Below are 56,249 nucleotides of genomic sequence, written 5' to 3' on the forward strand. Positions count from 1 at the left end.
TTTGCGTGTGTCGCTTCCGGTTGTCATCCTGCTCGCCTCAATCGAGGCTCAGAAAGAATAGTCCTCAAACTAAAACTTGTCAACACCCCCGTGTTGCCGAAGAGCCTACCCTTGTTCGCCGCGCTCAATGAGCACCGTCTCCTGCACTTTCAACCCTGCCTCGAGAGCGCTACGCGCATAGCCCCGCGCGGCTTGCAGGTCGTGGTCTCGGTAGTTGCCGCATTCCAGTTCGCTCACCCCCGGAATGGGACGGTCATGCGTCTCGACGTCACGCAAGGCCGCCTCGAAGGCGCGCACGACTCCTTGCTCGTCGGGCTCCCCGATCACCGCCATGTACAGGCCGGTGCGGCATCCCATGGGAGAAACGTCGACCACGTCATTCACGTGATCTCGCAAGTACCCCGCCAGCAGGTGCTCCAAGGTGTGGAGCGCGCTCGGTTCGATCGCGCCCTTGTTGGGTTGCAGCAAGCGGAGGTCGTACTTGCTGATCACGTCTCCGCGAGGCGTTTTCTTCCGGCCTGCCAGACGGATGTAGGGAGCGTGCACTTTGGTGTGATCCAAATCGAACGATTCAACGTTTGCCACGCTCGTCATTGTGCCCATCACATTCGCGGGAAAAGGTGTACGAAGTGGCACGTCTTATACTGCCTGCATGTCTGACGTCGAGCCTTCCCCTCTTCCAATCCGTCCAGTGCGGACGTGGCCTTTCTGGGTCCCTTTGGTCGTGACGTCGGCTCTGCTCGCGCTCGACCAGTGGACGAAGGTGCTGGCGGTGTCCAATTTGACCTTCGGGCAGCCGGTCGAAGTCGCGATTCCCGGTCTGCTCGGCTTCACGCTCGTCTACAACACGGGCGCGGCGTGGAGCCTCTTTCAGGGCTCGGCTTTTCTGCTCGCGCTCCTGCGCTTCGCCGTCGGCGTCGGTCTGCTCGTGTATATGGCAAGACGTCCGCAAGACCGCTTTCACACCGTGGTCTTCGCGATAATCTCGGCCGGAGCCATCGGCAACGCCATCGACGGAATTCGGCAAGGCAAGGTGACGGACATGCTCTCGTCCCCGGCGCTCGACGCCGTGACCCGCTCTATCAACGGGCAGCCTTTTCCCATCTTCAACATCGCCGACAGTTGTGTCGTCGTCGGCGTCATTTTGCTTCTGATCGCCAGCGTAGTCTCCAGCGTCCGCAAGCCTCGCTGAGCGCCGCCAGCGAGCAGAACAGAAGAGAAGCGCGAGGGAAAGTCCTCGCGCTTCTCTTCTGTATCTCTTGTTCTTGAATTCGTCGTGTGACGGACTCGAACGTGTTAGCGCAGGACGCGCAGTGCCTTGAGCAGGGCGATCAAGACGACCGAGCCGACGATGCCCCAGATGATGTTCCAGAAGCTGAAGCCGTTCGAGGCGGCCGTTCCCGACGCCGCGCCGATACCGAGCAGGTCACCGAAGATCAAGCGGGCGAGCAACGCACCCACGATGCCGATCAAGATATTGGCAATCGCGCCTTGCTGCGCGTCCGTCCTCATGATGATGCTGGCGATCCAACCACAAAAAGCGCCGACCAGAATTGCAACGATCCATGCCATAACGTTTCCTCCTCTGATTCTTCGGCAACTTCGCTGCCGTTGTGTCCTGAGAATAGAAATCGTCCTCACGGTCTTGTGTTGACCCCCTCACCTTCTCAAACTATATTCAAGAGCTTATAAGCAACGAAAAAAGACGCGCGCCTGGCGCGCAAGGAAGTATGAAGCTCGAATCGGTCGCTCCCATCAGGTGTCAGCTTCGCCGCTCCCCGTACGGGCCCGCAATTCCTCTACGAGCGTCTGGACGGCCGTCAAGTGATCGGCGAGCATGGGGGCGTTGCGATTGCGGTAGGCATTGGCGGCCCCTCGCTCGAAGTGATCGGCGCTCGCTTCGGCGACGTCGTTGCGTCCCGCGCGCGCCAATCGCCGAGCTTCACGGGCGAGATCGACCACGGCGCTCATCAGCGCGTTGAGATCTTGCGGGTGCGTCATGTCAGCTCTTCTCGGTGTCTGGATCGGCGAAGTAGTTGCACACGGCGGCGAGCACGCAGCGCGAGCACTTGGGCCGACTCCACGTGCAGATCTTCTGGCCGTGACGAAGCATGTTCACGTGAAAGTTGTACAGCACGGCAGGCTCGGGGGGCAGGAGTTCCAAGAGTATGCTGTGCGCCGCCTCGTGCATCACTTTCGGCCCGATCAGTCCCGTCCGCTGAGACACGCGGTGCACATGGGTATCGACGGGAAGGACGGGCTTGCGAAAACAGAACAGAAGCACGAGCGTCGCCGTTTTGAGGCCGACGCCCGGCAAGGCGAGAAGCCACGCGAGCCCATCCTCGGTCGGCAAGTCTTGGAGGAACGAGATGTCGTAGCTGCCGCGCGATTCACGAATCGCACGCAAGGTGCGCTGGATGTTCGGCGCCTTCACCTCAGCGAAGTTCGATGGCGCGATGGCCTCGGTGAGCTCGTCCACGGGCGCGTTCTCGACGCCCGCCCAGTCGCCGAAGCGCTGCATCATGCGTTGATAGGCGAGGTCCTCGTTCTTCCAGGTCGTGCGCTGCGAGAGAATGGTGGAGATGAGCTCGTGCATCGGTTCGCGACGCGGTGTGTGCTCGTTATCGCCGTACGTCTCCAGCAAGATCGAGTGAATCTCGAGCGCTTTGTCCTTCAGCGATGGAAAGTTTCTCGCCGCCTTTTGTACGGGACCCTCGGACGTCACGGCGCGCTTCGTCGAGCGGCGTTTCAGGAGCGAATCGTTCATGCCGCATTGTGCGAACACGCCTGCTCCGCCCGCCTTGCCCGATCGTTGAGTGACGCCCTTCAGCTATCGACGACGCGCCGCAGCGACTCTAGGGACATTCGCTGCGCCTTGAGGCGCTCGGCGCGCGTGACGGCTTCGAGGTCGGCGACGGCCCGATCCAAGTCGTCGTTCACGATGACGTAGCGAAAGGAGTGCGCGGCGAGGATTTCCTCGCGAGCACGCTTCAAGCGCTTCTCGATTCGTTCGGGCGTCTCGGTCGCCCGGCCTTCCAACCGGCGGCGCAACTCGGTGAGGCTCGGCGGGATGATGAAGACCAAAATCGCTTCGGGCGTGCTCAACGCGACTTGCATCGCGCCTTCCACCTCGATCTCCAGCACGACGTCCTGTCCGCGGGCGAGCGCCGCCTCGACCGGAGCGCGCGGCGTTCCGTAAAAATTCCCGACGAATTCCGCGTATTCGAGAAAGCCGCCTTCTTGCATTTCGAGCTCGAACGCTTCGCGGGTGCGAAAGTGGTAGTCGATGGCATCACGCTCGGCGGGTCGCCGTTCGCGCGTTGTCCACGAAATCGAGTAGAACACGTCCTTGTCCGCGAGCCATCGTTCTCGCAGCGTGCCTTTTCCGACGCCCGACGCTCCGGTCATGACGATCAACAGTCCGCGTGATTGTTGTGGGTCTTCGCCTTGCATTCGTTCAAGCATAAGGGCTCGGCCGCCTCGGACGTGAGGGGTGAACGAACGCGAGCGACAAGCGTCGCCACTTGTCGCTCTGAAAGCTGGTGCGCCCGACAGGAATCGAACCTGTGGCCTAGGGCTTAGGAGTCCCCCGCTCTATCCTACTGAGCTACGGGCGCGAACTCGCGTGGAGTATAGCGTCTTTCGAGAAGATGTGTGACCTCCGTCATTATGCTTCAAACAGAATTATGGCACAATACTTCTATGAATAACGCTCTGGATCGGGGGTCTTCGCTGCACGCCGTGTCGTTCACGAAGCTAGGCAAACACATCGTACGCATGACGCCCGACGGGCGTCTGCACGCGCTTGACGTCCTCGCCGCCTTGGGCGTGCGGCACATCGAGAACGTACAAGCATATCTCGCCGAGCACGGCGTTTCCTGCGGTTTCTACGACTTCGGCGAAGATCACGGCGAGGAAACGGTGGCGTGGCAAGACGTGACTCTGCTCGCCTTCGCACTGAAGACGACCGACGCCAAGCGCTGGCGCGAGCGGGCACAAGCGATGCTGACCGGCTACCTTTCCGGAGACGTCACTCTCGCCGCAGAAATCGCCGAGCGCAATCCCGACAGCGAACGCCGCCGTTGGCTCAGCGCCCGCCTCGAAAGCGCGGAAGCGCGCAAGCGCTTCATGAGCACCGTCGCCAAGCACGGCGGGGAAGGCGACGTGTTTCGCCTCGTCAGCAGCTTGTCCAACCGCAGCGTCCTCAACATGAACTCGGCGGCCTTCCGCCGCGAGCGTGGCGTCCGGGATACGCGCGACGGCATGACGGCCGCCGAACTGATGCGCCTGACCTACTTGGAAACGGCGAGCGCCCAAGCAATCGAAGCGCACGCGGCGCGCGGCAACGACGAGATTCTCGCGCTTCACCGCAAGAACGTCGACAACGAGCGCAAGGTGTGGGCAACCGCGCTCGGTCAAGCTTCCTGAGCCCTACCCAGTTCGCGCCTCGTCTGCTATCATTGCTGGGCGAGTTCGGTTCGCCGAGCACGCGAGCCCCTTTTCGAGGCGTAGCGCAGGCCGGTAGCGCACTTGGTTTGGGACCAAGGGGTCGCTGGTTCGAATCCAGTCGCCTCGACCAAGGCTCCCGGAGCCACTCGAGAGGGTGGCCCCGGAAGATGCAAGTGACTAGGGGTGAACGCACGCGGGATTGGTGTAGTGGTAGCACAGCAGCCTTCCAAGCTTCTGGCCTCGGTTCGAATCCGTGATCCCGCTCCAAAACGGCCCCTTCGGGCCGTTTTTCCATGCGCCCTTAGCTCAGTCGGATAGAGCAGCCGCCTTCTAAGCGGCCGGTCGTGGGTTCGAATCCTACAGGGCGCGCCAAGAGAAAACCCGCACTGCGTGCGGGTTTCTTCGACTCGAGCCTTTGGCGCGTTGCTTGCTCTCGGGCGTTCGTGGGCTACCCATGTGCCACCGCGTCAATTTTAGTGCTTGCCCGCTTGATCACGCGCCGCCTTGGCGACATCAGGCAAGGGCGGTGCATGGCCTGCCAACAAGTCGGCGAGGGACTTGGCGTGCGTTCGACGCTCGTCAATGAAAAGGTGGCGGTAAAACTTCAAGGTGATGGAAGTCGACGCGTGACCCGATTTCTTGCTTACTCCTCGGCAGGAACGCCCGTATGGACTCCCAAGGTCGCGTTCGCATGACGCAATCCGTGAGGGGTGAGGTCTTGAACCTTCGCCACTTCTGCGAAGCGGCGAAGGTTGTTCGGGCTAAGACTGCCTATCAAAACCCCAGGTTGAGTCGAAAGGGCACGCAGCGAACCGGCCGACGGGTGTCACCGGGTCGCTACTTCTTGCCGCGCAGGACATCCACGGCTTTGCGCACGGCCGCGTCTTCGGCCAATCTCGGCGCTGGCCAGCGCGTGTCCATGGCGATGTCCGGCACGATCCGCGGTGGATGCACTCCGTCCGGGTAATGGAACAACCTGTTCGTCACCCACACGCGCGACCCGTCCTGTAGGGCAAAAGTCTGCGTCGGCTCGAGTCCACCCCCGGTGGGCCGCCCGATCACCGTCGCTCCCCGCAAGTGCTGCAACACCCCGCTCATCGCCTCGCCCCACGAGAAGGTGTCCTCGTTGACCAGCACCGCCACGGGCACGTTCTTCAACGCCCCCAGCAGTGGCCCGCCCGCCACCACTTGGTCGACAGCGGCCCCGGTTCGGTCGCGAAACTCTCCGTACTTGCCGGAGAGAAAGTTGCCCAGCACCGGCTGCGCTTCCTCGTCGACGCCGCCGGTGTTCCAGCGCAGATCGACCACCACGCCCTTGACGGGCGCGCGTCCCACCACCTGCACGAGTCGCTTGACCGCTTGCGCTCCGATGCCCCTCACCGCAAAGTCGTCCAGATGCAGGTACACGATGTCCGAAGCGAACGCCAATCGCTCGACCACCGGCTCGGCGCGGTACTGCACTTGGGTGCGCTTGAGGTTCACGTCGCGCTCCCGCCCGTCGAGGCTTCGGACGGTCAGGCGAACGGTGGACCCGACCGGTCCGCGAATTCGTTCCACGGTCGGGCAGTTCGCGCCGTCGGCCTTCACGAGTTCCTCGCCCGGCCGAAGGGCGGCGGTCAGGGCGGGACCGCCGGGAACGAGCTTGTCGATCACCAGCCCGCCACGGTCGGTGCGGGGGCCCTTCACGATGATGCCCACGCCGCCCCACGTCTGCTGGTTGTTGATCCTGGCGGTGAAGTCGTCGATCTCGATACTCGACTCGAACCGCGCGTGCTTATCGTCGAGCTTGCCCACGAGCTCACGCAGCAGGCGGTAGAACTCGGCGTCGTCCGAGGCAGCCTTTGTCCGAATCCAGTAGGCGTCGACGAGGTTCGGCCAGTTGAGGCGCTTGAGCTTCGCCGAGTCGATATAGTTCCTCGAGATCAGGTCGCTGACGTCCTTGAAGACAGCCTCGCGGAGCGTGGGGCTGAGGCGGTGCGTGCCCGCCGCGTCGGGGGACGGGGCGACGACCGGACAAGTCACGACGGCTGGCTGCGCGAAGGCGACCGGCGCGAGCAGAAGCGACGCCGTGACGAGCAAGCGGCTGAGCATGGGAACCTCCGAAGAACCCAGGAATCAGGGGCATGACGCACGAGGACGGACGTGTGAGCGATTACAATGTACCAAACGCGTATCGTCGCGAGAAGCTCTAGGGCGTTTCATGGTCGGTTCTTCTCTCCCGACGCGACGTTCGCGCCTGACCTGTGCTGCGCTCGATCAGCCTGTGCATCACGCCGAGCGCGTCGTTTCCTGGTCCGGCGGGCATCACGCCGAGGACGAGAGCCCCCAATCGCGCGGACGGTTCCACGGCGCTTCGCCGTGCAACCGCTTTGCCCATCTCGGCTGGCAGGCGACTCGGCACGATGTCCCGTGTTTCCGCGTCACCGTATCGGGCATGCCGAGCAACATCCGCGTGACGCTCACGGCGAGTATGGCCCGTTCGTTCCACGTAGACTTGCAAAGAGTGGGAACCGGGACCCTCCTGAGCATCGGTCCCGGCTCGCTTGCCTCGCCGCGTCGCGCCTTGCTCTCTCCTTGACGCCCGCCCCGTCTCGCCAAGACTCTCGACCTGGAGGAAGCATATGACCGTGCCACCCGACCGATTCGACGTTCCCGTGATGCTGCTCGAACTCATTCCGATTCCCGTGACGGACGTTGATCGGGCCAAGTCGTTCTACGCGGATCGAGTGGGCTTTCACGTCGATCACGACGTTCAGCCCGCTCCGGGAAGGCGCGTCGTGCAACTCACGCCGCCCGGCTCGGCATGCTCGATCTTGCTCAGCGCGGGCCTTGGTGAGATTTCGAGCGTGACGCCCGGAACGCTCCGGTCGCTGCACCTCGTGGTCTCCAGCGTCGAGCAGACGCGGGCCTTGCTGATCGAGAACGGGGTGGAGGTCGGTTCGGTGCAAGTATTCGACCGTGGCGTGAAATTCGCATCGTTTCGCGATCCGGACGGGAACTCGTGGCTGCTTCAGGAGATGCCCTGGCGTACTCTTTGAGGGCTGACGCCGTCTCATGGCAGGCACGGAGCGACGTCGTCCGAGTGGTTGCCTCCCTGAAGCCCGAAAGCCATGGCTTCGAGCTTCAGGGGGAAAGCGTCTCTTGCAATTTGGCGATCACGACTCGCGCCGCGTCCTCGGGCGTGCCCAGCGACGAGTCGAGGTCGAGGTCGAAGCCCGGGTGGGCGTAGATCTCGTCACGTCCCAAACGAGCCAGGCCCGTGGGGCGTCCCGCTCTGGTCGCGTCCCGCTCGGCTTCCCAGCGTTCGCTGACATTCAGCGGTGGCTTGAGGTTGACGAGCAGCGGTCGGTAGGGGCTCCACAGCCGCATGGCTTCCTCGAACGTAGCGGAATCGAAGAACAGCACGTCCACGATGACGTTGCTGCCGCTCGCCACGAGCGCCGCCACCATGTGATGCAGGCCGCTGATCACCTGCCGCCCGACTGCCCCGAATCCGATGCCCACCGCGACGGTGGGGTCGTCGGGATGCAGGTCGTACCAAACCCCGTCGCGCTCGTTCGCTTGGTATGGAAAGTACCGCGTCGGCATGTTCATCCACGCGCGGTCGTATCCGAGTTGCAGATACGGCTCGGCGAGCAGATTTTGCAGAGCAGTGCACAACGACGACTTGCCCGTGCTCGACGCTCCGTTCACGACGATCAGGCGACCCGGCATGGCCCCGTCGGGCGCTGGTTCCTTCGAATCGTTGAATTGTGGCATGAGCGAGTATACGTTTTACCGTGCTCGCACCTCGTAGCACGACCCATCCAGATTGGAGTTCGACGGGGAAAAAGTTCGTCCAGGCTGATGCATTCATGGAATTGACCGAACCGAGGCTTTGACTGGAATCGTTCCGAATCCCCTGAGTTGATGGTGATACCATGAAGAACACCGACGGGTGTTCTTGTCCGAAGTTCACCTTTCGACCCTTCGACTTCACTCCATGGGAGGCGTGATGCTGCTGCGCCGAAAAGATCTTTCTCTGTTGCGCACGCTCGCGATCGCCGCCGGTGGAATCACGCTGCCGTTTCTGTGGCCCGACATATTCGCCAACCTTTTGCGTCCGCTGCCAGCGATGGCAGGCCATCAGGACGGCTGGCCGGCGACGCTCACGACCTTGCATGTCGGGTCCGACTTGCTGATCGGCATGTCGTATACCGTCATCGCGAGCATCTTGGCGTACATGGTGTACCGCAATCGACGAACGCTGCCCTTCGATTGGGTGGTACTGGCCTTCGGGTTGTTCATCGTCGCGTGCGGCTTGACGCACGTCATGCACGTCCTCGTGCGCTTCGTCCCGTTGATGTGGCTCGACGGGTACGTGCGGGCCGTCACGGCCATCGTGAGCGTGGCGACAGCCGCCGCCTTGCCGCCGCTCGTGCCGCGTGTTTCACGGCTGCTGGAGGCCGAGCGGCAGGTAGCGGAGCAGCGGCACACGTTGGAGCGCACGAACGACGCGCTTCTTGAGTCCGTGGCACGCTCGGAGTTGCTGGCCGCCCTGGGCGACGCCTTGCAAAGCGCGACGACGACGCGCGAAGTCGAACTGGCCGCGTTGGAGCGCCTCACGCCCGCGTTGGACGCCTCGGCGATGCTGGTGCTGACGCTGGAGGGCGAGCGCGTTCGGTCGTCCACGGTGCAGGGCACGCCGCCTCGGCAGGTCGCGGCGATGCTGTGCAGCAGCGAGATCCTCCTGACGGACACGCCCGTGCTGGCGGACGTCGTGAAAACGAAAAGCGCGCTGTATCTCGACGACTATGAGGCGCGGCCCGACGCGGCGGCGAACGTGCGCGGCATGTCGTATGGAGTCGAGCCCATCGTGACGCGCGACGGAAGCGTGGTGGGAGCGGTCGCGGCTTGGCGGCGACGCGGCTTGGGGTCGTGGACCCCCGGGCAGCGGGACCTCATGCGGCGGGCGGCCGCGACGATCGGCTTGGCGCTGGAACGGGCGGGGGTGGCGGCCGAAACGGCGCGTCAGCGGGACGCCCTCGCACTGGCCAACGAGCAGTTGCGGCACAGCAACGCGGAACTCGAGCAGTTCGCGTACGTCGCCAGCCACGACCTGCAAGCGCCCATTCGCGCCGTGACGAGCTTCGCGCAAGTCGTGGAGGGCCGCTACGGAGATCGCCTCGACGAGCGAGGTCGGTCGTACTTGGAGCAGATCAGCGCGAACGGGCAGCACATGAAGCGCCTCTTGGACGACTTGCTGGCTTACGCTCGGCTCACCACGCACCTGACCGCTCCGGACGTCGTTTCGATGAACGAGGTGTTCGACGCGGTGGCGGCGCGGTTGGCTCCGGACGTGGAACGCTGGGGCGCGACGTTGACGCGCGAAGAGCTTCCGTCCGTCCGAGTCGATCGGCCTCAAGTCGATCAGTTGCTGCAGAATCTGCTGTACAACGCCGTGAAGTACCACCGTCCGGACGTGGCGCCGATGGTGCGGGTGTCGGCGACGCGCGACGAAGCGATGTGGCACTTTCGCGTGATCGACAACGGCATCGGCATCGAGGACAAGTACTTCGAGCGCATCTTCGTGATCTTCCAACGCCTGCACGGCCGCGAGCGCTTCGAAGGCACCGGGATCGGCCTCGCCGTGTGCAAGAAGATCGTCGAGCGGCACGGCGGGCGCTTGTGGGTGGAAAGCCGAGTCGGCGTCGGCTCCACCTTCCACTTCACCTTGCCCGCGTGACGTTCACCCCGGACGAACGTGCTTGCGGACGAGGTCGCGGCCTTTGGGCGTGACTTCGTAGACGCCGCTGAATCCGTGCTTGTCGCGCGCACCTCTGGGCTTGAGGTAGCCTTCGCCGACGAGCTTGCGGATGACGAGCATTTCGAAGCGGCTCTTGGGGCGGTGGTAAGGAGCGAGCGCGGCGAGCACGTCTTCTTGGCGCAGCAAGAGGCCCGCGCTGTCGGCGGGGCGAGTGTCGCCGATCATGGCGGCGAGCAAGCTCGGCAGCAAGCTGGTGATGCGGTCGGGCGGAGACGACTCGGAAGGAGCGTTCTTCGCGCTCGTCCGGCTCGGGCTCGGCTTGTCGGCAGTGGGCGTACGACTCGTCGACGGTCGCTCGCGGGAGGAAGGGGCGTCCTCCGCCGCGCCTTGTCGAAGGCGCCGTAAGTGTTCGGGCAGCCGAAAGGCGGGTTTGCGGGTGGTGCTCATACGTCAGGGTAGCGCGTGGAGCGGAGCGCGTGCCTTGCGCCTCTCTTGACAGCGGAAATGGAATTTCGTACGATCCACTTACTTAAGTAACTGAATAAAGAAAGGGGAGCGATGCGCTCACTTCGAGGAAACGATCAGAGCGTCGTGCGCGCCCTGAACAAAAACGCCGTCCTCAACTTCCTGCACCACGAGGGACCCCTCAGCCGCGCGAACCTCAAAGAGCGCAGCGGCCTGAGCGGCGCGGCGATCAGCGCCGTCGTCGCCGAACTGATGGACGACGGCCTCGTGGAAGAGCAGGAAATCGGGCCTTCCACGGGTGGACGCCCCCCGGTGATGCTGCGCGTCAATTACGCCGCGCGCGCCGCCGTCGGCATCAAGTTGATGGAGCGCGAGCTCGCGGCGGTCCTCGTGGACCTCGGCGGGCGGGTGCGCGGCGGCGTTCGACTTCCCCTCGCCGAGCACACGCCCGAACTCGTCGCGCGCGTGGCAAGCCAAGCGACCGAGCAGTTGCTCGCCGCCTCGAACTTGCCGCACGACCGCCTCGCGGGCATCGGGATGGGCTTGCCAGGCGTCATCGACTCGGCGCGCGGCGTGTGCGTTCGATCGGCGTACCTTGGCTGGCAAGACGTCCCGATCGCCGCCTTGCTCGAAGCGCGCGTCGGCGTGCCGACCTTCATCGACAACGACGTGAACGCCTTCGCCGCCGCCGAGCGCCTGTTCGGGCACGGCAAGGGCGCCGCGCACCTCGCCGTCGTGACGGTCGGGCGCGGCATCGGCGCGGGCCTCGTGCTCGGCGGCGTGGCCCACCGAGGGCGCGACGGAGGAGCGGGCGAGCTCGGGCACACCGTCAGCGAGGTCGGCGGACGCGTGTGCGAGTGCGGCAAGCGCGGATGCCTGGAGGCGTACGCCTCCGAACCCGCCCTGCTCGCTCGAGCCAAAGAAGCGGGCGTGCGCGTGAAGGATGTCCAAGACCTCCTGATGAACGTGCACGACGAGCGCGTCGCCGCCATTTTGCACGACGGCGGAACGCGTGTCGGCGTGGCGCTCGCGAACCTCGTCAACCTCGTCAATCCCGAGCTCGTCGTGATCGGCGGCGAGGGCGTGCGGCTCGGAGACGTGTTCTTCGAGGCGTTGCGCGCCGCTCTGCGCGAACACGCCTTCGACGGCCTCGCGCGGCATCTTCCCGTCGTCGTCGAACCGTGGGGCGACGACGCGTGGGCGCGCGGCGCCGCCAGCCTCGCCGTGAGCCGCGTCTTCGACTTGGAGGTGAGCAGCGATGTATGAACGCGGCCTCAAACGACGCTTGACCCTCGCGCTGTTCCTCGGACCCGCTTTGATCGGCATCGGCGTGTTTCTGCTCGGGCCGATCGTCGCGTCGTTCGTCCTCGCGTTCACGTCATGGGATCTGCTGACGCCCCCCAGATGGGCGGGCTTGTCGAACTTCACGCGTTTGCTGGCCGACCCCGAAGTTCGCTCGGCCCTGTCGCACACCCTCACCTTCATCGTGCTGTACGTGCCGCCCGTCATGCTGCTCGGCCTCGTCGTCGCGATTGCTCTGAACCGCAACGTGCCGGGACGCGGACTGTTACGCGCCGTGTACTTCCTGCCCGTCGTGACGAGTTGGGTGGCCGTCGCCCTCGTGTGGAAGTGGCTGCTCAATCCAAGCTACGGCCTGCTGAACAACTTGCTCGCCGTCGTCGGCGTCACCGGTCCCGCGTGGCTGTTCGATCCGCGCTTCGCGATGCCCGCCGTGATCCTCACGAGCTTGTGGAAGGACGTCGGCTTCGTCATGACGATCCTGCTGGCGGGCTTGCAGAACGTGCCCGAGGAACTGCACGAGGCGGCCGCCATCGACGGCGCCACCGAATTCCAGCAGACGCGGTTCGTCACCGTTCCGCTGCTCGCTCCCGCGATCTTCTTCGCGCTCACCATCAGCCTCATCAACTCCTTTCAGGTGTTCGACCAGGTGTACGTCATGACCGGCGGCGGACCGGCGGGCGCGACGACCGTCCTGATCGAGCGGATCGTGAAGAACGCCTTCTCCTACAACGCGATGGGCTACGCGGCGGCGATGTCGTGGGCGCTCTTCGTCCTCGTGTTCGCGACGTCCTTCGTCTTGACGCGTCTGCAAAGGCGGTGGTCGTGGTGACCCGCACGGCGCCCCTTCCCCTCGCGGCGACGCCGCCTCGCCGCCGCTCCTTCGCTTGGAAAGCGTGGTTGACGTTCGGATTGCTGATCCTCGGGGCGGCGGTGATGCTCATGCCGTTTCTGTGGATGATCAGCACGTCCCTCAAGCCCGAAGGCGCCGTGCTCGCCCTTCCGCCCCGGCTCGTGCCCGAATCGCCGACGTTGCAGGCTTACCGGGACGTCGCGCAAAGCTTCCCGCTGTGGCGCGCCCTCGGCAACTCGGCGCTCGTGGCGGTCCTCACGACCCTCGGCCAACTCGTCGTCGCGTCCACGAGCGGCTACGCCTTCGCCCGCTTTCACTTCCGAGGCCGCGACGCCTTGTTCTCCCTCATCCTCGCGACCCTCATGGTGCCGTTCGCCGTCACGATGACGCCGCTGTTCATCATCGTCAAAACCCTCGGATGGACGAACTCGCTGCTCGGCCTCATCGTGCCCGCGATGTTCAGCGCGTTCGGCATCTTCTTGATGCGTCAGTTCTTCCTCTCCTTGCCCAAAGAGCTGGAGGAAGCGGCGACGCTCGACGGCTGCTCGACGTTCGGCACGTTCGCGCGCGTCATGCTGCCCCTCTCGGGTCCCGCCCTCGCGACGCTCGGCGTCTTCGCGTTCATGGCGTCGTGGAACAACTTCTTGTGGCCGCTGCTCATCGTGAGCGACCAAAACCTCATGACCCTTCCGCTCGCCCTCGCGACGCTGCAAGGCGTGTATCCCGGTCAGACACAGTGGAACCTCATCATGGCCGGGGCCGTCGTCAGCGTCCTTCCGATGATCCTCGTGTTCCTGCTCGCTCAGCGCTGGGTGGTCGCCGGAATGACCGCCGGAAGCGTGAAGGGGTGATGCGCCTGAACTGACTCATCGACCTTCGGCCCGAAGCCCTCCCGACCTTCAGGAGAACCGTGATGAAAAAGCTGTTGACGCTCGCCTTGCTGACCGCCTCGACCGCCTTCGCCCAGTCGACCGTGACGTACTACTCGTTCACGACGGACGCGACGCACATGGACGACATGAAAGCCCTCATCTCGGCCTTCGAGGCCCAGAATCCCGGCGTGAAGGTCAACCTCGTGACCGCGCCGTTCGATTCGTACTTCACCAAGCTCCAAACGGACATCGCGGCGGGCAATCCTCCCGACGCGTTCGAGCTGAACTACGAGAACTTCGCGACCTTCGCGAGCCGAGGCGCCTTGCGCCCGCTCGCGGCGAGCGCCGTTCCGCGCGACACCTTCTATCCGGCCGCCCTCAACGCCTTCCGCTTCCAAAGCCGCCAGTACGGCCTGCCGATCACCTTCTCCACGGTCGTGCTGTTCTACAACAAGGACTTGTTCGACAAGGCGGGCGTGAAGTACCCCACGGCCTCGTGGAAGTGGAAGGACGTCTTGAGCGCCGCGCAGAAGATCAACAACCCGGCGCAGCGCATTTGGGGCGTCTACCAGCCCGTGCAGTTCTGGGAGTTCTACAAAGTCGCGCAGCAAGCCGGAGGCGGCCTCAAGATCAGCGGCAACGACGTGCAAATCGACACGCCGCAAAACCGAGCCGCCTTGAAGTACCTCGTGGACAAGGTGCTGGTGCAAAAGGTGATGCCGACCGACGCGCAGATGAGCGGCGTCGCGAACGAGGACCTGTTCCTCAACGGTCAGCTTGGCATGCTCGTCTCGGGCATCTGGATGTTCGACAAGTTCAGCAAGGCGAACTTCAAGTGGGACATCGCCGTGGAGCCGGGCGGAACGAAGAAGGGAACGCACTTCTTCTCGAACGCGGCGGTCGTGAGCGCGAAAGCGAAGAACGCCGACGCCGCCACGAAGTGGGTGCAGTTCCTCGCGGCAAGCCCCACGACCGCCGCGCGCCGCATCGCGTCGAGCTGGGAACTTCCTGCCCTCAGCCTTTCGCAGCGCACCCTCGTCGCGCCTTACCTCGCCAAGCCGATGCCCGCCAACCGCGAGGCGGTGTTCGACTCGCTGCGCTACGCCGTCACGCCGCCCGTGGTCGAAAATCAATCTCAACTGCAAGACATCATCAACCAGGAACTCGAAGCGGCGCGCCTCGGCACGAAGACCGTCGAGCAGGCACTCGCGAGCGCGCAAGCACGCGTCGAAGCGATGATGAGGAAGTAAGAACGTGCGAGACTCGCTGCGCCTCCTCCTTCTTCATCAAGCCGACAGCGGCGCGTTTCCCGCGTGCCCGACGTTCTCGCAGTACCCGTACGCTTGGCTGCGCGACGGCACCTTCGTGGCGTACGCCCTCGACCGAGGAGGCGAGCACGCGGCGGCGGAACGCTTTTACCGCTGGGCGCTGGGCACCATCGCGAGCTTGGAGGAGCACGTTCGAAGCCTCGTCGCGAAGCGCGAGCGAAACGTCCCCATCTCCGACGCGGAATTCCTGCCGACGCGCTTCGCCCTCAGCGGCGACGCCCTCGGAGACGATTGGCCGAACTTCCAGCTCGACGGGTACGGGCAAGTCCTGTGGGGTCTCGCCGAGCACTTGAAGCTCAGCGGGAAGGTGAGCTTGCCGAGCGAGTTCGAGCGCGGCGTGCACGTCACGGTCACGTACCTGCGCACCTTCTGGAACGAACCGTGCTACGACTGCTGGGAGGAATTTCCGTACCGCTGGCACACCAGCACCCTCGCGTCGCTGTACGGCGGCTTGCACGCCATACAGCCGTTCGTGCCCGAGGTGGGCGACCTGCCCGAGCGCCTTCGGTCCTTCACCCGCACGCACCTCGTGCAAGGCTCGGAGCTCGTGAAGTTCTCGGGCTTTCCGTTTCCGGACGCGAGCCTGTTGTGGGCGGGCGTGCCCTTCGGCCTCGTGGACCTCCGAGACCCCGTGTTCGCCGCCACGCTCGCCCGCGTCGAACGCGACCTCGTGCGAGGCGGCGTCTACCGATACGCCTTCGACACCTACTACGGCGGGGGTCGCTGGGTGCTGCTGACCGCGTGGCTCGGCTGGGTGTACGCGCGCCTCGGGCGGACGGACGAGGCGAGGCGTTGCCTGAAAGTCGTGCAAGACGCGTGGAGCGCCCATGGCTTGCCCGAGCAGATGCACGGCGAGCTTCTGACGCCCGCTTACGAACCGTACTGGCGAGACCGCTGGGGGCAAAGCGCCAACCCCTTGCTGTGGTCGCACGCGATGCACGTCGTCCTCGAAGCCGAACTCGCCCCCACCCTCGTGGAGACGCCATGAACGACACCTTGACCGCTTCTCTCTCGCACCGGCCCTTCGGCATCGACGATCCGTACAAGAAGCTGCCCGACGAACGCTCTCCGCGCGATCCCGCACCGGGCGATCGCGTCACCGTGAACTTCCGCGCGACGACCGAGAAGGCGAGCGTGACGCTGACTTCGAGGGGCCGCCGCGAGCACCTGAGCGCCACGTCACTCGGAGACGGGCTTTTCACGACCGATCTCGGCGTCGTCACGCCCGGTGAGTACACGTACACGATCGAGGCGGGCGGCGCTTCGCAGTCGTTCTCGTTCACGGTCGGCGCTTGGAGGGAGGTGCGAAGCGTCGAGGACGTTCGAGTCGAGGCGACGCTCGTGCACTTGACGCTCGGCTTGGACGACGGTTCGACGCTTCCTTGCATCCTGAGCTTCCCGGCGAGCGGCGTTTGCGCCGTCGGCTTCGGAAAGGCGGCGGGAACCGGACTCGAACTGCGGGCGCACCGAGCAGACGGTCGTCTCGCCGTACGCGCCGACGGCGCGCTCTTGGAGCTCGACTGCTCCACGCTGGACGTCACCGTGTCACGCCCCGGCGGCACGGCGGTCGCGCGGGGATCGCTGAAGTTCCGCGTGCTCGTCGGAAGCGACCTCGCGCGGCTCGAAGCTCGCTTTCACGCGGGCGACGAATTGTACGGGCTCGGCGAACGTTTCACTCCCCAGAATCGACGCGGCAAGCTCTACGACGTGCGCGTGTACGAAGAGTACAAAGAGCAGGGAGACCGCACGTACCTTCCCGCGCCCTTCGTCGTGTCGCCCGACGCGTGGGGCGTGTGGCTCGCCGAGGCCGAGCCGAGCTTTTTCGACTTGCGGCGAGACGAAGCGGTCGTGACGGTCGAGAAGCTTCCCTCCTCTCCCCTGTCGATGTCGCTGCACTTCATCGTGGCGGACGAACCGTACGGCGTGACGAGCGCGTTCGTGGAACTGAACGGCGGCCTGAGCGTTCCGCCGAAGTGGGCGTTCGGGCCGTGGATGAGCTCGAACGACTGGAACAACCAGGCGCGCACGCTGGAAGTCGTGCGCCGCACCGTGCAAGAGGACATCCCGGCGACGGTTCTCGTGCTGGAAGCGTGGAGCGACGAGAGCACCTTCTACATCTTCAACGACGCCGCGTACACCCCGAAGCCCGGCTCGGACGCCTTCGCCTTGTCGGACTTCACCTTCGGTGAACGCTGGCCCGACCCCAAAGGCATGATCGCCGAGTGCCATTCGCACGGCGTCCACGTGCTGCTGTGGCAGATTCCCGTTCAAAAGCACGTTCCCGAGGACCATCCTCAGCACCACGCGGACGAAGCGCACATGAGCGCGCGCGGCCTTGGCGTTCGTGACGCGGACGGAACTCCTTACCGCTGCAAGGGATGGTGGTTCACGGACGGCCTCGTCGTGGACTTCACGAATCCCGAGGCGCGCGAGTGGTGGTTCGCGAAGCGCGCGTACCTCTTCGACGACCTCGGCATCGACGGCATGAAGACGGACGGCGGCGAGCACTTGTGGGGCCGCGACTTGCGTACCTTCGACGGGCGGCGCGGTCAAGAGCTGTTCAACGCGTACGCGAACGATTACGTGGGCGCCTACCACGACTTCGTTTCGAGCAAGACGCGAGGAAACGGCCTGACCTTCTCTCGGGCGGGCTTCACGGGCGCCGGGAAGTACCCCGCACACTGGGCGGGCGACGAGAACAGCACGTGGAGCGCCCTCAAGGCGAGCGTGCAGGCGGGTGTCTCGGCGGGCATCTCGGGCGTCTCGATGTGGACGTGGGACATCGGCGGATTCAGCGGCGACATTCCGAGCGTCGAGCTGTACCTGCGCTCGGTCGCGTTCGGAGCCCTCTGCCCCATCATGCAGTACCACTCCGAATTCAACGCCGCCAAGGACAACCGCGACCGCACGCCGTGGAACATCGCGGAGCGTCACGGCGATCCTCGCGCGCTGAGCGTGTACCGCTTCTATGCCAAGCTGCGCATGAGCCTGCTCGACTACGTCGACGCGGAAGCGCGCGAGATGAGCGCGGTCGGCCTGCCCCTCATGCGCTCGCCCGAACTCGTGTACCCGCGCGCACGGGCGTTCTTGCACGACGATCCGCACGCGTACCTGTTCGGACGCGATCTGCTGGTGTGTCCGGTCGTGGAGAAGGGCGCGCTCGCGCGTGAAGTGCGTCTGCCGCCAGGCCGCTGGACCGACGTGTGGTCGGGCGCCGAGTTCGAGGGAGAACGCGTCGTGCTCGTGCCCGCCCCGCTGGAACGCATTCCCGTGTTCGTTCGAACGGACAGCGAACGGGCGTCGGTCCTTGTCGAGATCTTTCGAGGCGCCCGAGGCTGAGCGAAGGCGCGGGTAGCATGAAGCGTGCCCGACGGCTCGCCTCCTTCTGCACGCGACGAGCGCGCCGCCCTCGCCGACGTCCTGCGCTTGGCGCTCGGCGTGGTGGTGGCGCTGGGGTTCGCGCGCTTCGCGTACGCCTTGCTGCTGCCCGCCATGCGTTCGGACCTCGGCTGGTCCTACACGACGGCGGGCAGCCTCAACACCGCGAACGCCGCCGGCTATCTCCTCGGAGCGGTGCTCGCCGCGCCGTTCATGACGCGCTTCGGAGCGAAGTGGACGTTCCTGGCAGGCATGCTCGTCACGGGCGTCGCGCTTCTCGCGACGGGACTCGGGGAAGCGTTGCCGTGGCTGCTGTTCACTCGGGGGTTGGCGGGTGCCAGCGGAGCCCTCACCTTCACGGCGGGCGGCGTCCTCGCGGCGCACGCGGCGTCGAGCGTGCGGGCCTCGAGAAGCGGCACGATTCTGTCGGTGTTCTACGCGGGCGGCGGGCTCGGCATCCTCGCGACGGGCCTCGTCTTGCCGAGCGTTCTGGACGCCTTCGGCGCGGCGTCGTGGCACGTCGGTTGGTTGGGCCTCGGCGGCCTCGCCTTGCTGGCCGTGCCGATCTCCGCCAAGGGAATCGCGGGCGAGGCCACGAAAAGACCGCGGGCGGGAGAACGGCGAGGATCACCCGAGTTCAGCTTTCTGCGGCCCGCGCTGATCGCGTACACCTTGTTCGCCGTGGGGTACATCGCGTACATGACCTTCTCGGTGGCCTTGCTGCGAGCGCGCGGCGCCGACGACCTTCAAGTGACGGCGTTTTGGTCGGTGCTGGGCCTCGCCAGCATGATCGCGCCGTGGATTTGGGGAGGATTGCTGCAACGCGCGCGCGGAGGAACGGCCCTCGCCGTGCTGCTGACGGGCTGCGCGCTCGGAGCGGGCCTGCCCGTGCTGCTCGCGTCTCCACTCTTGTCCCTCGTCTCGGCGGCGTTGTTCGGAGCGTCCTTCCTGTCCGTCGTCGCCGCGACGACGGCCCTCGTGCGCCACCATCTGCCGACGTCGTCGTGGAGCGCGGGCGTCGCGACCTTCACGGTCGTGTTCGCCGCCTTCCAGACGCTCGGGCCGCTTCTGTCGGGGTGGCTGTCGGACCGCGCGGGAGGCTTGCCGCTCGGTCTCGGCGTGTCGGCGGCGTTGCTGCTGATCGGCGCGGTCGTCGCGCGGCTACAACCCCCGCCGCCCTTCCTCCCGAACTCGGGTTGAGGAACGCCCGCTCGCGCTCGCTTCTTAAAGGAGGCCTTTCATGATCCGCCGATGGGCGCCCGCTCTTCACACGGCGGGCCCCGCCTCGTGTACAACTGGCACAACCGCACGACACGCCGCTCGACGCGTTGCAAGCCGCACGAACTCAAGGGGACGCCGTCATGATGGACTTCGACACGCCGTTGAATTCTCGAGCCGCCTCGCTGCCCGCGAATCTCGTTCCGCTCGTCGGGCGGGACCGTGAACTCGCCGAGCTCGACGCTCTCCTGAGCGACCGTGACGCTCCGGTCGTGACCATCACCGGCCCGGGAGGCTGCGGCAAGACGACGATGGCGCTCGCGGCGGCGGCGCGGGCCGCGCCCGACTTCCCGGACGGGGCGCGGGTCGTGCGGCTCGCGCGGGTGAGGCACGACGCCGACTTACCGAGCGTGACCGCGCGGGCCCTCGGCTTGAAGGACCCCGAGAAGGCGGCGTTCGAGCGCGTTCGCGCCCACTTGTGCGCGGCGCGCCTCCTGCTGGTGCTCGACAACGCGGAGCACCTCCCGGCCGTGGGCGGATTCTTGCGCGATCTCTCGACGAGCGTTCCCGAAGTGAAGGTCCTCGTGACGAGCCGCGTGCCGCTCGGCTTGGCCTTGGAGCGCGAGTACGCCCTCACGCCTCTCGCCTTGCCCGAGGCGGACGCGACCTTGGAAGAAATTTTGCGGGCGCCCGCCGTCGAATTGTTTCGGCGCAGAGCGCTCGCCGTGCGTCACGGCTTCACCTTGACCGGAGAGGACGCGCTCGCCGCCGCCGACATCGTGCGCCGCCTCGACGGCCTTCCGCTCGCGATCGAGCTCGCGGCGACGCACCTGCGTACCTTGTCGCCGCGCGCCTTGCGGCGGCTCTTCTCACCGACGCTGGATTTGCTGACGGGCGGACCGCAGGAGTGGCCCGAGCATCAACGGTCGATGCGCGCCACGATCGCGTGGAGCGACCGCCTGCTTCCCGAGAAGGCGCGCCGCGTTCTGAGGACCTTGAGCTGCTTCACGGGCGGCGCGACCTTGGAGAGTCTCGCTGCGCTCTTGGACGGGCCCCAGCACGAGACGCTCGCCCTCGTAGAGGTGCTCGTACGTCACAGCCTCGTCTGCTCGGGCGAGGACGCCGACGGCACGCCCCGCTTTCAGCTGCTGGAGGTCATCCGTGAATACGCCGCCGAGCAGCAGGACGCGCTCGACGAGACGCACGCCACGCGCGTTCGTCACGCTCACCACTTCCTCGCCCTCGCCCGGAGGCTCGACGAGGACGTCTGGACTCGGCGTCAGGCGAGCGTCCTCCAGCGCTTGGAGCGCGACCATGACAACTTTCGCTCCGCCTTGCGCTTCTCCTTGGAGCACGACCCGCCGCTCGCCTTGCTGCTCGCGTCTCGGCTCGGGAACTTCTGGAGCGTCCACGGGCACCTCACGGAGGGCCGCCGCTGGTTGAATCGGGCGCTGCGGGCGACGGACGCGCCCGAAGGACGGGCGAGGGCCACGTACACCGCCGGGGAGATGGCGCGCATGCAAGGCGATCACGTCGAAGCCGCCGAGCACTTCCATGATTGCTTGGCCCTCGCGCGGTCCGAAGGCGACCGCTTGCACGTCGCCGCCGCGCTGAACGCCTTGGGCGTCCTCGCTCACAACGCCGCCCGACCACGCGAGGCCCGCGCGTTTCTGGAGCAAGCCTTGCCGCTTTGGGAAGCCGAGCAGCGCGACTTCGGACGGACGACGCCGCTGTTCAACCTCGGTCGGCTGCACTTGTACTGGGGAGACGCGCGAGAAGCCGTGCCGCTGTTGACGCGCGCGTTGACGTTTTGGCGCTCCAATGGCAACTTGCACGGCGTCGGTTACGCCTTGTACGCGCTGGGACGCGCCGCCTTCGAGCTGGGAGACGACGCTCGTGGCGCGGCCCTGCTCAGAGAAAGCCTCGAGGTGCGCGAGGGCATCGGTGACGAGCGGGGCGTCATCGCTTCGCGTACGGCGCTCGGCTTGGCGGAGGTGGCGCGAGGTGATTTGACGGCCGCGCGGCCATTGCTGTCCGAGGCGTTGACGCGGGCCGTGCGGCTGGGACATCAGCGAAACGTGGCCGAGACGCTGGAGGACTTCGCGAGCTTGGCCGTTGCGGTGGGCGCCTACGAGGACGCCGTTCGGTTGTCGAGCAAAGGGCAGGCGCTTCGAGAAGCGATCGGCGCGGGCCTCGCACCGCTCGATGAGCGCTACGTCACCCGTGCGATGAAACGGGCGCGGGCGAAGCTCAGTCGAGCCGCGTACGAACGCGCTCGCCAAGAGGGACAGACGATGAGCGTGGACGACGCGTTGGTCGTCGTGACGCGTTTGGACGTGCGCGCCGATCCGAAGCGGGCAGAGGACGTGCTGACGCCTCGCGAGCGTCAAGTCGTCGTGTCGATGGCAGCCGGGCTGAGCAATCGGGAGATCGCTCGGCAACTGGAGCTGAGCGAAAAGACCGTCGCTCGTCACTGCGAGAACGTCTTCAACAAGCTCGGAGTGAACTCGCGCGCCGCCGCCGCCGCGCACGCCATTCGCGAAGGATGGGCTTGACGGACGCGCGAGCGTATGGGTCGTTCGCCCGATGCCGCCACGAAGCGTCGAGCGCACGCTGAGAGCGGAGGTCAGCATGCGCACGAAATTGCAGGTGGTCACGTTCGCGGTCTTCGCTTCTCTCGCCCTCGCCCAGACGCCGAGCATCGTCGCGACCGTCTTCACGACCACCCTCGGAGAGCAGAACGTGAAAACGCCCGAGGTCAGCACCGAGGCGCTTCGAGGTGTCCTGGCGGACGGAAGCGCGTTGGTGTTGGACGCGCGTCCTCACATGGAGTGGGCGACGAGCCACATCCCCGGCGCCCTCAACGTCGCTCCCAAACCGGGCGTTTCGATGAGTCAGTACGTGAGCGACACGCACGAAATCGAACGCCTCGTGCAAGGCGAGAAGGGCAAGGCGCTCGTGCTGTACTGCAACGGTCCGATGTGCGGCAAGAGCAAGCGGCTGAGCGAGGATCTGCTCAAGGAAGGCTTCACGAACGTGCGGCGGTATCAACTCGGCGCTCCCGTCTGGCGAGCGCTGGGAGAGGTGATGGAGACGGAAGGAGACGGCGCGAAGTACGTGTACGCGGCAGACCGCACGGCTCGCTGGGTGGACGCGCGCGACCGAGCGGCGTTCGCCGCCGCTTCGCTGGACGGCGCCGTGAACATCACGCTCTCGGACGTGGCGAAAGCGAAGGACGACGGGCGTTTGCCGATGGAGGATCACAACACGCGCGTGATCGTCTTCGGCGAAAGCGCCTCTCAAGCTCGAACGGTCGCGCAGGAAATCGCGAAGAACGCGTTTCACAACGTCTCGTACTATCCTGGCAGCTACGAACAGCTTCGGGCCGCCCTGCGGTGAGGACCGTGAAGTGAGCGAACAGTCGAACGGGCGCGGAAAACCGCGCCCGTTCGACCACGTTCTTCAGCGCGCCCACGCTTGCTTGAGCACCCGCAGGATGTTTCCCCCGGCGACCTTGGCGATGTCCTCGTCGCTGTAACCGTTCTTCACGAGCCAGCGAACGATGTTCGGGAAGGCTTCGGCGGGGTTCTCCAAGCCGTCGACCCACTCCACCTTCGGGTACGGCGCCGCGCCGCGCGACTCGCCGATGGACAGCGCGCGGGCGAAGACCGTGTGCAAGCCCACGTGATCGCCGTACAGCACGTCCGGTCCGAAGGCGACGTGGTCGATGCCGACGAGGTTCGCGCAGTACTCGAAGTGCTCCATGAACGAGTCGATGGAGTGCACTGGACGATGTTGGGTGATGGTCGTGTGCGGCGCGGCCTCGATGCCGATGACGCCGCCTTTCTCGGCGCACGCTTTGATGATGTGGTCGGGCTTGAGGCGGTTGGAGTTCCACAAGGCGCGCGCGCCCGCGTGCGTGATGAAGATCGGCTTGTCGCTCACCTCGATGGTGTCGAGGCTGGTTTGATCGCCGCTGTGCGAGACGTCGATCGCCATGCCGAGCTTGTTCATGCGCTTCACGGCTTGACGTCCGAAGGAGGTGAGGCCGCCGTCACGCGCCTCCTTGAGGCCCCCGCCGAGCTGATTGCCTTCCGAGTAGGCGATGCCGAGGCAGCGCACCCCGAGTCCGTAGAGGATGTCGATGCGGTCGAGCTCGTTTTCGATCATCGCCGCGCCCTCGATGCTGACGACGAAGGCGATCTGACCGTTCTTCTTGGCGTTGACGAGATCCTCGGTGGTGGTGGCGAGCACCACCATGTCCTGATGCGCGATGTCCGACAAGCGCATTCCGAGGTCGTAGATGACGTCTTCCCACTTCCAGCCGCCGCGCGACGTGATCATGGCCGTGCCGTTCATGAGGTTGTCGAACACGACGTCGAGGCCCGAGTGGCTCAAGCCTTCGTAGCCCGTCCAGTCTCGGCCCCAGCGGCGAAACTCGAAGATCTCGTCGAGGTTTTTCGGCGCGATGAAGCAATGGTCGTGTAGCGAGATCATGAGGTGCTCGCCGAAAACGCGGCGAACGCGCTCCTCTTGCTCCGGGGTGACTTCGACGCGCTTGCTCGGAACGCGGTTCAGTTCCGGGGCGAGTTCGAAGACTTTGTAGTCGACGTCGGGCTCCAAGTACGAAAAGGACTTGTAGCCGCTGTAACGCTTGGCCTGCATCGGCTGGTTCTGCGGCGATTCGTTGGAGGCGTGCGCTTCACGGGTGTCCGTCATGAGCGGGTCCTTTCACGCGCGGTGGCGTCAAGCGTTCGGGTCGTTGGCGTCGCGGAGACCGTCTCCGAACAAGTTGAAGGCGACGACCGTCAGCAAGATCATCGCGCCGGGATAGAGGGCGAGCCACGGAGCGTTGTAAAGGTAGTTCTGCGCGCCGTTGAGCATGTTGCCCCACGACGCGGCGGGCGGTTGGATGCCGAGTCCGAGGAACGACAGGGCCGACTCGGTGAGGATGGCGAACGAGATGCCGATCGTGGCATTCACGATCACGGTCGGAGCGACGTGCGGCAGGACGTGGCGCATCAGAATGCGGGCGTCGCCCGCCCCGAGGGCGCGCGCCGCCTCCACCGCGAGTTCTTCTCGGTAGCGCAAGATCTCGCTACGAACGAGGCGCGCGAGGCCCATCCAAGACGTGAGGCCGATGACGAGCACGAGGGGCAGCAAGCCCGTTCCGAAGAAGGTGAGGCCCAGCATCGCGATGAAGAAGCCGGGAATGGCGAGCATTCCGTCCGTGAAGCGCATCAACAGCGCGTCGGTGACGCCGCGAAAGTAACCGCTCAGCCCGCCGACGAGCACGCCGAACACGACGGACACGAGCACCGCGAAGAAGCCGACCGTGAGCGACACCCGGCCGCCCAGCATGAGGCGGATCAGGACGTCGCGGCCGTTCTCGTCCGTTCCGAGCGGATGGGCGCCGCTGGGCCGCGCGAACTGACTCGCGAAGTCGATTTCGGTCGGGGACGCCTTGTGGAAGAGCGGGCCGAGGACGCTGAAGGCGACGATGAGCAGCAGCACGAACACGGACGCGACGGCGGCGGGGTTGCGAAGGAAGCGCCGCACGCGGCGGCTGAGACGGCGCGGCTTCGAGCCTCCCGAAACGGGCACGCGAACGTCGGGCACCACGTCAAGCCTCCGTTCGGACACGAGGGTCCACCACGGGGTAGAGCAGGTCGACGAGGAGGTTGAACAAAACGACGGCGAGCGCCACGACGAGGGTGATGGCGAGGATGAGCGGGTAGTCGCGTCCCAAGGCCGCCTCGACGCTGAGGCGGCCCATCCCGGGCCACGCGAAGATCGTCTCGGTGACGGCCGCGCCTCCCACGAGGCGCGGCAGTTGCAGTCCGATGGCCGTGAGGACGGGCAGCAAGGCGTTCTTGAGAATGTGCTTGTACTGAAGGCGAAGCGGCCCGACGCCCTTGGCCTTGGCGGTACGCACGTAGTCCTGCATGGCGGCCGTGCGGGCGCTGGAGCGCGTGTAGCGCAGCACCTCGGCGATGGTGGCGCTCGCCAAGACGAGCGTCGGGAGAATGAGGTGGCGCAAGGAGTCGAGGAGGTTGCCTTCCATGCCGGGCGCGTTCATGCCGCCGGCGGGCAAGACGCGCAGCACGACGGCGAAGAGGATGATCAGCATGAGGGCGAACCAGAAGACGGGCACGGCGACGAACACGAGGCTGACCGTGCTGAGCAGGCGGTCGAGCAGGCTGTTGGGCCGCAAGCCGCACATCAAGCCGAGCGGCACGGCGACGAGGACCGTGACGAGCAGCGCCGTCCCGGCGAGCAGCAAGGTGTTCGGAAGGCGCTGCCCGATGACTTGCAAGGTCGGCGTGCCGTACAGAAAGGACGTGCCGAGATCGCCGCGCACGACACCCGCCGCGAACTTCGCGAACTGCTCGGGGACGGAGTCGTTCAGGCCGAGGCGCTCCGCGATCGCCGCGCGTTCGACCGTGCCGAGGTTCGGGTCGGCAAGGAGGGACGGCCCGCCGGGCGCGAGGCGCACGACGATGAAGGTCACGACGCACACGACGGCCAGCACGATCAGGGCGTGCCACAAGCGGCGCAGGATGTAGGGAACGGGCATGATCTCTCCTCGGGACGGTCAGGAGCGCTCAGCGCAAGTCGAACTTCTCGGAGTGGCGCAAGGCGTCACGAATGCCGAGGTCGGGCACGCCGGTGAGGTTGCGACGAATCGCTTGAAGTTCCTTCGGGTACCACAAGACGAGAACGGGCGGATCGGTGAGTTCGAGGCGTTGCAAGTTGGTGTAGATGATTTTGCGCGCGGCGAGGCTCGTGGTTTCGCGTCCGCGGCGCAGCAGTTCGTCGGCTTGCGAGTTGCTGTAGAACGCTTGGTTGTTGCTTTGCCCCGTCGCGTAGTACGAGTACTGATCGGGATCGGGCGCGGTCGTCCACCAGATGAGGTTGGCGTCGTACTTGCCGGTCAGCAGGAAGTCGCGCACGAGCGTGCCGAACTCCAAGGTCTGCAGCGTGACGTCCATGCCGATGCGCTTGAGGTCTTGCTGCACGGCGAGCGCCGCTTGTTCGCGCGTGGGGTTGCCGCGGTCGACCATGAGGCTGAACTTGAACGGCTCGCCTTTGGCGTTGACGAGCGTGCCTTGCGCGTTGCGCTTCCAGCCCGCTTGCGCGAGGATTTGCAAGGCGCGGTTCGGGTCGAACTGCACGGGCTTGATGGACTTGTTGAAGTAAGCGCGCAAAGCCGTCGGGATGGTGCCGACGGGGTAGTCGGCGTAGCCGCGCAGCACGCCTTCGATGATCGCCTTGCGGTTCACGGCGTACTGCATCGCTTGGCGCACCTTCGCGTCCTTGAACAAGGGGTTTTTCAAGTTGAAGAACACCAGGAAGTGCTGGACGGCGTCGGCTTGCTTGATGCGGACGTTCGGGTCGTTTTGCAGGGCGGCGAGGTTGAACGGCTCGACGTTCACCCAGTCAAGTTCGCCCGAGCGGAGTTGCGCGACTTGGGTGTTGATGTCGGGCACGACTCGGAAGGTGATGCCGTCGAGTTTCGGCTTTGCGCCGTAGTAGTCGGGGTTCGGAACGAGGGTGATGCTGGCGCCGGGAACGACGCGCGACACCTTGTACGGCCCGGTTCCGATGGGCATTTGGCGGTTGAAGGCGTTGTAGTTGTTGAGGTCCTTGCCTTCGAGCAGGTGCTTCGGCACGATGCCGGCGTTGTGGCCGAGCAGGATGAGGAACGGCGCGAACGGCTTGGAGAGCGTGAACCGTACCGTGTTGCGGTTCACGGCGACGACGTCTTTGATGGAGTTGAAGTCGGAAACGAGGCGCGAGCCGGATTGCGGATTGATGATCGTCTTGAAGGTGAAGACGACGTCGTCGGCCGTGAAGGGTTGCCCGTCGTGCCACTTGACGTTTTGCCGCAGGTTGAAGGTGTACGTGAGGCCGTTGTTGGTGACGCGCCACGACGCCGCGAGGTCGGGTTCGGGCTGCAAGTCTTCGTTGGGCCGCACGAGGCCCGGGAAGATGACCTTGTTGACGAGGATCGACCCGAGGTCGGGCGCGACGAGAGGATTCATGATGGGGTCGTTGATGAGGGGCAACTTCAAGACGTTGCTTTGCGCGCTTGCGCCGGTGACGGCGAGGGCGACTCCGAGGGCGAGGAGAGCTTTTCTCATGACAAAACCTCCGTTAGAGAGTGGGAGCGGGCGTGGGCAGGGCGGCTCGGACGGCGCGAGCGGCGTCGCGCAGCGTGGCGATCACGCGGTTTTGGCCGCGCGTGAGGTGCGTTTTGTGAAAGCCGATCTTGTCGGGCGCGACGTTCGCAAGGTCGAGGGCGACCGCGAGGTCGGGAAGCGGCGGGACGGAAATGGCGGGATCGTGAAAGAACGGCGCTTGGCGCGTGAAGTTGACGCGCGTGAGCAGGCGCGTGACGGTGAGGTACGCGGCGTTGACTCGGCGCACGGTGTCGTCCGTGAGGGGGCGTCCGTCGAGAGTGGCGGCGTACGCGTCGAGCTCGGAGATGACGGCTTTGAGCGCCGTGAGTTCGTCGTGGACGCGTGAGAAGTCGAAGTGGCTTTTGGCCGCCGCCTGGTACTTCGTGACGGCCGCCGTGAGATCGTCGACGGCGAGGGTGTAATCGAAGGGCAGGGTGGTGGCGTTCGCCGCGCGCAGCGTGCCGAGCGCGTAGATCCGCATGTCCTTGAGCAAGATGTCCTTGTTGGCGACGTCGATGGTGTCGTCCTCGGTGTGCCAAGCGATGTTGCCGCCGCACCCCCCGACGGCGTAGTAACCTTTTTCGGCGCGCAAGTCGTTGGGCATGGTGCTGAGGAGCATGAAGTACCCGGTGAGCCCGATGTTGTTGAACGAGTAGTCGCCCGCGCGAGGAGGGCGTTCTCCGAAGGATTCCTGCCCGGTGACGTCTCGAATGACCGCTTGGGCGTAGCGTTCCGCCTCGGGCATCCACGAGACGTCTCGGTACTCGGTGGCGTCGCGGCAGCCGGGCGAGTCGCAGTTGACTTGCGCGACGCAGTGGTCGTGCAGTTCGAGAGCGAACGTGTCCGAGAACCAAGTGCTGCCCGCGTAGCGTCCCGTGGAGTGGCCGGGCCACCACGCGATCTTGACGGTGCGCCGCAGTTCCGAGCGGCGTTCCCACAGGACGCGCGCGATTTCGAGGAGGGTCGCGTCTCCAACGGCGTTGTCGCCGACGCCGACGTCCCACGAGTCGTAGTGACCGTGCAGCAGCACGAAGGCGTCGGGGTCTTCTCTCCCGGGAATGGTGACGACCGGGATGGGCGATTCGAACCAGCCTTCGTCGAGGTGCGTGAAGAGGGTGATGGCTTGGCCATCATGTGCCGCGTCGATGAGAAGCGCGCCGTCGTGGCGGTTGACGCTCACGACCGGGATGTTGGGCTTGCGGGGCAGGCCGTCGAGGTCGGGCGTGCCCCAGATGCTCGTGCAGATGCCCCAGTGGGCGCGGTCTCCGGGATTCACCGCGATGACGCCGAGGGCGCCGCGTTCTTCGAGTTCGCCGACCTTGCCGGGCATGCCGAAGCCTTCGGTGACGACGATCTTGCCGCGCACGTCGACGGCGTCGCCGAAGAGGGCCTTGGAGAACATCTCGTCGGCGTCGGCGGCGTACACGCTGGGTTGATGCACGAGGGGCGCGGTGTGGCCGCCGGGAAGGCTCGCGCTCATGGCCATGGCCTTGGCGTGCAGGGTCTGGTCGCCGAGGCGGATGGAGGCCGAGCGGGGAATGCTGAGGTACAGTTCGGGCCGGTGCACGTGGACGGGAACGCCGTGCGAGGTGAGACGCGCGACGAGAAGGTCGGCGGCGGTTCGAACGTCGGCGGGATCCTCGCGTTTCAAGCGCGAGAACCGTTCGATCAATTCCCAGGGAGCGTCGAGCGTGATGGCGTCGAGGGTGGCCTGTTCGGCGTCGGTCAACATACCTTGCCTCCGGTCCTTCTGCCTGTTTTACCGTATAAAACAGCGTTTTTTCAGGTAAGATTCCAGGTAGTTTGAAGGAGTCCTCATGCCAAAGTCAAGTCCTCTCAGCACGACACGTCCGTACAACATCGCGGCCCTCGAAAGCGCGATTCACATTCTCGAGCTCGTGGGACACGAACCCGGACTGAGACTGCAAGGCCTCGTCGAGCGAAGCGGGCTCAACAAAAGCCACGTCTTCCGCATTCTTCGCAACCTGCAAGACCACGCCCTCGTTTGGCAAGACGACGTCGGCGCCTACCGCCTCGGGCAAGCCGCGTACCTGCTCGGGAAACGCGCCGAGTCGCAATGGTCGCTCACGCGCGCCGCGAGGCGCACCCTCGACGACTTGTCGGCCGCCACGCACGAAAACGTCCACCTCGTCGTGCGTGATGACCTTCACTCCGTCGTCGTGGACTTGCGCGAATCGCCGCACCCTATCCGCATGTACGCCGCCGTGGGCCGCATCGGGCCGTTGCACGCGGGCGGCACGCCGAAAGTGCTGCTCGCCTACGCGGGCGAGGACGTGCTTCGCCGCGTCTTGAACGCGGGTCTGCCGAGCTTCACGGCCCACACCACCGCCGACCCCGCCGAACTGCGCGCGGTCTTGGACGACATCCGGCGAGAAGGCAGCCACGTCGCCATCGCCGACTTGGAGGACGGCACCTTCTCGATCGCCGCGCCCATCTTCGACCACGAGGGACGAGCGGTCGCCGCCGTGAGCGTGGCGGGACCGCTGCTGCGCTTCGACGACGAGCGGCGCGGACGCTACCGCCGCCTCGTCGTCGAAGCGGCGCGGCGCATCTCGCGCGACCTCGGCTTCAAACCTTGAGCGTCGAGATGAGCTTCACTCGCCCGTCGGGTAGGTGTCGGGCGCTTCGCCCTCGGTCCAGCCGCTCGTCGGATCGAGGGGCGCGAGGGCCGTCGTCTCGTCGAGGTGCAACACCGCGTCGTACTGCTCGGTGAGGCGCGTCTCGGAGTAGTGACTCCAACGCTCGGTCTCCGGGCGGTAGATCACGCCGATGAAGCGCTGCAGCCTGCCCTCGCTCAAAGCGTGAGTCGCTTCGTTTCGCTCGCGCAAGTCCAGCCAGAAGTTCGCGAGGCCCACCTCGTGCAGCAGTTGCTCGTAGCTTCGCTTGAGGCCCGGACGCACGCGGCGTCGGCGCGCGGGACCGCCCCAGTCGTCGGCGGCCGTCACCTCGCCGTGGTGGGTCGTGAGGCCGAGCAGGAACGTCTCGCCCGGATGACGTTCGCGCATGAGTTGACCGACGTTGAGCTCGCCGCGCTTCCACCCCATGTCCGTCGCGCGGGCGTCTCCGAGGTGCGAGTTGTGCGCCCACACCACCACCTTGGCGGAGCGTCCCTGCGACGCCAGGTGTTCGGCGAGGGCGTCGATCGTGTCCGCCATGTGTGTGTCACGCAAGTTCCAAGTGTCGTCGCGCCCGCGAAACATCGCGCGGTAGTACCGCTCGGCGTTCACGGCCAGGCGCGCGTTCTGCTCGGCGTGGAAGTGCTCGTCCCCGGACAGCAGGCCGCCCCTGGCGAGTTCGCTTTCGCGGCGTTGCAGCTCCACGAGTTGCGCGACGACCTCGTCCTCGCACGGCTCCACCGAGTGGTACATCGTGGCCAAGCCGTACTGCTGGGGATCTTGCTCGAACGGATCGAAGCAACTGTAGCGGCGCCGCGCCCGTTTGGCCGCCTCGGGATCGACGCGGTCCAAGTACGCGACGACCTCGTCCATGGAGCGGTGCAGGCTGTAGAGGTCGATGCCGAGAAAGCCCGCCGCGCGTTCGGGCTGCCGAGCGTTGTGTTCTCGCAGCCACGCGGTGAACGCCACGACGTCCTCGTTGCGCCACATCCACTTCGGAAAGCGTTGGAAGTCGCCCAGGGCCTGCTCGGGCGTCGCGTCGCCTCCTTCGCCGCGCACGAAGCGGTTGACGCGGTACGCGTCGGGCCAGTCGGCTTCCACCGCGACCGCCGAGAAGCCGTGTTCTTGAATCAATCGCCGCGTGAGGCGCGCGCGCTCACGGTAAAACTCGTGCGTGCCGTGAGACGCCTCGCCGATGAGCACGAACCGCGCGTTTCCGATGCGCTCCAACAATTCGTCCTCGCACGCACGGTCGTCGTTCCAAGCGCGCGCCGCCGCGCCAACCGCCTTCGCCGCCGTCATCAAGTTCGTCATCATTCGCTCCTGAATTCGACCGTAACCGCTCGCGCTCAAAGCGACCCTCGACTTGGCTGAACGCGCCTCGCCCGACTTCTCAGCGAGACGAGGCGTCGCGTGTGCAACAGGAAGGAGCGCAAGTTCCACTTCGAACGCTATGTTTATAGCAGAATGAGGGGTACGATTCGGAGGAATTCATGACGAAAGCTGCCAGAAAAACCGACACGCCCACCGCGCCCGACACGGCCACGTTCGAGACGTTCGACGCGCTCATGGCGACCGCCGCCGTCGACAGCGTCATCGCGCCCCTCGCGCGTGACGGCGCGGACGGCGTCACCCTCAACCGCGAGCTCAGCGCCGCCCTCGCCGTCGCGCACGACCGCTGGGGCCTCGGGCTGCTTCACTTGCGCCACGAAGCGCACCTCGTGCAAGGCGGCGACCGCGCCGACATCGCCCTGCTCGTCGACGGCCGCGAAGCGGCGCGCGTCTCGGCGGGATCCGCCGCGATTCGCGCGAGCTACGAGGCGATGCGCGCCACGGACGAAAACGACCTCAGCGCCTGGGGCGTGCTGCCCGACGGCCACCGCGCGGTCATCAAGAACAGCGCGCAAGTGCGCGTCCTGATCGAGGACGCGCGCGACTTCGAAACGCACTGGACGACCGAACGAAGCGGCGCCTACTCGCGGGTTTGGCGCTCGGGCGACACGCTCGGCGTCGAGGTGCATCGCCCCGCGTCCCCGTCCACCGCCTTGTCCGATGCCGCTTGGGACGCCATCGCGTCGATCAAGAACCGCACGTTGCAACGTGAATTGATGCAGCGCAGCAACACGGTCGGAATGCTCGGCGCCCTGCTCGGCGCGCGCCACAAGAACGCCGCGGCCGCCCTCGAGCACCTGCCCGAAGCGCACTTCACGATTCGTAGCGTCGTCGTGCGCGCCACGGGAAGCGAAGGCCGCGACTTCGAGCGCTACAAGGCGTTGGTGAAAGAAGCGACCGCGCAACTCGAGGACTTGCAAGCGGCGGGAACGCGCCACCTCGGGCAACTGCTCGCGCTCGGCTTGAAGTGAAGGCGGCGCTCGGCGCGACTCAAACGCCCAGCTGACGCCCGCGAGGACCCAGCCAGTTCGCGATGCGTTCCGAGACGTTCTCCACGTGATCGCCGATGCGCTGCAGCGAGCGCCCCACGCGCAACAAGGCCAAACCCTCGTTGACGGCGTGCGGGTGTTCGTGCAGGTACGTGACGAGCTCTCGGTAGAACTGGTCGTGCTGCTCGTCGATGTCCAAGTCGAGCGCGGTCGCGATGCTCGCCGTGTCGGCGTCGCGCTCCGTCAAGGCTCGGGCGGTCATGGCGAGCATCGTCTTGATGGTCGAGATGATGCGCCGCAAGTCCGTGTAGCGCCGCATCGGCGGATTCACGACGAGCACCCTCGACGCCTCGGCGACGTGCACGGCGTAATCGCCCGCGCGCTCCAAGTCCGAGAGGGACCGAAAGACCGCCATCAAGAAGGTCGCGTCCGCGCGCGGGTCCTCGCTGATGACGCGCAGACAGCGATCTTCCAGCGCGTCTTGCAAGGCGTCCACCTGACGGTCGAGGGCGCGCACTTGCGCGACGTGATCGATGCGACCTTCCAACAAGGCTTCGCTGGCGAGCACGACCTGCTCGTGCACGAACGACAACATCCGCAAGAAGTCCACCGCGATCGCGTGCGTCGCCGAGTCGCTCACCGCCCGCCCCCCTTCGCGGGCGCGGGAATCGTGAAGCCGAACTCGTTGCAGCGCTCGGCGCGACGTCCCCACACTTCGCCGCGCCACGCTTCCACGAGGCGCCGCACGATGTAAAGGCCCATGCCGCTTCCGCGCGACGTCGCTCCGCGACGCCGCGCCTCGAAGACCGTCTCGTAGTCGGACAGGGCCTCGCCCTCGTTCGTCACGGTGACGCGCACGACGCCGAGGTTGGCGTCACGCCGCGCGGCGAGCGTGACGACGCCGGGACTCGTTCCGTGCCGCGCGGCGTTCTCCAACAAGTTGATGAGGACTTGCACGAGCTTGTCGGGATCGCAGCGCACGAGAAGACGCAAGCCGCTCGTGCGTATCGTCACGCCGCGCCGCGTGAACTCGTCGTGCGTGAGACGCACGACGCGCTCGACGGCCTCACCGACGGCGAAGGTACGCTCGGCGAGCGGCCGGAACTCCACGGCGAGGTCCTCCACGAGGCGCACGAGCCGCTCGGTTTCCAGCAAGCCGAGGTCCACGAAGCGTGCGCGCGTCTCCTCGTCCTCGGCGACCGCGAGGGCCTCGAGAAGTCCCTTGATGGCGGCGACGGGCGTGCGAAACTCGTGCGAGAGGACCATGGCGACTTCACGTAATTCGCGCTCGCGCTGCCGTTCGCGCGTCACGTCCGACAAGATCAGGGCCCCTTTCACGCCGCGCGCCAAGAGGTGCCGCTCGCCGAGTTCCACGTCCGCCTCGTCGCGCTGCAACGCCGCGCGTTCGAGGCGGTGGTCGCGCACGACTTCCAGCAGCAAGCGTCCCGCCGCTTGAGCGCTCGCCACGCCGAGGATGTCTTGCGCCGCGCGGTTGAGCTTCGTGACGCGGCCGTCCTCGTGCCACACGACCGCTTCGGACAAGGCGTCGAGAACGTCCAGGTCGACGTCGGACGTTCGAGCGCCGACGTTCACGCGCTCTCCCGCATGCGGTACCCGCGACCGTGCACCGTCTCGATTTCGCCCGGCTCACCGCTCGGCAAGTCGAGCTGGCTTCTCAGGCGAGCGACGTGCTGATCCACCGTTCGCTCGGTTCCGAGGTAGTCTTCGCCCCACACGCGGTCGAGCAACTCTCGGCGCGCGTACACCCGCCCCGAGTTGCGCGCGAGAAAGGCCAGCAAGTCGAACTCGCGGCGAGCGAGCTGCAACAGGCGACCGTTCGACGTCGCCGTGCCCGTATCCTCGTCGACTTCTACCGCGCCGACGCGCAGCACGCGTCGGCGCGGCGCGGCGCGCCGCAGCAGCGCGTGAAGGCGAGCGACGAGTTCCGCCGCGCTGAACGGCTTCGTGAGGTAGTCGTCCGCGCCCGAGTACAAGCCCGACACCCGCTCGGACTCGCTGGCCCGCGCCGTGACCATCAGCACGGGCAAGTGCGCTAGGGACGGCTCGTCCCGAAGGCGGCCGAGCCACTCCAACCCCGAGCCGTCGGGCAAGTTCCAATCGAGCACGACGGCGTCCGCTCCCGAAAGCGCCGCTTCCCAACCTTCTCGTCCCGTGACGCAAGGCCGCACCTCGAACGCCGCGCGGCGCAGGTGGAACGCGATGACTTCGCGAACGGACGGTTCGTCCTCTATGACGACGATCACAGGCTTCATGATGAATTCGAAGGCAGAGCAGCGAGCAGACACTTCTCGCGCGCCCAGCATAACAGACCTCATCGTGCGCTCCGCGCCCGTCTTCGCGATGAGCCGCGCGCCGCTTGACATTCATTTGACAATGAACGGCTTACCTTGAAAGGTTGTCACAACTTCATGACATCGCTTCGGTAGCGTGGACGGGTATGGCGCTGTTCAGCTTCCTGCCCAAATCCCCGAACTTCTTTCGGTTGTTCTCCGCGTCCGGCGTGAACGCCGTCGATACCGCGCGCGCCCTGCTCGACCTCTTCGAGCGCTTCGAGAACGTCGAGGCGAAGGTGCGCCGCATTCGCGAACTCGAACATGAAGGCGACCGCCTCTCGCACGAACTCACCAACGCCCTCACGACGACGTTCCTCACGCCTTTCGACCGCGAGGACATCATCGATCTCGGCGAGAACCTCGACGACTTCGTCGACTACATGGAGGAGGCGGCGCGCCGCGCGTGGCTGTACCGCATCCACGCGCCGACCGCGCAGGCGCAAGCCTTCGCCCGCGTCCTCGTGCGGCAAGCCGAACTGATCGCGCGCGGCCTACCGCTTTTGGAGGACGCCAAGCGGCACGACGAGCTTCAAAAGATCGTCATCGAAGTCAAGACGCTCGAAGACGAAGGCGACCGCCTCTACGACGAAGTCGAGGCCGACCTGTACGAAAACGTCGGCGACGTGAAGTCCCTCGTGGCCGCCATGCGCTGGGGCGAACTGTACAACTTGCTGGAAGACGCGACCGATCAAGCGCAGCGCGTGGCGAAGACCATCGAAGGGATCTTGCTCAAGCATGCCTGACCCCGCCCTCGTGGGCTTGATCGCGATCATCGCGCTCGCCCTCGCCTTCGACTTCATCAACGGCTTTCACGACACGGCGAACGCCATCGCGACGTCCGTGGCGACGCGCGTGCTCAGCCCCGGTCAAGCCGTCCTGATGGCCGGAGTCTTGAACGTCGTCGGAGCTTTGACGGGCACGGCGGTCGCCAAGACCGTCGGCAAGGACATCGTCGCGCCCGAGTTCGCGACCCTCACCCTCGTCGCGGCGGCGCTCCTGTCGGCGATCACCTGGAATCTCTTGACGTGGTGGCGAGGCTTGCCGAGCAGTTCGAGCCACGCGCTCGTCTTCTCGATCGTGGGGGCGGGCGTCGCCGAGGGTGGCTGGCGCATCATCGAGTTCAAAGGCCTGCAAAAAACCTTCGCGGGCCTTTTCGCCTCGCCGCCGCTAGGCTTCCTCGTGCCGATCGTGCTGATGCTGATCTTGATCTTGCTCGTGCGCCGCTGGAAGCCGCGCACCGTCACGCGGGTCTTCGGGCGCCTGCAAATCCTCTCGGCGGCGTACATGGCGTTCAGCCACGGCGGCAACGACGCGCAAAAGACGATGGGCGTCATCACGATGGCGCTCGCCGCGTACCTCGGCTGGCAAGGCAACGAGTGGAGCGTGCCGCTGTGGGTGGTGCTGTCCGCCGCCGTGGCGATGGGCCTCGGCACGGCCACTGGCGGTTGGCGCATCATCAAAACGATGGGCCATAACCTCGTGGCGCTTCGGCCCATCGACGGCTTCGTGGCGGAAGTGTCCGCCGCGACGATCATCGAGACGGCGACGCGCCTCGGGATCCCGGTCAGCACGACGCACGTCATCTCCACGAGCATCATGGGCGTCGGGACGGCCAAAGGGGCGCGCAACGTGCAGTGGGGCGTGGCGGGCCGCATCGTGACCGCCTGGGTGCTCACCATCCCGAGCTGCGTCGCGCTCGGCTACCTGTGGTTCAAGCTCGTGCACCTCATCGCGGGCTGACGTTCGCGAGCAAGGAAGAGGGGCGGCCCCACGCGAGGTCGCCCCTCTTCCTTGCTCGCATTTCTTGCTCAAGGCCGCTTCTTGACGTCCTGATTGGTGTACACGACGCCGCTCGACGGCTGGAACAAAAAGCGTCGCCCGTCGAGCACCTTCACCGTCTCCGCCTTGCCTCCGTCGTACTGCAACGTCACCGTGTCGCCTTCGAGCGGTCCTCCGGCCTTCACGTCGTAACGACCCCAGACGGTCGTCATGTCGTACGTCGGCTGAAAGGCCGCGTCGAGCCCTTTGGGCAAGGTGACGGTGTGCACGAAGCGGCCGTTGGGATAGAAGAAGAACTCGGTCGCTTGGAAGGTCTTGTACTCGCGCTGGAAATTCAAGTTCCTGGGATCTTGGTAGTACCGCGTCAGAATCGTCAAGTCCATGAATTGCAGCCAAGGCGAGGTGTACACGATCGCCTTCGCGACCGTCCGTACCGGGTTCGGGTCCTCCTTGCGGTTGACGAGCGTGGGCTTTCCGACGGGGTACTTCTTCTGCCACGCTGCCGCGTCAGTTTGCAAATCGGCGAGACGGCGGGCGTACGTCGTCGGGGCGGCGCCCGCCCCCGCCGTGCGCCGCATGTCGATCCAGCCCGCGAGGGTCATCTCGTCGCCCGTCACGCCGTAATCGAGCTTCTCGGGGCCGCTCACGAGCCACTGACACAGCAACTTCGCGCTTTGCAGTCGGCACGTACCCGGCTCGGCCTTGACGGCGCTCGAAGCGTTGGCGTGCGCCACGAACGCGCGTCCGTCGGGCAGCAGGATGACTTCGAGGTCGCCGACGATGTTTTCCCACACTCCGACGAGTTCGTCGGGGAGAGCGGGCGCGGCGAGGGCGGGGACCGCGAAGGTCAGCAAGGCAGTCGATGCGAGGGCGAGGCGGGCCGTTCGGTTCATGATTCTCCTCCGACGGCCAAGGTACGCGTGCACGCCCGCGGACACATCGTTCGACCCAACGTCTCGACTCGAGCGTCCGCGCGCCTCCGAGCGTCACCTCGTTGGATTCAACCACCTTCGCCCTCCTTGCCGGGGCATCGAAACGAACGATGTATCCGCGCGAGCCGCGAGCGTACCTTGACCACCAGCGAGGCGGCGACCGGCCGCCTCGAAGGAGGTTCTCGATGCACAGTCCGAAGAACAAGCGTGTCCTCTGGCCCCTCACCTTCGCGGTGACGACGCTGCTCGCGAGCTGCGGCGGCCCCCGTCTCCCCTCTCCGAACGACGGGCTCGTCACGTTGACGCTGCGCGCTCCCTTCGCGGCCCGCGACGCTTCCGGCGTTCGACCGCAAGGCCTGCCCACCGACGCGGGCGGCGCGAGCGCCGTGAGGGACGTGCGCGTCCGGGTGTTCACGAGTGACGGAAGCCTCGTGAAGTTCGACGCGCAACGCCACGCCGACCCGAACGGGACGGTCGATCACCTCGACCTCACGCCGAGCGCGGCGAGCGCGAACGTCGGCCTCGCGCCGGGCTCGTACACCTTTCAAGCGGCGGGCGCGAGCGACTCGGCGAACGGGGTCCTGCTCGCCTTCGGCCGCTTGGAGCGGCAAAGCGTCACGGCGAACGGCGCGGTGACCCTCAAGCTTCAAACCCTGATCGGAGACGGCGCGGTGGCCCTCACGAGCGCCCTGCCGATGAACGCCGTCGTGCCCGGTCAGACGTTCGACGTGCTGCTGAGCGTCAAGACGCCCGACGCGAACGGCGCGCGGTACACGGTGCCCCTCGACGACTTCCAAGTCGAGTACGCGCTCGACGCGAACCTCGGCCACGTCAAAGCGAGCGGGAAGCTCGGGGCGCGCGTCACGGCCGCCGCCACGCCGAGCGGCGCGACGTTCACGCTCGGCGCGACCGTCACCGGCCTCGGCGCGGCGGACGCGGAGACGGCGGCAAGCAAGACGTTCGGCGCGACGTTCGCGTTGCCGTTCTTGTCGGGAACGGGCGTGAAAGTGGACTTCGACGCGCCCGACCTCGGCGTGGACACGCCGCAAGTCGCGGGCGGATCGGTCCTGGTGAGCGGGTCGAGCTTCGACGACGTCGGGCTGAGCAGGCTCGAAGTGTTCGACGGTCCCGTCCTCGTCGCGAGCACGGACGACGCGGCAGGCGCCGCGAAGGTCACGTTCGACGTCGACGACGCGGGCCACCTCACGAATCGCTGGAGCGCCGCGTGGACGAATCCGGAAAGCGGCGCGCACGCCCTCACGGTGATCGCGACGGACACGAGCGGCAGCGAGACGCGGCGTGAAGTGGGCGCGACGATCGGAGGCGCGAGCGGCGGTGGCAGCGGAGGGGGTTCGAGCGGTTCCGTGTCGCCCGCGCCCGATTACAGCGCGTCCGTGGGAAACGTGATCTCGGCGAGCGGCGGCGGTACCCTGGCCACGGTCGGCGCGGACGGCGCGAAGTACACCTTGACCTTTCCGCCGAACGCGCTCGCCGAGGACACGCAGATCACCATGACGCCGCTCGCGTCGATTGGCGGCCTCCCCTTCGGGGGGCCGCTCGCGGGCGCGGTGAAGCTCGAACCCGACGGCCTGCAGCTTTACCAGTACGCCACGCTCACGATTTCGCCCGCCGCGCCCCTCGCGGCGGGCGAAATCTCGCCCTTCTCCTTTCGCGGCCCCGGCGTCGACCTCGACGTCCCGGCGCTTGGGGCGGACACGACGTTGCAACGCTACACCCTCAAGCTGTCGCACTTCAGCGGGTACGGCGTGGCGAGCGGCACGGACGCCGAGCGCGCCGCCCTCGCCGCGCGGGCCGCGCAGTACGGCACCGAGGCCGTCGCCTCGGAAATTCGCGATCTTCTCAACCGCGAGCGGCTCGCCGCTTTGGCCGATCAGCCGGGCGATCCGCAGTTCAGAGAAAAGCTCGACGCGCTGATGAACCGCATGTATGACGAGAACGTCGCGCCGTACCTGGCCGACGCCTCCTCGAACTGTACGATCGGTCGAAGCCTCGTTCCGTCGTTCTTGAACTTCGTGCGGCAAGCCGAATTGATCGGCGGCGGGCACGACGCGCAAGAGCAAGCGGCCATGGACGCCGTTCGAGGGTCCGTGCAGGCGTGCTTGCGAGAGCAGACGCAGCCGTGTGTCACGCCGACCTTGACGGCCCTCTTGGAGCTCACGCGAACCGTTCGGCAAGCGGCACTGCTCGGCGTGAGCGACGAAGGTGCGATGGGCGCTTCGACGTGCGGCTGGAAAGGCAAGCTCGAGCGCGACGTTCACACGACTTGGAACAAGCACGAGAACAACTGGACGGAGACGTTGCAGCGCGACCAAAGCCTCGAAATCGAGCTAACCTTGCCGACCGCGAGCGAAATGATCGACATTCTCGCGGGGCGCGGCACGCACGCCAACCAGACCTTCGCCTCGTACAGCTCTCACCACGAGTTGAACGTGTCCGTGAGCGGTCCCGAAGAGGACCGCGACTGGACGGGCCGGATCATCTGCTCGGAAACGTACACCCGCTTTCAAGGCGACAAGAGCGTGGAGGAAGGCGAGTCGCACGAGAGCGCGGGCGGCGCCGTTCAATTCAGGGACGGCAAGTGGATCGTCAACTTCGGCGGCCCGACGATCTTCACGCAAGACACGCGCACCCTCTCGATTATCGAAAGCTACCCGTGCCACACCGCGCAAGACGTGAACAGCGTGCAGACGACCGCCCGCCCGTCGTCCGAGGGGGTCGGCTTGTACGCGGAAGTGAGCGGGGACGCGAACACCACCGCGCTCCACGGCACGTCCAAAGGCCCCGAGGACGGCGGCGACACCACGGACGTCGTCACGTACGACCTCACCTTGCTGCGTCGGTGATCGTATGAACGAGCCTTCAAACTTTCAGGTGCGCGTGGCCCGCGCGGGCGAGCGACGCGTCTTGACGCTCGGCGCGTGCCGCTTGGCGTTCGTGGACGGCCCGCCAAGCGCCACGAGCGGCACGACCCTCGAAGTTCGCTTGCCGCCGTCCTTCGACGAGTGGCCCACGCGCGCCTTCCTCGTCACCTGCGTCACGTACTTCGTCCTCGAAGGCGACGTGCGCTTCACGACGCCCGAGCGGGATTTGACGCTGGGCTCCGAAGCGTCGTTCGTCGTGCCCGCCCGCCTGCCGCACCGCGTCTCGAATCCGTCGAGCGACGCGGCACGCTTGCTGCTCATCGCGCCGTCCTCGATCGTCGGAGCGTACTTCGAAAAGCTCGCGAACTTGCGCGCACGCTCGCGCGCGTGGCCTCCCGAAGACGGGCGAGCCTGGCAGGCGTTGTGCCGCTCGTGCCGCGTCTTGGAAGACGGGCCTCTCCTCGGGAAAGGCCCGCCGTGAGTCGCTTACTCGCCCGCGTCGTCCGCGTTGGCGTCGCTGAGGCCGAGCGCACCCTTGAGGTCGCTCGCCGCTTTGAAGGCGACCTTCTTGCCCGCCGGAATTTGAATGCGCTCGCTCGTGCCGGGCCGCACGCCCGTTCGCGCCGCCGTCGCACGCACCGACAGAGTTCCGATGCCCGGCAGGCCGACGCTGCGTCCCGTACGCAACGCTTCGGCCACGATGTCCACGAAGGCGTCCACGGTGGCCCGCGCGTCCTTCTTGCCGAGGGCGCAGCGGTTGGCGAGTTGATCGGCGAGGTCGGTCTTGCCGAGGCGGCCCACGTCGCGCGGCCCGGTCTTCGTGACGGGCGCGTTCTCCTGCGGATCGCCCGACGCGGCGGCCTGTAAGGTGTCGTCTTGCAGCAGGGCTTGCGTCTTGTCCTTCTTGGCCTTCGGGTTTTTCTGCGCCATGGCGCCATCTTGAGGGCGAAGACGGTCCTTGCCCAGAGAGCAAACGTTCACGGATGAGGATGGGAGCGAGCCCGACCGAGCTCGCCCCCATCCTTCGCGTCACGCGGCGTCCTGAGTCATGCCGAGAACCGCGAGCGGTCGCTCGGCTCGGCGAGCGGCACATTCGAACGAATCGCTTGCGCGAGGAGCGCCGTTTCCGGCAAGGGCGCCACGCCGAGTTCGCGCCGCAGCGCCTCTCGCAGCCGCTCGAAGCTTCGTAAGGCACGGTGGCGGTTGCCGGTGAGGGCGTGCAGCCGCATCAAGCGGCGATGCGCGTCCTCGGAGAGAGGATCGAGGTCGAGCAGGCGTTGCAGGCACACGAGGGCCGCTCCTTCGTTTCCGGCGCGCTCCAAGCGCTCGGCGCGGTCGCGCAGCGCGAGCAGGAACCATTCTTCGATGCGCGCACGCTGCGCGAACACCCACTCTTCCAACTCCGGGCAATCGTCGAAGTCGCAGCCGTGCAGCAAGCGGTGATCGCCGAGGTCCGTGTCGTCGCGCCACCTTCCCCGCACGATTCCAGCAACGTCCACGGTGACGTTCTCGGCGAGCGTGACACAGTCGCGGCCCGTCACGATCGTCGCGCCGATCGCGGCGTGCAGTTTGCGCAGCAGTTGCACGAGGTTGTTGCGCGCGCTTTCCTCGCGGGTGGCGGGCCACAGCAAACTCGCGAGGCGGGCGCGTGGCGTGTCGCCCTCCAGCACGAGGTAAGCGAGCAGGGCCGCCGTCTTGCGCTCCACGAGCCACGTTCGCCCCGGCGCGACCTCGGCGCGCGGCGATCCCAGCAGGCGAATCGCGTAGCAAGGCGTAGGAGTCGGGTGAATGAAGTGGCTGTCGTTCGTCATGTCGAGGACCTCCGGTGAACCGCGCCGTGCCGAGGCGCGCTCGTTGCCCTTGCAGGGTACGGGCGCAGGGCCTTTCTCGGCATCCTGCATTCGAGGGAGCGGCGTTCGAGCACTTCGGGTCGAAACGAACCGAGTCGGCGAAGTCCTCGTTGAAATGGACGATGCGAAGGTCGCGCGGGCACTCCTATCCTGACCGTGACTTCAAGGAGGCACGGCGCGCATGATCGACACACTTCCGCTCATTCCCTCGTTTTCGACCCTTCGGCTGCACTTGAGGCCGTTCTCGAGCGAAGACGCGCACGACGTGTACGTCCTCGCGAGCGACGTTTCGGTCGCGAAGTTCACCTTCGTGCCTCATCCGTATCCGGTCGGGGCCGCCGCGTCGTGGATCGACGGGCACGAGGAGGAAGCGCGCTCGGGCCGTCAACTCTCGTGGGCGATCACGCGACGAGAACGCCTCGTGGGGTGCGTGGAGCTCGCCTTCAACGACTTTCACGGCTGGGCCGAGATCGGCTTTTGGCTCGGGGCGCCGCATCGAGGACGCGGATACGCGACGGAGGCGGCCGAGCGCGTGCTCGCGTACGCCTTCGAGAAGCGCGGGCGGCGCCGCGTTCAAGCGGCGGTGTTCGTCGAGAACGAGGCGTCGGCCCGCGTGCTCGCACGGCTCGGCCTGAGGCGTGAAGGAACGTTGCGCGCGTACGGCCGCCCGAGTTCGTGGCGCTCGGGCGATTCGTGGATGTACGGCATGACGCGGCAGGACTTCGAGCGGCGTTGACGCCCTTCAGCCGTCGAGCCAGCCGAGTTCGATCGCTCGGCGCGCGACCATCACGCGCGTCGTGACGCCGAGCTTCGAGAAGATCGCGCGCAAGTGCGCGTTCACGGTCGGCACGCTGACGCCGAGTTCCCGAGCGATCTCGGCGTTCGACAAGCCTTCGGCGACGAGACGCGCGACGTCACGCTCACGCGACGTCAAGTCCGTCAGCACGTGACGCCCCTGCGCCTCGCTCGCCGCTCGAGGTTCCTGAGGCTCTTCCCAGGCGCGCAAAGTCGCTTCCGCCTGCTGAAAGCGACTCGGCGACACGCGGTCTCGGTAGGCGGCCAAGGCTTCTTTGAGCAAGTCACGCGCGCTTCGCTCTTGGCCGCGTCGATGCGCGACGTTCGCTTGCCCTTCGAGCAGGGCGCCGACGAGCGAGAGGACGCCCGCTTGCCGCGCGAACCGTAACCCCTCGGCGAACTGCTCGCTCGCCGCGTCGAGGTCGCCGCGCGTGAGATGCCAGACGCCGAGTTCGTTGCTCACCTGAGCGACGAGCAAGGGAGAAGCGGTGTTCGACGCGAGCGTGAAGGCCTCTCGCAGCCACGCGCTCGCCTGCTCGAAGTGGCCGAGGCGCGTGGCGACGCGGCCGTTCGCGCACAAAGCGTCGACGAGCAAGGCGCCGTCATGATGCAGGGTCCGCGCGCGTTCGAGCACGTCCTCGTACAGGCGCGCCGCCTCGGCGACGCGCGCTTGGTGTTCGAGGGTGTGGCCGAGGGCGTGCCGCGACGTCGTGACGCCGAGCGCGTCGCCGAGGGCGACGTACAAGTCGAGGGCTTCGTGGGCGCGCGCCTCGGCGAGGTCGTCGCGGCCTGAGCGGCCCTCGACGTACGCGAGCAACATCAGCGTGTGCGCTTCGGTCGTGTGGTCCGCGACTTGGCGCGCGAAGACGAGGGCTCGCTCGTGGTCTCGCCGCGCGGCGCTCAAGTCACCGCGCAGCAACGCGAAGTTGCCGGAGACGTTGTGCAGGTGGGCGCGCGTACGGGCGTCCATGTCGTCGGCGCGTGACAGCAGCAATTCCACCCAAACGCGTCCCTCCCCGATCGACGCGCCGTGCATATTCCAGTATTGGTAGAGGCCGCGTTCGAAGCGCACGGCGAGGTCGATTCGGTTCGAATCGACCGCCCACGAAAGCGCTTCGCGCAAGTCGTCGTACCGCGCCCGGACCCAGCGCACGTACGTGTCGCGGTCCGCGCGTGGATCGCCCGCCGCGAACGCCGCCTCCAAGCCGGACAGGAAGAAGCGCGCGTGCGTTTCGCGCGTCGCCTCGGCGAGACCCGAGACGTCCAAGCGTTCGAGCGCGTATTCGCGCACGGCCTCCAGCAGCGAGAAGCGAGGCTCGCCCGCCTCGGACAGCGCCCAGCCCTGCTCGACGAGCGCCGAGAGGGCGTCGAGAGCGTCCGAGCCGAACAAAGCGCGGACGTCGGAAGCGGTGAAGCTGCCTTCGAGGACCCCGAGACGCGCGAGCAGCGCTGCTTCCTTCTCGCCGAGCAGGGCGTGACTCCAGTCCATCGTCGCGCGCAGCGTGCGTTGCCGCTCGGGCAAGTCGCGCGGACCTCGCGTGAGGAGTCGCAACGGTTCGTCGAGCGCCTCGACGAGGGCGGAAAGCGACAGCACGCGAACGCGCGCGGCGGCCAGTTCGATGCCGAGCGGCCACCCGCCGACGCGCGTCACGACGTCCGCCGCGCGCCGAATCTCGTCGTCCGTCCACTCGAAGTCGGGGCGAATCGCTTCGACGCGCCGCATGAACAAGCGCACGGACGGCACCTCGGCGAGAGCGTCGGAATGTTCACGCTCACGCCTCGACGGCAACGCGAGCGGGCCGACGGGAACCTCGTGTTCGCCGCCGAGTTGCAGCGGAGCGCGGCTCGTGACGAGCACCTTGACGCTCGGCGCTTCCACGAGCAGTTCCGCGACGAAGTCGGCGGCGTCCAGCACCTGCTCGAAATTGTCGAGGACGAGCAGGGCGTGAACGTCACGCAGAGCGTCGAGTACGGCTCGTACCACGTCGCCGCGAATGGTGAGGCCGAGCGCTTCGGCGAGCACGTGAGGCACGAGGGACGGCTCGCGCACCGTCGCGAGCGGCACGAAGAACGCTCGACGCTCGAAGTGCTCGGCGAGGTCTTGCGCGAGGCGCGTGGCGAGGGTCGTCTTGCCGACTCCGCCGAACCCCGTCAGGGTGACGAGGGCGACGTCGTCACGCAGCAGCAAGGCGCGGCACGCGGCGAGCTCTTCGGCTCGCCCCAGCAGTTCGGCGATCGGGAATCGAAGGGGGCGGCGCTGGTCGAAGAGAGAATCGCGCGGCGTCACGATTCCCTCAGTGTAGGTCAGCGTGCCCGACGTTCGCTCGCACGGGCGTCGATTGCGGAGCGAAGGCGGCGAACGGCGGCTCACGTTTCGCGGTTCGTGCGCCGCGTATGATTGATTGATTCGCAGACCCGATTCGACGCTTCGTTCGAGTCGCGCGCCCTCTTCGACGTTCTCCCGAACGTCCGACTTTCATTCCATGACTCAATTTCCCTCGACTTCGTTGATTCTCTCTTCGCACGACTTCGACGCGTTCACCGATCCGTTCGTGTTGCTGGATCGAACGTGGCGCGTCGTGTTCGCCAACGAGGCTGCCTCGCGCCTGCGTGGCAGTGCTGCGGGCGAGCTCGTCGGCTTGCCGTTCCACACGGCCTTTTCGGTTTCGCCGAACACCGACCTGGACGTGGTGGCGCACCGAGTGATGACCACCCGCGTGCCCGAGACGTTCGAGACGTACTACGCCACGGTTGACGTGTGGGCGCAGGGCATGGTTTTTCCCTTTCAAGACGGGCTCGGGGTGCTGTACCAAGACGTCACCGCGAAGAAGCGCGCCGAGGCGCGGCAAGAGACGCTGTACCGCGTGACGTCCGAGCTGAGCCGCGCGATCACGAAGGCGGACGTCGTGAACGTGATTTTGAGTCAAGCCGTTCCGGCGGCGCGAGCGACGAGCGGCGCCGTCGGCGTGCTCAGCGATGACGCAGAGACGGTGCGCTTGCTCGGGACGCGCAACTACTCGACGGAGTTGCAAGCGCGCCTCGCGGAGTTTCCGGTCGCGCTCGACATTCCGGGCGCGTTCGTGGTGCGTACCGGCGAGGCGGTCTTCGGCGACACGCGCGCGTTGGAGGCGCGCTTCTCGGCGTTTCGGTCGATTCGTCCGAGCGGACTGACGAGCATGGCCGTGCTGCCGCTCGAAGCGTCGAACGCGCACTTCGGCTTCTTGGCGCTCGTGTACGAGGGAGACGAGCGCCAATTCGACGAGGGCGAGCGGCAGTTTCTGTCCGCGCTCGCCGGGCAGTGCGCGCAAGCCCTCGAGCGCGCTCGGCAGTCGCGGCGAGCGCTCGAAGAGGGGCAGGCGCGGCGAGCGAGCGAGGCGGCGCTCGCCGAGGAACGCGCGTACCTGGCCGCGATCTTGGAGCACCTGCCCGTCGGCGTGGTGATCGCCGAGTCGCCGAGCGCCCGCATCACCCTCGGCAACGCCCGCGTGGAGGAGATCTTCGGGCATCCGGTGCACTTGTCGCAAAGCGTCGACGAGTACCGCGTCTGGAAGGGCTATCACCTCGACGGCCGACCGGTGCAGCCGCACGAGTGGCCGCTGGCGCGCGTCGCGACGAGCGGCGAGACGACCGTCGGCGAGGAGTTGGTGTACGTGCGGCCCGATGGAACGACGCGGGTGATCGACGTGACGAGCGCTCCCGTGAAGGACGAGGCGGGCACGCCCATCGCGGCGGTCGTGGTGATCGACGACGTCACCGAGCGCAAGGCGGCCGAGCGGGCGGTGCGCGACCTCAACGCGAACCTCGAAGCGCTCGTGGAAGCCCGCACGGCGGAACTCGCCGAGCGCACGCGGTCTCTCGAGGCGTTCGTGGACTTCGCGGAGGCGGCGGGCACGGCGAGCGACGTGCGGACCCTCGCGCGGCAGGCGCTGGGCGTGTTCCGCACGTTCTTCAACGAGTGCAGCGCCGCGTACTACGAGCGAGACGGGCAGATGTGGCGAGCGCAAGTGTGGACGCAGGACATCGCGCCGGAAGTCGTGGCGAGCATCACGGGCGGCATTCCCGTGGACGCGCCCGCCTTCTGGCAGGCGTCGTCGTCGAAGCAGCCGGTGTTCGTGGACGGGTGGGATCCCGAGCGCGAGCAGGTCGCGGCGACCGAAGCGTACGGCACGGTCGCGCTGTACCCCCTCACGGTGGGAGGCGAGGTGCGCGCGATGCTCGCCGTGGGGCTCAAGGACGCTCGGCAGTGGCGCGAGCGTGACAAGGCGGTCGTGCGAGCGGCGGGCCGCAGCCTCAACCTCGCCGTGGAACGCGCCGACGCCGCGGCGCGCCTCGAAGCTCAGCGCGCCGCCTTGGAAAACCGGACGCGGGTGCTCGAAGCGTTCGGCGAGCTCACCCGCGACCTCACGGTGAACGCCGATCCCGTCGCGCTCATTCGGCGCGCGCAGGAAATCGTGCTGTCGCTGCTGCCCGAAGGGTTCGCGCCGTACTACGTGCGTGACGGGCAGGTGTGGCGCCTGGTCGTGCAAGTCGGAGAGCGCCGCAATCCCGAGATGCAGCGCATCGTGAACGCCGGCTTGCCGTTCGAGTCGCAGTCGCTGCGCCGACCGTACGAGACGGGCGAGCCGTACTATCAAGACGCCTACAACTACCAAGAGGACCACTTCCGAATCGATTGGGCGCAGATCGGCGCGGTGGCGAGCTTGCCCGTGCGTGTGGCGGGCCAAGTGCACGGCGTCTTCGCGGTCGCCTTGTTCGGGCAGCGCGGCTGGACGGACGCTGACCGCGCCTTGATGGAGACGGTGGCGCGCAGCCTCGGCTTGGCGCTCGAAGCGGCGCTCAGCACGTCGACGCTGCAGCAACGCACCTTGGAGTTGGAGCGCAGCAACAAGGAGTTGGAGCGCTTCGCGTACATCGCCTCGCACGACTTGCAAGAACCGTTGCGCACCGTGGCGAGTTACACCGACCTGCTCGCGCTGCGCTACGGAGGGCAACTCGACGCGCGGGCCGAGAAATACCTCACCTACATCAAGCAGGGGTCGTTGCGCATGCGCAGCCTCATCCAGGACTTGCTGAGCTACTCGCGCCTTTCCACGAACGACGCGCCGACCTCGACGAACGCGAACGTGGCCTTGGAGGACGCCCGCGACTTGCTGAGCGGCTTGCTGAGCGCGTCGGGCGCGCGCCTCTCGAGCCAAGCTCTGCCGTCCGTCCGCGTGGGGCGCGCCCGCCTCACCCAACTGTTCCAGAACTTGATCGGAAACGCCGTGAAGTTCCGCCGTGACGGCGTCACGCCGACCGTGCACGTCGGGGTGGCACGAGAAGTCGTGGCGCGCGAGGAACCTTGGTGGCACTTCACGGTGTCCGACAACGGAATCGGCATCGAGACGCCGTACCTCGAGCGCATCTTCGACGTGTTTCAACGTCTTCATACCCGCGAAGCGTACGAAGGCAACGGCATCGGGCTGTCGATTTGCCAGAAGATCGTGGAGCAGGCGGGCGGGCGCTTGTGGGTGGAGTCGGTGCCGGGCGAAGGCAGCACGTTCCACTTCACGCTGCCCGGCGTGGAGGACGGCGCGTGAACGGCGAGACGGAGGCGGCGCTCGGCTCGCCCGTGGTGCTCGTCGTGGACGACAACGCCGCCGACGTGGACTTGACGCATGAAGCGCTCGCGGACGCGCGCCCGGACGTCGAGATGCACGAGGCGGCGACGGGATCGGACGCGCTCGCGTTTTTGCGAGGGCCGGACGGAGCGCGCGTTCGCCTCGTGTTGCTGGACCTCAACTTGCCGCGCGTGCACGGCTTCGACGTGCTGAGCGCGCTGCGCGCCCTGCCCGAGCTTCGCGCCCTGCCGGTGGTGGTGATGACGACTTCGGACGCGGACGACGACGCGCGGCGAGCGGCCGCGCTCGCCGCGAACGCTTTCTTGCGCAAACCGATCGGGTTCGTGGAGTACTCGGCGATGGTGCGCGCCTTGTTGGCACGCTGGTTGCCTCTGGTGGAATCGTAGCGGCGAGCGACGAAAAACGAGGAGCGCGCCGCGGCGCGCCCCTCCCAGTGAGGTGAAGTCAGGCGGCTCCTTCGTGATGAGCGGGTTGGGACGCCATGGGAGCCGAGATCAGCGGCTTGAAGTCCTCGTCGTCCACGAACTCCCAGCGGCGTTTGCCCGCGAGGCCGAGCAGCACGCCCAGCACGGCGAACAGCGACAGCCTGACCATGAACACGCCGTACTGCCCTTCGAAGGCGCCCGTGATGGCGTGCCGGAAGGCGTTCACGGTGTAGGTGACGGGCGTGTACGCGTGAATGTCTCGGAAGAGGGCGGGCGCGACTTCCACGGGGAAGCTGCCGCCCGACGCGGCGAGTTGCAAGATCAGCAAGATGACCGCGAAGAGGCGTCCCGCCGCGCCGAACAGGAAGATCAGCGCGAGCACCGCCGAGAGGAAGGTGAGGCTCGACGTGACAGCGGTGAGGGTGACTTGCAGCGGGTCGAGGTAGTTCACGCCGAGCAGGTGCACGCCCCACACGACGAGCAAGGCTTGCGCGACGACGAGCAGGGCGGGCGCGGCGGCTTTGCTCAGCATCCGCGCGAATTGCCGCGTGGACCGACTGCTCTCGGGCAACTGCTGATACGGAAAGATGAAGGCGGTGAGGGTCACGCCGATCCACAAGGCCATCGCCATGAAGTACGGCGCGTAGCCCGTGCCGTTGTTCTTCACGGGCGCGAACGCTTCGACGACGGGTTCGACGCTCGCGGAGAGACCCGCCGGGTCACCGTCGAGCTTCTCGACGCTCGCCGGGATCTCGTCGTGGAGACGCGCGAGCCCGTCGGCGAGTTGCTTCGCGCCGTCGTCGGCCTTGGCGGTGCCGTCGCGCAGTCGGTCGGCGCCCGCCGTGAGGCGCCGCAGACCGCTCGTGAGGTCGCCGCTCTTGTCGGCGAGCGTGGCGGCGCCGTCGTCGAGACGCTTCAGGTCGCCGGAGGCGGGAAGTTGCCGCGTGATGTCACGCAAGGCGTTTTTGATTTCGGCGTTGCCCGTCACGACGCGGTCGACGCCCGCGCGAAGATCGCTGGCGCCGCGAGCGAGGTCGCGAGCCCCCGTGGCGGCCCGCGCGGTGTTCGCCGCGAGGGTGTTCGCGCCCGTCGAGACTTGCCGAGCGCCGTCGGCGAGCCGCGCCGCGCCCGCCGCGAGCTTCGAAGCGCCCGTCACGGCGGCCTCGCTGCCCGACCGAGCTTCGGCGAGCTTGTCGGCGAGGGTGGCCGCGCCGCTTTGCAAGGTGGCCGTGCCGCTCGCGAGTTCGGACGCGCCGCCCGCGAGTTGGCGAGCGCCTTGAACAGCCGTCGTCGCGCCCGTGCGCGCTTCGTCGAGCTTTCCGGCGAGGACGGTCGCGCCTTCTTGCAGGCGGGCCGTGCCTTCGGCGAGTGGCCGTGCGCCGCCCGCGAGCTTCGAGGCGCCCGTCGTCGCCTCGGTCGCGCCTCGAGTGAGGGCGGGCAGGGCTTCGGCGAGGCCGCCCGCTCCTTGCCGCACCTGTTTCGCGCCCGCGGCGATGCTGGCGGCGCCTTCCTTGAGCGGCGCGGGCAGCAGGGACTGGGATTGCACGGCGGTCTGCAACTGGCTCGTCGCGGTGGCGAGGTCGGTGGCGCCTGCGCTCACGGCGGCGGCCCCATCGCTCGCCGCTTGCAAGCCGCCTGTGAGTTGTGGCAGCTTCGCGGCGAGGTCGGCGCTACCCGCCTGCATGCGCGTGGTGCCCACGCTGGCGTTCTTCGCGCCGTCCGCGAGGCTCGACGCTCCTGTCGAGAGTTTCCCGAGGCCGCTTTGCAGCGTCGGAAGTTGCCGGGCGAGCCGTTCGGCGCCCGTCGCGAGTTTCGAGGCACCGTCGTTCGTGCGCGCCGCGCCGCTCGCAAGGTCGGCGGCGCCGCTGGCGAGCTTGCCGAGGCCGCTTTGCAAGCTCGGAAGTTGGTCGGCGAGCTGAGCGCTTCCCGTTTGCAGTCGCGCCGCGCCCGTCTGGATCCCGCGAGCGGCGCCGCCGAGCTTCGAAGCTCCGCTCGACAGCTCTCCGAGGCCCGAGGACAGGTCGTTCGCGCCGCTTTGCAGACGGGCGGCGCCTTCTTGGAGGGGAGCGAGGCGTTCGGCGCTCGGAGCGGCGGCTTCGAGTTGCCGCAGGCCGGTCGCGAGCTTCGCGCTGCCGCTCGTGAGGCGGTTGACCCCGCTCGCGAGGTCGGTCGCGCCGCTCGTGAGGTCGGCGCTGCCGTCGGCGGCTTCTCGTGCGCCGCTCGTGAGGTCGGCGGCGCCGCTTCGCAAGTCGCCGGTGCCGCGATGTAGCGCCTCGGCGCCGTCGCGCAGGCGCGCGGTCGCCGAGCGAAGGTCGGCGAAGCCGGTTCGAACGTCGCGCAAGGACTTTTGCACGGCGTCCCAGCGGTGCTCGCCGAGCTCTCGGTTGAGCTGGTCGGCGAGGGTGGTGGCGAAGCTGTTCGCGACGCGGCTCGCGAAGTAGCTGGTGCCTTCGGCGACGTAGAAGTCGAGCTTGCCGTGTCGGCCGGAGTCGCCCGCGAGGGCGTCCTTGGAGAAGCTCTTGGGAAGCGTGAGGGCGAAGTACGCGTCGCCCTTGCGCACGGCTTCTCGCGCGGCGGCCTCGCTGAAGTAGGTTTTGAAGGCGAAGTTGGCGTCCTTCGTGAGTTCACGGACGGTGTCGCGGCCGAGGTGGTAGGTTTCGCCGCGCGAGGTGGCACCTTCGTCGAGGTTGACGAGGGCGACGGGCAGATGCCGAAGATTGCCGTACGGATCGAGGGTGCTGCCGAGGTTGATGGCGGCGTACAGCAAGGGAACGGCGGCGATGGCGGCGGCGGAGATCCACATCATGGGGTGGCGCCACAAGCTGCGCTCGGCGGGTGTGAGGATCGAGAGGTCGCGTTTGAGGCTCATCGGGACTCCTGGGTGGTCGGGAAAAGGAAAAGCGAAGGCCGGAAGTTCCGGCGGACAGCTCAGTATTCTCTCTTATTGAAGAACTGTCAACTGACGATTTGTCATTTCGTGCTACAGTGAAGCCATGAGCGCCGCTCCGCCTCGCCGCCGCCTGCAAGCGCAAGATCGCCGCGACCAGATCCTGCGCACAGCTCGCGACCTCTTCATAGAACGCGGCTTCGAAGGGGTCGGCATGGCCGATCTCGCCGACGCCCTCGGCACGTCCCGCCCCACCATCTACACCTACTTCCCGTCCACCATCGCCATCCTCGAAGAGCTCCTTCGGCAGCGTCTCGACGCCCTGCCCGAACGGCTCGCGCGCCACCTGCACACCGAGGAGCCCGTCTCGTTCGCCGCGCTCTTCGAAGCGATCTTGCAAGAAGAAGACTTGCTGAGGTTGCTCAACAGCGGCGGCGGTCCCCTCTTCCGCAGCCGACGTCAGGAGTTCCTCGGCGCCCTCGAGGCGCGCCTCGACCTGCGCCACTTGCCGGGCATCAAAGGCGAGACGCTGCGCCGCCATCCCCTGCTGCTGCCGCTGCTGCTCGACTTGCTCACGAACGCCGCGTACAACAAGCTCAATCGGCACGACGTCGACCTCGCCGAGCTCACCGCGCTGCTCGACGTCTTCGCGCAAAGCGGCGTGCGCGCCGTCGCCGAACTTCCCTGACGTCCGGAGCCTGTCACGCGTCAATCATGCCGCGTCGTCCAAGATGCCCGAGAGTCGAAGGCAGACTTCCCGCCTCGCCTCGGAAAGGACGACCGCTTGAACGCCACCCAGCCCAGCTCTCGAGCACGCGCCGCCGACGCCTTGTCGATCGACGTCACCCTCACTCCGCACACCTATCCGCACGTTCTGCACACCAGCCGCCCGCTCGGCCTGCGCGAAGACCGCAAAGAGGCTTACCACGCCCTGCTGCGCGACATCGTCGAAGGACAAGCCGACAGCGACGACGTGCGAACCTGGCTGCGCCGCGCCGCCAAAGAACGCACCTTGGCGAGGCTTCCGGGCGCGCGCGAAGGCGGGCACTTCGTCTTTCCGCTGCTGCTGTACGTTCGCGACGCGCCGCACGTCGCCGTACATCCCGACGATCTTCGGCTCGTCACCTGACCGAGGCATCGCCGACGGCCCGCAGAAAGGCCGTCGTCGCCAGCAGGGCGGCGAGCCACCTCGCCAGGCAACGTTCCCACGCGGACGTCGAGCGCACGACGAGCGTCCAACCAGCCTCCGTCGAGCGACACCACCCGCCAAGCCAAGCTTCGAGGACGCCCACCTTCCACGCGCACAGAACGTCGGCGCGCAACTTCGCCGGATGCCAGCGCGGCACGACGACCGCTCGCTCCACCGAGAGGCGCCAGTGCAGCAAGTCGGTGACTTGTCGCGCGGTGAGCGACGAGACGGCGCGCAAACGGACGAACTCCAAGTCCGCCGCGACGAGGACGCCGTGCGCCGCGAGGATTCGTGCGAGTTCCGCGTCATCGAGCGCGCGGCGTAGAAGCGTCGCCTTCAAATGCCGACGCGTTCGCCGTTGCAGCGACCGTCGAAGCGCCGCGTCGCGCGCGTCGCGCACTTCGAGGAGCGCGCGGGCACGCCGCTCCCGAAGCGAGAGAAGATGCCGCGCCGCGTCCGCGCGAACTCGCCCCGCGTTCACGCTACGCGCGAGCGCCCGCACTCGTTCGGCCTCGCGAGCCACGAGCGAAGCGAGGGAACGCGCCGCGAGAGGCGCGCCCCTCCACGCGAAAACCACGAGTGCGAGCCACGAGAATACGCCCCAAGAAGACGTCGCGGACGGCGGCAACAGAATCGGCAACGAGGCGAGCAAGGTTCCTCCACGCGCGACGCGTACGACGCGCGCCCGCACTTCCCGATCGGAAAGCGTCGAAGGCGAAACGCTCGGCGTTCGAATCCCCGGAAAGGCGGCTCGACCTCGCTGGACGGGTGTGACGTTCGAAGGCGTGGAGCGAAACGTCGAGGTGCCGAGTTCCGCGTCGAGCGCGCACCAAGGACAAGAGACGCGCCGAGGATGCGCGTGCGAAGGATTGCGCGCGCACGTCACGAGCGAGCGCTCCAAACGGTGCAGCGCGGACGTCCACGCTCGGGCACCGGGACGACGCCAGCGAGACGTGAAGGCCCGCTCGAACAAGCGCCGCACGTCTCGCGGCAAGACGATGACGGGCAAGGTGCCGGGCGGCGCTTGCACGCCGCTTCGACCTGTGCGCGGTCCGTACGCGTAGGCCCGCCTGCGTATCGCCTCGCCCAGCGCGGGCGGTTCGGCGGCCCAAACTCCGGCGAACGGATAGCGTCCCGAGAACAGCAAGAGGAACACGGCCGTCGCGAGCCCGAAGCGGTCGTGCGAGCGCGTTCGGCGAACCGACCGTAAATCGTGTCCTTGAAGCTCGGGCGGCGTGAAGGCCTCGGTGCCGACGCCGCATGGAAACACCTCGCGACCGAAGGTGACTTGAAAGGAGTCCACGTCGATGAAGCGGACGCGAGCGTCGGGCCCCACGAGGATGTTGTTGGGGTTGAGGTCGCCGATGACGTGCCCATGGCGGTGCACGACGTCCACGGCTTGCGCGAGGTGTCGCGCGACCCGAACGAGGAAGCGCCAATCGGCCTGCGGAAAGTGCTCGGCACGAAACCGGCTCGCCGTGAGGTCGTGAAGCGGTCGGTAGGAGGCGGGAATCCGCGGAAGTCGCACACCGACCGGGACGCCCGACGCGTCGTGCACGGACCCGAGCGGCCAAGCGCCGACGTCCACGAGTTCGGGTGTGACTGCCCGAGTCATCAAGGCGATCTTGCGCGCGTCACGCTCGCTCGGACGGCGTTCGTACAGCTTCACGACCTCTTCGGGCCGCGAAGCGACTTCGTAAACGCTTCCTTCGCCGCCGCGTCCCAGGAGACGGCCGAGCGCGAGGGCCGAACCGCTCGCGTCGCGCACCTTCCTCGCGTCGGTCATGAACCGTCCGCGGCCTCCCGCCGAGTCGGGACGTTCGTCGCGGCGAGAACGAGGGTGAGGTCGTCGTCGGTGCGCGTGGAGAGGCGATCGGACGCCAGCCAGGCGTGCAGCGCGTGCGAAAACGCGGCTTCGCTCGTGTGCTCGGCGGCGAGCGACGTGAACAACGCGCCGAAGAACGGCTGGTGCGCGGCGCGATCGGCGATTCGCAAGGCGACGCGCTCCAAGCCGTCGGTGAACATCGCGAGCCGTGTCGGGCGGTCGGACGTCACGAGGCATTGCACGTGGTGCGGCTCGGCGTCCGTCAGGAAGTGCGTTTCGTTGGCGTACTCGCCGTGCGAAGGCCAAAAGATCGGCGCGAAGTCCTCGGTGTTCGCGGCGACGATGGCGCCGTCTCCTATTTGCACGAACAGCGACCAAGTCGCCGTGACGATCGCGCCGAGCAGGGTGCAGGCGAATTCGCGAATCGGCGCGTTTCGTTCTCGTGCCGCGTCCTCGATCGCTCGACGCGAGGCAGCGAGGAGGGCTTCGACGTCGGGTCCGCTCGGGCACCGTGCCTGCCGCCGCCCTTCGACCGAGAAGGCGTCGCAGACGAGTCGGCTGGCGACGTCGGCGTGCACGGCGCTTCCCGCTCCGTCACAGACGACGATCACGAGCCCCTCGTCGTCGACGTGCAGAGAAAAGGCATCTTGGCACGGCACGCCCCGAACTCGGTGCGACGCGCCCGCCACGCTCGCGCCGACCGCGCGCCACGTCGTCACACGTCCGTCCAACCTGTCGGAGGGCTCAAGGGGACGATGGTGCCGGGTGTGCTGCGCGACACGCCTCTAAGACTGCTCGACAGCCACTGGAACATCTGGCGAAATTGCAGGCCGCGCAACTTCACGGGTTCACGCACGCTGATCTGCTTCAAGACCTTCATGTCGGCCTTCTCGACGCCGACG

49 protein-coding genes and 4 tRNA genes (1 of these 53 running past the window's edge) are annotated in these 56,249 nt (G+C 66.8%); 27 read left to right on the forward strand and 26 right to left on the reverse strand.

Features of this window, described 5'->3' with window-relative positions; all coding sequences use genetic code 11:
• Positions 1–105: 105 nt before the first annotated feature.
• Positions 106–594 (reverse strand): S-ribosylhomocysteine lyase, encoded by a 489-nt coding sequence (locus DES52_RS14670; RefSeq protein ID WP_110887587.1) that lies wholly within the window; start codon positions 592–594, stop codon positions 106–108.
• Positions 595–652: 58 nt separating this feature from the next.
• On the opposite strand from DES52_RS14670, the gene lspA reads away from it, so the two are divergent.
• Positions 653–1,192, forward strand: a complete 540-nt coding sequence (gene lspA / locus DES52_RS14675; protein ID WP_110887588.1) for a signal peptidase II — start codon at positions 653–655, stop codon at positions 1,190–1,192.
• 104 nt (positions 1,193–1,296) lie between these two features.
• Here lspA and DES52_RS14680 read toward each other — a convergent pair whose 3' ends face one another.
• From DES52_RS14680 to DES52_RS14700, 5 genes are all read right to left on the reverse strand, one after another.
• Entirely contained in the window at positions 1,297–1,572 is a 276-nt protein-coding gene (locus DES52_RS14680; RefSeq protein WP_110887589.1) for a GlsB/YeaQ/YmgE family stress response membrane protein, read from the reverse strand.
• Between the two features lie 183 nt (positions 1,573–1,755).
• On the reverse strand, positions 1,756–2,001 hold the full coding sequence (locus DES52_RS14685) for a response regulator receiver protein (RefSeq protein WP_110887590.1): 246 nt from the start codon (positions 1,999–2,001) through the stop codon (positions 1,756–1,758).
• A gap of 1 nt (position 2,002) precedes the next feature.
• Positions 2,003–2,767: an endonuclease III domain-containing protein gene (locus DES52_RS14690; RefSeq protein WP_110887591.1), complete on the reverse strand. Its 765-nt coding sequence runs from the start codon at positions 2,765–2,767 to the stop codon at positions 2,003–2,005.
• 59 nt (positions 2,768–2,826) lie between these two features.
• Entirely contained in the window at positions 2,827–3,453 is a 627-nt protein-coding gene (gene gmk, locus DES52_RS14695; RefSeq protein WP_245901023.1) for a guanylate kinase, read from the reverse strand.
• Positions 3,454–3,540: 87 nt separating this feature from the next.
• A tRNA-Arg gene (locus DES52_RS14700) sits at positions 3,541–3,617 on the reverse strand.
• 85 nt (positions 3,618–3,702) lie between these two features.
• Here DES52_RS14700 and ddrC point away from each other — a divergent pair.
• The 4 genes from ddrC to DES52_RS14720 all read left to right on the forward strand — a co-directional run bounded on the left by ddrC (position 3,703) and on the right by DES52_RS14720 (position 4,821).
• A complete protein-coding gene (gene ddrC / locus DES52_RS14705) occupies positions 3,703–4,428 on the forward strand; it encodes a DNA damage response protein DdrC (protein ID WP_245901025.1) in 726 nt (241 codons plus the stop codon).
• 74 nt (positions 4,429–4,502) lie between these two features.
• Positions 4,503–4,579, forward strand: a tRNA-Pro gene (locus DES52_RS14710).
• Positions 4,580–4,642: 63 nt separating this feature from the next.
• Positions 4,643–4,716: transfer RNA gene (locus tag DES52_RS14715), tRNA-Gly, on the forward strand.
• A 28-nt stretch (positions 4,717–4,744) separates the two neighbouring features.
• Positions 4,745–4,821: transfer RNA gene (locus DES52_RS14720), tRNA-Arg, on the forward strand.
• Positions 4,822–5,286: 465 nt separating this feature from the next.
• On the opposite strand, the gene DES52_RS14725 is transcribed toward DES52_RS14720, so the two are convergent.
• Complete coding sequence (locus DES52_RS14725) at positions 5,287–6,540, reverse strand: S41 family peptidase (protein ID WP_110887593.1); 1,254 nt, start codon at positions 6,538–6,540, stop codon at positions 5,287–5,289.
• A 530-nt stretch (positions 6,541–7,070) separates the two neighbouring features.
• Between DES52_RS14725 and DES52_RS14730 the strand changes: the two genes are divergently transcribed.
• On the forward strand, positions 7,071–7,487 hold the full coding sequence (locus DES52_RS14730; RefSeq protein WP_245901027.1) for a VOC family protein: 417 nt from the start codon (positions 7,071–7,073) through the stop codon (positions 7,485–7,487).
• An 85-nt stretch (positions 7,488–7,572) separates the two neighbouring features.
• Here the strand turns inward: DES52_RS14730 and DES52_RS14735 are convergent, their stop codons facing one another.
• On the reverse strand, positions 7,573–8,208 hold the full coding sequence (locus DES52_RS14735) for a phosphotransferase-like protein (protein WP_245901029.1): 636 nt from the start codon (positions 8,206–8,208) through the stop codon (positions 7,573–7,575).
• Positions 8,209–8,431: 223 nt separating this feature from the next.
• Between DES52_RS14735 and DES52_RS23495 the strand changes: the two genes are divergently transcribed.
• The gene (locus DES52_RS23495; protein WP_146237305.1) at positions 8,432–10,174 is read left to right on the forward strand and encodes a sensor histidine kinase; all 1,743 of its coding nucleotides are present in this window, start codon (positions 8,432–8,434) and stop codon (positions 10,172–10,174) included.
• 3 nt (positions 10,175–10,177) lie between these two features.
• On the opposite strand, the gene DES52_RS14745 is transcribed toward DES52_RS23495, so the two are convergent.
• Entirely contained in the window at positions 10,178–10,642 is a 465-nt protein-coding gene (locus DES52_RS14745) for an SMC-Scp complex subunit ScpB (RefSeq protein ID WP_110887595.1), read from the reverse strand.
• 111 nt (positions 10,643–10,753) lie between these two features.
• Here DES52_RS14745 and DES52_RS14750 point away from each other — a divergent pair, with 111 nt between their 5' ends.
• From DES52_RS14750 to DES52_RS14790, 9 genes are all read left to right on the forward strand, one after another.
• Positions 10,754–11,926 carry an ROK family transcriptional regulator gene (locus DES52_RS14750; protein WP_110887596.1) on the forward strand — a complete coding sequence of 391 codons (1,173 nt, stop codon included), beginning with the start codon at positions 10,754–10,756 and terminating at the stop codon, positions 11,924–11,926.
• Positions 11,919–12,791: a carbohydrate ABC transporter permease gene (locus DES52_RS14755; RefSeq protein ID WP_110887597.1), complete on the forward strand. Its 873-nt coding sequence runs from the start codon at positions 11,919–11,921 to the stop codon at positions 12,789–12,791. Before DES52_RS14750 ends, DES52_RS14755 begins: the two co-directional genes overlap by 8 nt.
• Positions 12,785–13,663 (forward strand): carbohydrate ABC transporter permease, encoded by an 879-nt coding sequence (locus DES52_RS14760; RefSeq protein WP_245901031.1) that lies wholly within the window; start codon positions 12,785–12,787, stop codon positions 13,661–13,663. Before DES52_RS14755 ends, DES52_RS14760 begins: the two co-directional genes overlap by 7 nt.
• 62 nt (positions 13,664–13,725) lie before the next feature.
• Positions 13,726–14,934: an ABC transporter substrate-binding protein gene (locus DES52_RS14765; protein WP_110887598.1), complete on the forward strand. Its 1,209-nt coding sequence runs from the start codon at positions 13,726–13,728 to the stop codon at positions 14,932–14,934.
• A 4-nt stretch (positions 14,935–14,938) separates the two neighbouring features.
• The gene (locus tag DES52_RS14770) at positions 14,939–16,000 is read left to right on the forward strand and encodes a glycoside hydrolase family 15 protein (protein WP_110887599.1); all 1,062 of its coding nucleotides are present in this window, start codon (positions 14,939–14,941) and stop codon (positions 15,998–16,000) included.
• Positions 15,997–18,351 (forward strand): glycoside hydrolase family 31 protein, encoded by a 2,355-nt coding sequence (locus DES52_RS14775; protein ID WP_110887600.1) that lies wholly within the window; start codon positions 15,997–15,999, stop codon positions 18,349–18,351. Before DES52_RS14770 ends, DES52_RS14775 begins: the two co-directional genes overlap by 4 nt.
• 24 nt (positions 18,352–18,375) lie before the next feature.
• The gene (locus tag DES52_RS14780) at positions 18,376–19,590 is read left to right on the forward strand and encodes a YbfB/YjiJ family MFS transporter (protein WP_110887601.1); all 1,215 of its coding nucleotides are present in this window, start codon (positions 18,376–18,378) and stop codon (positions 19,588–19,590) included.
• Between the two features lie 161 nt (positions 19,591–19,751).
• Positions 19,752–22,163 (forward strand): tetratricopeptide repeat protein, encoded by a 2,412-nt coding sequence (locus tag DES52_RS14785; protein WP_110887602.1) that lies wholly within the window; start codon positions 19,752–19,754, stop codon positions 22,161–22,163.
• Between the two features lie 76 nt (positions 22,164–22,239).
• Positions 22,240–23,007 carry a rhodanese-like domain-containing protein gene (locus DES52_RS14790; RefSeq protein WP_110887716.1) on the forward strand — a complete coding sequence of 256 codons (768 nt, stop codon included), beginning with the start codon at positions 22,240–22,242 and terminating at the stop codon, positions 23,005–23,007.
• 63 nt (positions 23,008–23,070) lie between these two features.
• Here the strand turns inward: DES52_RS14790 and DES52_RS14795 are convergent, their stop codons facing one another.
• From DES52_RS14795 to DES52_RS14815, 5 genes are read right to left on the reverse strand one after another with little or no spacing between them, the layout of a single operon-like run.
• A complete protein-coding gene (locus tag DES52_RS14795; protein ID WP_245901033.1) occupies positions 23,071–24,327 on the reverse strand; it encodes a dipeptidase in 1,257 nt (418 codons plus the stop codon).
• Positions 24,328–24,354: 27 nt separating this feature from the next.
• Entirely contained in the window at positions 24,355–25,230 is an 876-nt protein-coding gene (locus tag DES52_RS14800) for an ABC transporter permease (protein ID WP_245901035.1), read from the reverse strand.
• A 1-nt stretch (position 25,231) separates the two neighbouring features.
• The gene (locus DES52_RS14805) at positions 25,232–26,185 is read right to left on the reverse strand and encodes an ABC transporter permease (protein ID WP_110887603.1); all 954 of its coding nucleotides are present in this window, start codon (positions 26,183–26,185) and stop codon (positions 25,232–25,234) included.
• A 28-nt stretch (positions 26,186–26,213) separates the two neighbouring features.
• Positions 26,214–27,752 (reverse strand): ABC transporter substrate-binding protein, encoded by a 1,539-nt coding sequence (locus DES52_RS14810; protein ID WP_110887604.1) that lies wholly within the window; start codon positions 27,750–27,752, stop codon positions 26,214–26,216.
• A 13-nt stretch (positions 27,753–27,765) separates the two neighbouring features.
• A complete protein-coding gene (locus DES52_RS14815) occupies positions 27,766–29,523 on the reverse strand; it encodes a M28 family peptidase (RefSeq protein WP_110887605.1) in 1,758 nt (585 codons plus the stop codon).
• Positions 29,524–29,608: 85 nt separating this feature from the next.
• Between DES52_RS14815 and DES52_RS14820 the strand changes: the two genes are divergently transcribed.
• On the forward strand, positions 29,609–30,391 hold the full coding sequence (locus DES52_RS14820) for an IclR family transcriptional regulator (RefSeq protein WP_110887606.1): 783 nt from the start codon (positions 29,609–29,611) through the stop codon (positions 30,389–30,391).
• 15 nt (positions 30,392–30,406) lie between these two features.
• Here the strand turns inward: DES52_RS14820 and DES52_RS14825 are convergent, their stop codons facing one another.
• Positions 30,407–31,741: an erythromycin esterase family protein gene (locus DES52_RS14825; protein ID WP_110887719.1), complete on the reverse strand. Its 1,335-nt coding sequence runs from the start codon at positions 31,739–31,741 to the stop codon at positions 30,407–30,409.
• Between the two features lie 179 nt (positions 31,742–31,920).
• Between DES52_RS14825 and DES52_RS14830 the strand changes: the two genes are divergently transcribed.
• Positions 31,921–32,790, forward strand: coding sequence for a DNA repair protein (locus DES52_RS14830; protein ID WP_110887607.1), 870 nt, complete (start codon positions 31,921–31,923; stop codon positions 32,788–32,790).
• A 19-nt stretch (positions 32,791–32,809) separates the two neighbouring features.
• On the opposite strand, the gene DES52_RS14835 is transcribed toward DES52_RS14830, so the two are convergent.
• The 3 genes from DES52_RS14835 to DES52_RS14845 are packed head-to-tail and all read right to left on the reverse strand — an operon-like array spanning position 32,810 to position 35,081.
• Complete coding sequence (locus DES52_RS14835) at positions 32,810–33,448, reverse strand: phosphate signaling complex PhoU family protein (RefSeq protein ID WP_110887608.1); 639 nt, start codon at positions 33,446–33,448, stop codon at positions 32,810–32,812.
• Positions 33,445–34,401, reverse strand: a complete 957-nt coding sequence (locus tag DES52_RS14840) for a sensor histidine kinase (protein WP_245901037.1) — start codon at positions 34,399–34,401, stop codon at positions 33,445–33,447. The genes DES52_RS14835 and DES52_RS14840 overlap by 4 nt, the downstream gene beginning before the upstream one ends.
• Positions 34,398–35,081 carry a response regulator transcription factor gene (locus DES52_RS14845; RefSeq protein WP_110887721.1) on the reverse strand — a complete coding sequence of 228 codons (684 nt, stop codon included), beginning with the start codon at positions 35,079–35,081 and terminating at the stop codon, positions 34,398–34,400. The genes DES52_RS14840 and DES52_RS14845 overlap by 4 nt, the downstream gene beginning before the upstream one ends.
• 185 nt (positions 35,082–35,266) lie before the next feature.
• Here DES52_RS14845 and DES52_RS14850 point away from each other — a divergent pair, with 185 nt between their 5' ends.
• Together DES52_RS14850 and DES52_RS14855 are read left to right on the forward strand one after the other, a co-directional pair.
• A complete protein-coding gene (locus tag DES52_RS14850) occupies positions 35,267–35,905 on the forward strand; it encodes a DUF47 domain-containing protein (protein ID WP_110887609.1) in 639 nt (212 codons plus the stop codon).
• Positions 35,898–36,902 (forward strand): inorganic phosphate transporter, encoded by a 1,005-nt coding sequence (locus DES52_RS14855; protein WP_110887610.1) that lies wholly within the window; start codon positions 35,898–35,900, stop codon positions 36,900–36,902. The genes DES52_RS14850 and DES52_RS14855 overlap by 8 nt, the downstream gene beginning before the upstream one ends.
• Positions 36,903–36,970: 68 nt before the next feature.
• On the opposite strand, the gene DES52_RS14860 is transcribed toward DES52_RS14855, so the two are convergent.
• On the reverse strand, positions 36,971–37,834 hold the full coding sequence (locus DES52_RS14860) for a hypothetical protein (RefSeq protein WP_110887611.1): 864 nt from the start codon (positions 37,832–37,834) through the stop codon (positions 36,971–36,973).
• A gap of 224 nt (positions 37,835–38,058) precedes the next feature.
• On the opposite strand from DES52_RS14860, the gene DES52_RS14865 reads away from it, so the two are divergent.
• Together DES52_RS14865 and DES52_RS14870 are read left to right on the forward strand one after the other, a co-directional pair.
• Positions 38,059–40,737 (forward strand): hypothetical protein, encoded by a 2,679-nt coding sequence (locus tag DES52_RS14865; RefSeq protein WP_110887612.1) that lies wholly within the window; start codon positions 38,059–38,061, stop codon positions 40,735–40,737.
• 4 nt (positions 40,738–40,741) lie between these two features.
• Entirely contained in the window at positions 40,742–41,236 is a 495-nt protein-coding gene (locus tag DES52_RS14870; protein ID WP_110887613.1) for a cupin domain-containing protein, read from the forward strand.
• A 5-nt stretch (positions 41,237–41,241) separates the two neighbouring features.
• On the opposite strand, the gene DES52_RS14875 is transcribed toward DES52_RS14870, so the two are convergent.
• A complete protein-coding gene (locus DES52_RS14875) occupies positions 41,242–41,685 on the reverse strand; it encodes an HU family DNA-binding protein (protein WP_146237306.1) in 444 nt (147 codons plus the stop codon).
• A gap of 116 nt (positions 41,686–41,801) precedes the next feature.
• Positions 41,802–42,566, reverse strand: a complete 765-nt coding sequence (locus DES52_RS14880; protein WP_170131071.1) for an AfsR/SARP family transcriptional regulator — start codon at positions 42,564–42,566, stop codon at positions 41,802–41,804.
• A gap of 220 nt (positions 42,567–42,786) precedes the next feature.
• Between DES52_RS14880 and DES52_RS14885 the strand changes: the two genes are divergently transcribed.
• On the forward strand, positions 42,787–43,341 hold the full coding sequence (locus DES52_RS14885; RefSeq protein ID WP_110887615.1) for a GNAT family N-acetyltransferase: 555 nt from the start codon (positions 42,787–42,789) through the stop codon (positions 43,339–43,341).
• A gap of 6 nt (positions 43,342–43,347) precedes the next feature.
• Here DES52_RS14885 and DES52_RS23500 read toward each other — a convergent pair whose 3' ends face one another.
• On the reverse strand, positions 43,348–45,687 hold the full coding sequence (locus DES52_RS23500; RefSeq protein WP_146237307.1) for a LuxR C-terminal-related transcriptional regulator: 2,340 nt from the start codon (positions 45,685–45,687) through the stop codon (positions 43,348–43,350).
• A gap of 196 nt (positions 45,688–45,883) precedes the next feature.
• On the opposite strand from DES52_RS23500, the gene DES52_RS14895 reads away from it, so the two are divergent.
• Positions 45,884–48,979: a GAF domain-containing protein gene (locus DES52_RS14895; protein ID WP_110887617.1), complete on the forward strand. Its 3,096-nt coding sequence runs from the start codon at positions 45,884–45,886 to the stop codon at positions 48,977–48,979.
• Positions 48,976–49,407, forward strand: a complete 432-nt coding sequence (locus DES52_RS14900) for a response regulator (protein WP_170131072.1) — start codon at positions 48,976–48,978, stop codon at positions 49,405–49,407. Before DES52_RS14895 ends, DES52_RS14900 begins: the two co-directional genes overlap by 4 nt.
• A 58-nt stretch (positions 49,408–49,465) precedes the next feature.
• Here DES52_RS14900 and DES52_RS14905 read toward each other — a convergent pair whose 3' ends face one another.
• The gene (locus tag DES52_RS14905) at positions 49,466–52,315 is read right to left on the reverse strand and encodes a YhgE/Pip domain-containing protein (RefSeq protein WP_110887619.1); all 2,850 of its coding nucleotides are present in this window, start codon (positions 52,313–52,315) and stop codon (positions 49,466–49,468) included.
• Between the two features lie 124 nt (positions 52,316–52,439).
• Between DES52_RS14905 and DES52_RS14910 the strand changes: the two genes are divergently transcribed.
• Together DES52_RS14910 and DES52_RS14915 are read left to right on the forward strand one after the other, a co-directional pair.
• The gene (locus DES52_RS14910; protein ID WP_110887620.1) at positions 52,440–53,021 is read left to right on the forward strand and encodes a TetR/AcrR family transcriptional regulator; all 582 of its coding nucleotides are present in this window, start codon (positions 52,440–52,442) and stop codon (positions 53,019–53,021) included.
• A 96-nt stretch (positions 53,022–53,117) separates the two neighbouring features.
• Positions 53,118–53,462, forward strand: coding sequence for a hypothetical protein (locus tag DES52_RS14915; RefSeq protein ID WP_110887621.1), 345 nt, complete (start codon positions 53,118–53,120; stop codon positions 53,460–53,462).
• Here DES52_RS14915 and DES52_RS14920 read toward each other — a convergent pair.
• The 3 genes in view from DES52_RS14920 to DES52_RS14930 are tightly spaced (each overlapping or abutting the next) and all read right to left on the reverse strand, a layout consistent with a single transcriptional unit that may run on beyond the window.
• On the reverse strand, positions 53,455–55,308 hold the full coding sequence (locus DES52_RS14920) for a hypothetical protein (RefSeq protein WP_110887622.1): 1,854 nt from the start codon (positions 55,306–55,308) through the stop codon (positions 53,455–53,457). The two genes, DES52_RS14915 and DES52_RS14920, sit on opposite strands and share 8 nt — an antisense overlap.
• Positions 55,305–56,066, reverse strand: a complete 762-nt coding sequence (locus DES52_RS14925; protein WP_170131073.1) for a PP2C family serine/threonine-protein phosphatase — start codon at positions 56,064–56,066, stop codon at positions 55,305–55,307. Before DES52_RS14925 ends, DES52_RS14920 begins: the two co-directional genes overlap by 4 nt.
• Positions 56,063–56,249 carry the final stretch of a vWA domain-containing protein gene (locus DES52_RS14930; RefSeq protein ID WP_110887624.1) on the reverse strand. 482 nt of this gene lie beyond the right edge of the window, so the window shows 187 of its 669 coding nt (coding positions 483–669); its start codon lies beyond the right edge, outside the window — the gene reads right to left on this strand; its stop codon occupies positions 56,063–56,065. The genes DES52_RS14925 and DES52_RS14930 overlap by 4 nt, the downstream gene beginning before the upstream one ends.

Origin of the sequence: Deinococcus yavapaiensis KR-236, assembly GCF_003217515.1 — a bacterium.
In the GTDB taxonomy this organism is placed as follows: Bacteria; Deinococcota; Deinococci; order Deinococcales; family Deinococcaceae; genus Deinococcus_A; species Deinococcus_A yavapaiensis.

What these genes read in the sequence shown, in the direction of transcription:
- DES52_RS14670 (WP_110887587.1), bottom strand. Translation starts at nt 594, where the DNA reads ATGACGAGCGTGGCAAACGTTGAATCGTTCGATTTGGATCACACCAAA.
- lspA (WP_110887588.1), top strand. Translation starts at nt 653, where the DNA reads ATGTCTGACGTCGAGCCTTCCCCTCTTCCAATCCGTCCAGTGCGGACG.
- DES52_RS14680 (WP_110887589.1), bottom strand. Translation starts at nt 1,572, where the DNA reads ATGGCATGGATCGTTGCAATTCTGGTCGGCGCTTTTTGTGGTTGGATC.
- DES52_RS14685 (WP_110887590.1), bottom strand. Translation starts at nt 2,001, where the DNA reads ATGACGCACCCGCAAGATCTCAACGCGCTGATGAGCGCCGTGGTCGAT.
- DES52_RS14690 (WP_110887591.1), bottom strand. Translation starts at nt 2,767, where the DNA reads ATGAACGATTCGCTCCTGAAACGCCGCTCGACGAAGCGCGCCGTGACG.
- gmk (WP_245901023.1), bottom strand. Translation starts at nt 3,453, where the DNA reads ATGCAAGGCGAAGACCCACAACAATCACGCGGACTGTTGATCGTCATG.
- ddrC (WP_245901025.1), top strand. Translation starts at nt 3,703, where the DNA reads ATGAATAACGCTCTGGATCGGGGGTCTTCGCTGCACGCCGTGTCGTTC.
- DES52_RS14725 (WP_110887593.1), bottom strand. Translation starts at nt 6,540, where the DNA reads ATGCTCAGCCGCTTGCTCGTCACGGCGTCGCTTCTGCTCGCGCCGGTC.
- DES52_RS14730 (WP_245901027.1), top strand. Translation starts at nt 7,071, where the DNA reads ATGACCGTGCCACCCGACCGATTCGACGTTCCCGTGATGCTGCTCGAA.
- DES52_RS14735 (WP_245901029.1), bottom strand. Translation starts at nt 8,208, where the DNA reads ATGCCACAATTCAACGATTCGAAGGAACCAGCGCCCGACGGGGCCATG.
- DES52_RS23495 (WP_146237305.1), top strand. Translation starts at nt 8,432, where the DNA reads ATGGGAGGCGTGATGCTGCTGCGCCGAAAAGATCTTTCTCTGTTGCGC.
- DES52_RS14745 (WP_110887595.1), bottom strand. Translation starts at nt 10,642, where the DNA reads ATGAGCACCACCCGCAAACCCGCCTTTCGGCTGCCCGAACACTTACGG.
- DES52_RS14750 (WP_110887596.1), top strand. Translation starts at nt 10,754, where the DNA reads ATGCGCTCACTTCGAGGAAACGATCAGAGCGTCGTGCGCGCCCTGAAC.
- DES52_RS14755 (WP_110887597.1), top strand. Translation starts at nt 11,919, where the DNA reads ATGTATGAACGCGGCCTCAAACGACGCTTGACCCTCGCGCTGTTCCTC.
- DES52_RS14765 (WP_110887598.1), top strand. Translation starts at nt 13,726, where the DNA reads ATGAAAAAGCTGTTGACGCTCGCCTTGCTGACCGCCTCGACCGCCTTC.
- DES52_RS14775 (WP_110887600.1), top strand. Translation starts at nt 15,997, where the DNA reads ATGAACGACACCTTGACCGCTTCTCTCTCGCACCGGCCCTTCGGCATC.
- DES52_RS14785 (WP_110887602.1), top strand. Translation starts at nt 19,752, where the DNA reads ATGATGGACTTCGACACGCCGTTGAATTCTCGAGCCGCCTCGCTGCCC.
- DES52_RS14790 (WP_110887716.1), top strand. Translation starts at nt 22,240, where the DNA reads ATGCGCACGAAATTGCAGGTGGTCACGTTCGCGGTCTTCGCTTCTCTC.
- DES52_RS14795 (WP_245901033.1), bottom strand. Translation starts at nt 24,327, where the DNA reads ATGACGGACACCCGTGAAGCGCACGCCTCCAACGAATCGCCGCAGAAC.
- DES52_RS14805 (WP_110887603.1), bottom strand. Translation starts at nt 26,185, where the DNA reads ATGCCCGTTCCCTACATCCTGCGCCGCTTGTGGCACGCCCTGATCGTG.
- DES52_RS14810 (WP_110887604.1), bottom strand. Translation starts at nt 27,752, where the DNA reads ATGAGAAAAGCTCTCCTCGCCCTCGGAGTCGCCCTCGCCGTCACCGGC.
- DES52_RS14815 (WP_110887605.1), bottom strand. Translation starts at nt 29,523, where the DNA reads ATGTTGACCGACGCCGAACAGGCCACCCTCGACGCCATCACGCTCGAC.
- DES52_RS14820 (WP_110887606.1), top strand. Translation starts at nt 29,609, where the DNA reads ATGCCAAAGTCAAGTCCTCTCAGCACGACACGTCCGTACAACATCGCG.
- DES52_RS14825 (WP_110887719.1), bottom strand. Translation starts at nt 31,741, where the DNA reads ATGACGAACTTGATGACGGCGGCGAAGGCGGTTGGCGCGGCGGCGCGC.
- DES52_RS14830 (WP_110887607.1), top strand. Translation starts at nt 31,921, where the DNA reads ATGACGAAAGCTGCCAGAAAAACCGACACGCCCACCGCGCCCGACACG.
- DES52_RS14845 (WP_110887721.1), bottom strand. Translation starts at nt 35,081, where the DNA reads ATGAAGCCTGTGATCGTCGTCATAGAGGACGAACCGTCCGTTCGCGAA.
- DES52_RS14850 (WP_110887609.1), top strand. Translation starts at nt 35,267, where the DNA reads ATGGCGCTGTTCAGCTTCCTGCCCAAATCCCCGAACTTCTTTCGGTTG.
- DES52_RS14855 (WP_110887610.1), top strand. Translation starts at nt 35,898, where the DNA reads ATGCCTGACCCCGCCCTCGTGGGCTTGATCGCGATCATCGCGCTCGCC.
- DES52_RS14860 (WP_110887611.1), bottom strand. Translation starts at nt 37,834, where the DNA reads ATGAACCGAACGGCCCGCCTCGCCCTCGCATCGACTGCCTTGCTGACC.
- DES52_RS14865 (WP_110887612.1), top strand. Translation starts at nt 38,059, where the DNA reads ATGCACAGTCCGAAGAACAAGCGTGTCCTCTGGCCCCTCACCTTCGCG.
- DES52_RS14870 (WP_110887613.1), top strand. Translation starts at nt 40,742, where the DNA reads ATGAACGAGCCTTCAAACTTTCAGGTGCGCGTGGCCCGCGCGGGCGAG.
- DES52_RS14875 (WP_146237306.1), bottom strand. Translation starts at nt 41,685, where the DNA reads ATGGCGCAGAAAAACCCGAAGGCCAAGAAGGACAAGACGCAAGCCCTG.
- DES52_RS14880 (WP_170131071.1), bottom strand. Translation starts at nt 42,566, where the DNA reads ATGACGAACGACAGCCACTTCATTCACCCGACTCCTACGCCTTGCTAC.
- DES52_RS14885 (WP_110887615.1), top strand. Translation starts at nt 42,787, where the DNA reads ATGATCGACACACTTCCGCTCATTCCCTCGTTTTCGACCCTTCGGCTG.
- DES52_RS14895 (WP_110887617.1), top strand. Translation starts at nt 45,884, where the DNA reads ATGACTCAATTTCCCTCGACTTCGTTGATTCTCTCTTCGCACGACTTC.
- DES52_RS14905 (WP_110887619.1), bottom strand. Translation starts at nt 52,315, where the DNA reads ATGAGCCTCAAACGCGACCTCTCGATCCTCACACCCGCCGAGCGCAGC.
- DES52_RS14910 (WP_110887620.1), top strand. Translation starts at nt 52,440, where the DNA reads ATGAGCGCCGCTCCGCCTCGCCGCCGCCTGCAAGCGCAAGATCGCCGC.
- DES52_RS14920 (WP_110887622.1), bottom strand. Translation starts at nt 55,308, where the DNA reads ATGACCGACGCGAGGAAGGTGCGCGACGCGAGCGGTTCGGCCCTCGCG.